This window comes from Bradyrhizobium sp. (assembly GCF_052389815.1).
GTDB lineage: Bacteria > Pseudomonadota > Alphaproteobacteria > Rhizobiales > Xanthobacteraceae > Bradyrhizobium.
In genome coordinates this window covers 1-54,360 of the sequence record NZ_JBQTHN010000040.1, presented here as the reverse complement: position 1 = coordinate 54,360, position 54,360 = coordinate 1, and the positions used below count along the sequence as shown (strand labels likewise).

The window sequence follows — 54,360 nt, the reverse complement described above, 5'->3', positions numbered from 1 at the left end:
AGAGCCGAGCCGGGCAGCACAAGGGCGGCCACCGCGACGGCGCTGAGCAGAGACTTGCGCATTGTTGTTCCTCCCTGTGACGCGGAAGGAAGAATCCGGCCGCGACGCCGGACCTTCCCATGCGCGCTTCGTAGCGCGTCCCCCTCGGGCGCGCCTTCGGGCAAAGTTGCCGCCAAAAGCTGGAACCGCCCATATCCAAGCGTCTTATTTTCGCGGGCGCGCTCGTCCGGGGGAGTGCCCAAAGAGGACGGCGGCCCACCCCTGGGCGACCGATGCCGTGCATGGGCTCGCAGACGCCGTGATTCGTCTCAAGTCCGCCGCGCTGGCGGTAACGCGCACGTGCAGACCGATCCTCGTGCGACGTGTGTGCTGAAAATGCGAAGGTTGCGATTTTCCTGAAGCCCGGACGCGGATGAACCGGCATGCCGTCCGTCCTTGCTGGTCCAACCCGCGACATCACGGCGGCATGCGCCTCGCGGGAGCGTGTCCGTGCGTTTTGGCAGGTTCCGTTGGCGACATCGAACTCTTGCGCATCAGCGCGCTGCTCGAGGCCGCAGGTCGTGTCCCTTGTGGTGGTGTAGCTCGGTAGAGCAAAGCCGCCCGAGGCAGTTGCAAGAACGCGATCGCCGACTGGATGCCGGCTCACCCGGGCGCTGGGCATATCGCACGCTTATCGCTGTCGTAACCGGCGCCGCCCGCGACCCGCGATTCCTCGTTGATAAGCTGTTTGAGATTCGGCACGCGTCCGAGCGCGACGCACTGGTGAGTAACGGCGCTCGATTCTCCACCTACGTCATCGAAGCTCCTGCTGGCTCTGGCAGCATAGGGCTTAACGGAGCGGCGGCGCGTCAAGCGATGGTAGGCGACAAGGTCATTATTGTTGCCTACGCCAAATTTCAACGACGATGAAGCCGGGAAGTTCCAGCCGCGCGTGGTGCTCGTCAATAAGCAGAATCGCAGGCTCTGACTCTTGCTCCTTTCTGTTCTGGTTGAGAGCTGGTCCAGTCGGCCATGAGAGTCGCCTGCATCAGGCGCGACGTGGCGCGCCGGCGATGCCAGTCACCATTTCTCGATCCACGGCCGGAGCACGACTTCGAAGCCCACGTCGAACGATGCTGGCGATGCAGTTGCAGATAGGTTTCGGCGATATGGTCGGGGTCGGCCATATTGTCGTCGACAGTCGTTCCTGCCAGCCGGTGCGCCCGGGTCCCGTTCTCCTGAGTCCAGCCGATCGCGGCGTCGATCGGCACATTCGCTACGTGGATACCCTGCGGCATCAGTTCTCGTGCCATACTCTGCGCGAGTCCGGACTTGGCATGACATGCCATCGCAAAGGCACCGCTCGACGGGAAGCCTTTGAGCGCTGCGCTGGCGTTCGTGAGGATGATCGTTCCCTTCGCCCCGTTGGCGTCGAGTTTGTTTCCAAGCATGAGCCTGGCTGCCTGTTGACCCACCAGAAAGGCGCTGAACGCCGCATTTCGAAGTGTTTCGAGCGACATGATCGGGTCGGCTTCGATCGCGCTCTTGCGGAAAATGCCGGGGACCCGGCCATCGATATTATGCACGACAAGCCTCGGCGTCCCAACGTCCTGCACGACATTCTTGAACAACTGATCCACGGCCGCCGGTTCGCTCGCATCGCAAGCGAATCGACGCACGCCATGCATCTTTTCGAGTTTCTCAAGGACTGCTTTTTCGGGATTTCTGGCTGCCACAGCAACACGCATACCGTTCTTCGCGAACAGCCTCGCGCAGCTTGAGCTGATGCCCGGACCTCCACCGACAATGAGTGCAACATCCTGGACGGAAGGTTGGGCGTCGCGCTTGGACTGCGTCATGTCGCATACTCGCATGCGTGCTGGGAGCTGGCAAAGTAGTGGTAAGGGTCGCGTCGACGGCGTTTAGTATGCGGCCTCATTGCCAATGTCGAAAGATAACGCTGGCGTTGACGCCCCCGAAGCCGAATCCATTCGAAATCGCATGCTCCATCGTCATGCGCCTGGCCTCACGGGACACAAGATCGACGCCTTCCGCGGCTGCGTCGCCATTTTCGAGATTGAGAGTGGGCGGTGCGACTTGGTCGCGTAACGCGAGGATCGTGAAGATCGCTTCCGCTCCGCCGGCTGCGCCGAGCAGATGACCGGTCGCCGACTTGGTGGCGCTCACGGCAATTTTTCCGTCGCGGCCGAACACGGCTTTGATCGCTTCCAGTTCGGAAACGTCGCCAACCGGCGTCGAGGTGGAATGGGCGTTGAGATGCTGGACATCACTGGGCCTGAGGCCGGCCTGACGCAATGCGCCTTCCATGGCGCGGCGCGCGCCTTCGCCGTCCTCGGGTCCCGACGTGATGTGGTAGGCATCAGCAGTCGTGCCATAGCCGGCGATTTCGGCGATCGGCTGGGCGCCCCGGTGGAGCGCGTGTTCCAACTCTTCAATGACGAGAATACCCGCACCTTCGCCCATGACGAAACCATCGCGGTCGCGGTCGAATGGGCGGGACGCGCGAGTCGGCGTTTCGTTGAAGCCGGTCGAAAGAGCCCGGGCGGCGGCGAAGCCGCCGAGGCTCACGAGATCGATGCAGGCTTCCGAGCCACCGCAAATCGCAACGTCCGCTTCTCCGGTTCGGATGAGGCGTGCGGCATCGCCAATCGCCTGTACGCTTGCGGCGCAAGCGGTAACCGGCGTACCGATGGGACCCTTGAAGCCGTAGCGGATGGAGATATGACCGGCCGCAAGGTTTGCGAGAAAGGACGGCACCGTGAACGGCGAGAGGCGCCTGACCCCGCGCTGATCGGTGGTGCGAACCGATTCGACAATTGCCGGAAAGCCTCCGATGCCCGATGCGATCACGGTCGCCGTGCGCTCAAGCGAATGCGCGTCGGAAGGAGACCATGCCGCTTGTGCAATGGCCTCGGCCGCAGCGACCAGTGCAAACAGGATGAAGCGATCCATCCTCCGCTGATCCTTGGGAGGAACGATCAGATCCGGATCGAAACCTCCATCCGGATCGTTGGCCTTTACTGGCACGATGCCAGCCACGCGTGCGGGAAGGGCAGCCGCCCATTCGGGAAGAGCAGCCAAGCCTGAACGGGCCGCGAGCATCCGGGACCATGCCAACTCAGTGCTGCAGCCGAGCGGCGTTACCAATCCCAACCCCGTAACGACGACGCGACGCATGATGAGATTACCTTTTTGAGTTACCCCTGAACACCTCGTCGATCCGCTCGGGGCGTGAGGTTGGCTCCGAACAGTATTGGAGCCCCCGATAGCCGTCGGACAAAGTCGCAAGCGGCCCCTTACCTCGTGCCTCCTGAATACCTCGTCGCCGGCCGACCCGACTTCGTGAGCGCACGACTCAACGCAGTACGAGAGTCCTCGAAGGCCATCCAGAACGATGCATCCTCCAACGATGGAAAGCAGATGAGGTCGCGCTGATCCAATGCCTGGAGAGCGGCGTCGACTAGTTCCTCAGCGGACATGAAGAGTTGATCAGGGAAGGGAGCCTCGCTAAGACCGGATGCTTCAAAAAATTCGGTGCGAACCGGACCGGGAAGCACCGCTTGTGCAATGATGTTTGTCTTGGAAAGCTCCATCTGGAGCGATCGCGTGAAATTTAAAACATATGCCTTGGAGCCGGAATAGCTCGCGCCGGAAGGCGTCGGCATGACCGCGATGATGGAGGCAATGTTGACGATCCTACCTGAATTGCGCCGTAGGAAGCCCGGCAGGACAGCATGAGTCAGTCGTGTCAACGCCAGGATATTGAGCTTTATCAGGTTCTCCAGCGCGTCCGCAGTTACTTTCGAGGTCGGCCCAAGAGCTCCGAGACCGGCATTGTTGATCAGGACGTCGATGTCCTCCCGCTTTGTCAGCAGAGCCTCAATGCGCAACAAGTCGTTCGCATCAGCGAGGTCAGCAGTCACAATCTCGACCGTACGGCTCGTCTTGACCTCAATTCTCTTGGCAATGTCCTCAAGTCGATCTCGACGACGGGCGATGAGAATCAAGTCGTAGCCGCGTTCCGCCATTCGTTCGGCATAAACAGCGCCTATCCCCGACGACGCACCGGTGACGACTGCAAAACGGTGATGTTTGCTCATCCTAATCTAAGCCTCCGACAATCGGCATGGATCTAAACCGGTTCTTGAATGGGGTACGGCACCGGCTTGTTTTCTTCGCGCCAGCGCTTCTCATATTCGGAATTCGGGGGTGGCGGGGGCATGCCTTGGATCTGCCAAAGATCAAAAGGCGTTTCGTCGATATGGATTTCCCAATCCCTGCCGCGGTCCTTGATGTAGGGCGCCAGCGCCTTTTCCGCCCAACCCATCCATTTGGCCTTCAGCTTCTTGGCATCGGGCGGGAATGACCGCGCGATGTGATCCGCCCAGATACGAACGAAATTGTGAGCCTCCTCACCGCCCATGTAGAAGGAGTCGGGGGCAACCTCCTGAAAGACGACGATGACGTAGAATTTTGGTAGCCCGCGATAGAGTTCGGTAATTCGCTTTGACAAGGCGCGTTTGTCTTCAGCGGTGAAGGCGCCAACCGGATGATATATCTTCCAAAATGGCATTTTTCCTCCTGAATCCGGCGCTTGTTCAGTGCGTTCAATAATGATCATCATCATTATTACATGACGTTGTCAATATCAATGATGACGTATATCATTATTAGATGGGCGGTGGTTCGGAGACTTGATCGTGCGGATTACGGAGAGCCAGGCCGAGAAGAATCGGCAAAGGGTTATCGCGAAGGCCTCGAAGCTGTTTCGCGAAAGTGGTTTCGATGGCATCTCGGTAAACGACCTGATGAGGGCCGCGGGTTTCACGCATGGCGGATTCTACAATCATTTTGAATCGAAAGGCGCGTTAGCGGGAGAGGCACTCGACTACGCATTCCGACAGATGGATGGCGTGCGGGAACGAATGCCGACCTTGGACCAGTTCGTTAAGTCGTATCTGTCGGAGGAGGCCCGGAACTCGCCCGGCTCGACATGTCCCGCAGCTGCCCTGGCAGGCGAGGTCGCGCGACAGCCGGATGCCGTCAAAAGCATCTTTGCCGATGGTGTTGAGCGAATGATCCTATCGGTTGAAAGTCTGCTGCCCAAGACGCCGTACGCGCGCGATGAGGCGATCGATGTGGTTTGCCGTATGCTCGGGGCGCTGGTCCTGGCCAGAGCAATGCCGGCGTCGAGCAGTCTTGGCCGTGAATTGCTTGGGACCGCAACAAAGCGGTGCCGGAAAAGCGCGATGACTTCAAACAAGGCGCGGCTGGGCGGGAGCGGTCCAGGAGGTCAGGGCTGATGCTTTGTCAATAAATGTGGGTCGCCCAATCTGCGAGCCCGGTTGTGCTGCGCCCCATGAGGTCCTTCCGTCCAGACTGCATTCGACCGTCGTGGGCCAGGGGAGAAAATCGAACGAGACCGAAAAGTATGTCTTCTGCAGGGGGAATATCGTGAAGCGCTTTTGGCTACAGCAGTATCCGGAGGGGGTGCCCGCCGATGTCGATGTCAACCAATATTCTTCGTTAGTCGAACTGTTCGAAGAAAGCTTTGCGACGTTTGCGGGTCGCAAAGCTGCGATCTGCATGGATAAGGCGATCACCTACGACCGGCTTGACAAGATGTCGGCCAGTATCGGCGCTTACCTGCAAAGCAGGGGTCTTGCGAAGGGCGCCCGCGTTGCGATCATGATGCCGAACGTTCTGCAAAACCCTGTTGCGGTAGCTGCTGCCTTGCGTGCAGGTTATACAGTCGTGAACGTCAATCCCCTTTACACTCCGCGGGAACTCGAGCATCAGCTCAACGATTCCGGCGCAGACGCCATTATTATTCTGGAAAATTTTGCGACGACCCTGGAAAAGGTGCTGCCGCGGACGAGCATCAAGCACATAATTGTCGGTACGATGGGAGATCTGCTTGGTCTCAAGGGCGTTCTTGTCAATTTTATTGTGCGCAAGGTCAAGAAAATGGTCCCCTCGTATTCGCTGCCAGGCGCCGTTTCGTTCAAGGATGCTTTGTCTGCCGGCCGCAAGATGAAGCTGAACAAGCCGAACATTGGTCCGAACGATGTTGCGTTTCTCCAATACACCGGCGGCACCACGGGCGTCTCTAAAGGAGCAGCGTTGCTCCACCGCAATATGGTGGCCAACGTGCTTCAAATTGTTGCGTGGACCAATCCGGCGTTGCGCAAGCCACCTGTGGTCGAGCCCTTCCTGACAGTCTGCGCGCTACCACTCTATCACATCTTCGCACTCACGGCCTGTTTCCTGTTTTCAGTGCGAGTGGGCGGCACCAACCTTCTGATCGTGAATCCGCGGGATATTCCAGGATTCATCAAGGAGCTTCGAAAGCACAAGGTCCATAGCTTCCCGGCCGTCAACACATTGTTCAATGGTCTTCTGCACCATCCCGACTTCAACAAGGTGGATTTTTCGGAATTGAAGATTGCAATCGGCGGCGGGATGGCGACCCAAAAGACCGTTGCAGATAAATGGCTCGCGGCGACCGGATGTGTCCTTTCCGAAGGCTACGGCCTGTCTGAGACTGCTCCGACTTTGACGGTGACACCGCCAAATCTTGCAGAGTTCTCCGGGACGATCGGATTGCCTGTCCCATCAACCTACATTTCGATCCGTGATGATGATGGCAAGGAAGTGCCGATCGGCGAAGCCGGCGAGATTTGCGCCAAGGGGCCGCAGGTGATGGCCGGTTACTGGAACAGGCCTGACGAAACCGCCCGGGTGATGACAAGTGACGGCTTCTTCCGGACAGGTGATGTAGGCGTGATGTCGCCGAATGGCTTTACTAAGATCGTGGATCGTAAGAAGGACATGATCATTGTCTCCGGCTTCAACGTCTACCCAAACGAAGTCGAAGAGGTGATCGCCAGCCATCCGGGAGTTCTGGAATGCGCCGCGATCGGCGTCCCCGATCCGAAATCCACCGAAGCCGTTAAGGTGTTCGTGGTTCGCCTCGACTCGAATCTGGATGCCCAGGACATTGTTGCCTTCGCCGGGACGCAATTGACTCCATACAAGGTACCGAAGCATGTCGAGTTTAGGTCCGAGCTGCCGAAGAGCAACGTCGGAAAAATTTTGCGCCGAGAACTGAGGAACGAAACTCGATAGGCCACCGCAACTGGTTAATTTGCACACAAATCTACTCCTGATCAGGACTGCGGCGATGATCTGTCCGGCTATCACATCATCATGATGGCACCGGCCCGCGCAAGGCCATTGCGCGAGCGCTTGGCAGAAAGGCCCTGCTGAGAACCTAACCGGCACATCCAAGCACACAAAGCTGAGGCGAACACCGGCCGCGATCACACGAGCATCGAATAGCGGGTAAGAAGCAATTTCCTGTTGGCATGCGTCAGTCCGCACCCACGATAGCTTCAAACGCCAACCCAACCAGATGACCGCGGCGACCGCTGCCTTTCCAGCGGGTGTTTTCCGTCCCAAGTATCAAATCAGAATTAACCCGGCCAGTCCGGTCATGGGAAATTTGGTATTCGAAGATCCTGCGAAGGGAGGTTCCAATTCAAATTATATTGACTATATATCTGCAAGGCAGTGAGCTGGTGTTGCGAGCACGGAATGGCAAAGAACAGTCTTGATGCGTCCTGTCCTGTAGCGCGAACGCTCGACATTGTGGGCGCGCGCTGGACGTTGCTGATTATCCGTGACCTTCTTCCAGGCACCATGCGATTTCAGGACCTTCAAGCCGGTCTGCCTGGCATGGCGCCTAATGTCCTTTCTGATCGTCTAAAGACACTTGAGGCACACGGCCTTGTGCGTCGCGAATTCTATAGCGACCATCCCCCGCGAGCCGCCTATACCCTTACCGACCGTGGCCGTGAGCTCGGCGTCATCGTTCTGGCTCTTGGCCGATGGGGCATGCGGCACCTCGGTGGCAGGTTGAATCGCGGCCTCCAGCACGACGAGGCTTTTCGTCACCTGCAGCAAGCAGCCGACGCCATAGCCCGTCGGCCGGTTCAGCGGACAAAATCCGGTGCCAAAGCCGTTTCCCTGAAGAACTGAGGGGATTGAGCCAGCCAGGGGCGGTTTGCCCCCGCCGCCCGTCGGAGCCAGCCGGGTTGCACTCGGCCGATCGATCTGCCAAGCCTCAGGACGGTTGCTTGTCGCACTACGCTCCCCTCAGCCGTGATCTCGTTCTCGCCGCAGGCCCTAAGCGTCCCAGCTGGACGGTGCAGATCTGACTTTGCCGTCGATGAACTGTAGCATGATCATGCGGCCTCCAGTGCTTTGCGAACGCGCGGATTTCGTTCGAGTGCCCAGCGGACGACCTTGGGAGCACGTCCGAGTAAGCTTTCAAGTTCATCGTTGACAACATCATAACGTCCGCCTGCGACCAAGCGGGTGATGGTTCCCAGGTGGTCTGCAATATGCGGACTGCGAGACGCGATGGCACTATTGATGTACGTCTCGATCCAGTCATCGAGGTCCTGCGGTACATACGAGATACGTCGTCCCAGCGCAGCGCCGTAATCCTCTGCAAACCCATGCATGTCCTTCAACTCCGGTCCGGTGAGCTCATATGACCTCGATATGTGCGCTGAGGGATCGATGAGGACCCTCGTGCAAACCTCCGCAACATCATAAGCGGCGATTGGCGCGATCTTTTGCGTGCCAAAAGGCAGGTGGAGTTCACTCGCACCGAGCAACTGCTTTAGCGGAAACCAGGAAAGGATTGGATTCTCGACGAACATGGTCGCGCGGATATTGACGACCGGCAGGCCGGACCACTCTAGCGCCTGCTCCGACGCCCAATGGGCTCTCTGTTGCGGTGACCATTCGGCGACAAATCCTCCGAGCCAGCCGAGTCGCGCCTCGCGCGCGCTGGTCATTCTATCGAAGGTCATGAAGGACTGCTCGAATTCCGAAATGTTCACGAAAACCTCGATGTCGCCTTGCGCGCGCGCAGCGGCGGTCATGAGGATGCTCGCGTCGGTATAGTACGGGTTTAAACTCATGCTGAAGTAGACCCGGCGGCAACCCATCAGGGCGGCGGCGACATCGGCGACGTTGAGTAGATCTCCGACGAATACTTCGGCTCCGATCTGTCGAAGCGCCTCCGCCCGCTCGTCATCTCGCCTCACGAAAGCACGCACCGGATATTGCTTCTCCAGTAGCATGTTGATCATCGTCTTGCTTACGGAACCGACTTCGCCACCAGCTCCCGTGATCAGAATGGGATTTCGTTTCGACATCGAATTGTCCTCTTCGGCCGGGCCACTGGATGAGTGTTCGATGAACCGAAGCCGGTATGGGCCATCGAGGTACGGGCGACCGTTCGCTCTCAGAGACCGCTCAGCATTTCAGGAAGCGCAAGACGTGGCTCAACACTGCATCGGGTTGTTCAAGATGCAGGAAATGACCGACGCCAGGCATCACGATGCGCTCAAATCCCTTCGTGAACGCCACCTCCATGCTTTCGCTGAGCTGCGTGGACATGCAGCCGTCATCCTCCCCATGCAGATAGAGCGACGGGACACCAATTGGACCGCTCGCGCGGGCTTCAAGGACCAGGGCTGCCGGGTCAGACGGCGGCGTGAACAACTGCCGGTAATAGGCCAGGGTCTGCGTCAGCACTCCGGGTTGGCCAAACGTCTCGTGGAGCGCAGAACGGTCCGTAGGCGGGAGCACGTACCCAGGCGACCATTCCCGCCAGAGCCGGTCGAGAAATGCAAAGTCGTTGAGCTGAACAGCCGTCTCCGCCAGACGGGTATGGAAGAAGAACATATACCAGCTCCGCCGCTGTTGATCACCATCGGCGACGAATGCTGTTGTCAGTCCCTTTCCATGGGGGACTGCCAATCCGACAAGCTTTCGGACGCGGGCCGCATCGAGGCTTGCCGCGGCGTAGGCTGCACGTGCGCCGAAGTCATGGCCGATGAGATCTGCCTGCTCGGCCCCCAGCGCTTCGATCAGTGCCAATACATCCTGCCCGGTCGCCAAGGCGCGGTAGGATCCGTCGGGTGCGGCGCCACCGGCCCAATACCCTCGCAGCGCCGGCGCAACGGCCCAATATCCTTCCCCCGCGAGACGATCCAGGAAGTGGGCCCAGCTTCGTGCATGATCGGGAAAGCCGTGCAAGCATAGAACAAGGGGGCCGCTACCCGCTTCGAGAATCGGGAAATCGAGCCCGTTGGCGCGGACCGTCCGCTTGCGGATGTGGTCCAGGGAAGGGGGCGCGCGGCTGTCCGGCATGGGCTACACGATCCTCGTTATCATTACTTGGATGATGATAATCATTCAACACAGGAGGAAAAGACGGCGATGCCGGATTTGCCAATTCAACCATGAATAAGTGCGGTACCGAGTCGGCGATAGCTGTGCGCCCCATCTCCTTTAAGCAGGCAAATGAGTCTCCATGCCTTTCGCGGGCGATCTTGGCGCATGCCGCAAGCACGCTTCTGCCGTCAATGCATGTTGCCGGTTTCTGGACGGGTACGCACGCAGCGACTGCAGCCAGGCGGCATGCCCGATGATCGCGATTAGATCGGGCGCATGCGATCTGTCGCTGTTCGAATCCATCGCTGAATAGCCGTTCTTCAATATTTCGTTTTGCGGCACGATAGCCTTGTGGTGCGATTGCATCCAATCATGCCGACTATGTCCGGGAAGATAAATGGACGCGTCAGCAAATTTCGGAGCATCCCGTGCTGGGCTTAATGCAAGAGTGGCCGTTGCTGTGTCAGCGGATCATTGATCATGCCGTGACTTGTCATCCGGACCGGGAGGTGGTGACTCGGTCTGTCGAGGGGCCGATACATCGGACCAATTACCGCCAGATCAGAGGACGCGCCCTGAAAGTCGCCCAGCGGTTGGATCGCGACGGCATTGTGCTTGGCGATCGGGTCGCGACCCTGGCTTGGAATACTTGGCGACACCTGGAAATCTGGTACGGAATTATGGGTATCGGTGCCGTCTGCCACACCATAAACCCGCGCTTGTTTCCCGAGCAGATCGCATGGATCATCAATCATGCACGTGACCGAGTTCTCTTTGCCGACATCACCTTCGTACCACTTCTCGAGAAACTTGCATCTCAGATCGAATTCGTCGAGCGCTTCGTCATATTGACGGACCGCGATAGCATGCCCGGCACTTCCTTGCGTGGTGCGATCGCTTACGAGGACTGGATCGATAGCGTAGACGGTGACTTCAGCTGGAAAATCTTCGACGAAAACACCGCCGCCGGGCTATGCTACACGTCAGGCACGACGGGGAATCCAAAGGGTGTCCTTTACTCGCATCGGTCAAATGTACTCCACTCGCTGATGACCGCGCAGGCGGACATTATGGGCCTTAGCTGCAACGACACGGTCCTGCCGGTTGTCCCGCTATTTCATGCCAACAGCTGGGGGCTCGCGTTCCACGCCCCGATGGTAGGGAGCAAGATTGTTTTCCCCGGCGCGAAGCTGGATGGCGCGTCCGTATACGAGTTGCTCAGGGACGAAGAAGTAACGTTTACGGCCGGCGTGCCGACCGTCTGGCTCATGCTTCAACAGTATATGGAATCAAACAATTTGCGTTTGCCAGCGCTTCGGGACTTGACCATCGGTGGCGCGGCGCCACCGCCTGCGATGATTGCGGCCTTTGAGCGGATGGGCATCTCTGCACGGCAGGGGTGGGGTATGACGGAGATGGGACCTATCGGTTCGATCGGAAGCCTGAAGCCGCCGTTCGCAGATTTGACCGGCGCGGAGAAGATTGGCCAGCTTTCCAGCCAAGGGTTTGCACCTTTCCTCGTTGAAATGAAGATCACCGATGACGCCGGCGAGAAGCTTCCCCACGACGGAAAGGCGTATGGCAGGCTAAAGGTCCGTGGCCCAAGCGTTGCTAAGGCCTACTACGGGCTGAATGACGAAATCCTGGACAAGGAGGGCTATTTCGATACCGGCGACGTCGCGACGATCGACGAGCACGCCTACATGCGCATAACGGATCGATCCAAGGACGTCATCAAGTCGGGCGGCGAATGGATATCATCCATCGAAGTTGAAAATGCCGCTATCGCTCATCCTTCCGTACAGGAGGCCGCGGCGATCGCGGTTTCACACCCGAAATGGGGCGAAAGGCCGCTTCTCATCATTCAGCTTAAGCCGGGCATGGAGACGACTAAGGCTGATATCCTTTCATTTCTTGAAGGCAAGATCGCTAAGTGGTGGATACCCGATGATGTTGTCATGGATTCAATCCCCCACACGGCGACGGGAAAGATCAGGAAGTCGGAGCTTCGTGAGCGTTACAGGAACCACCTGCTGCCCAGCGCATCGGTTGCGTCCGGCAACCGTTGAATGACCAATGGGCTAGGGCGAGGGAGTGTTTTTCTGTGACATCCGTTAAATTCGAAAAGCTGGGTAACGTTGGTCTCATAACGCTGGACAATCCTCCGATCAATCTCGTCGATGACGACCTGTTGCTGGAGCTCGGCAGGGCTCTCGATGAAGTGGAAAGCTCGGGCGTTCGAGCGGCACTTCTACACGCGACAGGAGACCACTTCGGGCCAGGCGTGAACGTCAAGACCACCTTTTCGGGAGTGAACAGTAAGGGTGCCCGAAAAATGCTGACCACGGCTATTCCGATTGTGCTGCGGCTGGAGCAGTTGGATGTACCGATCGTGTGCGCGGTTCAAGGGTTTTGCTTCGCGGCATCGCTCGAAATTGCGTTGCGATGTGACGTAATAATCGCATCTGAAGATGCAAAATTTGCCCAGGTAGAGCGTGATATCGGAGCAGCAACCTATTTGGGGGGAATTTATCTGCTCGCCGAGCGATGCGGACCAGCGCGGGCCCGGGAGATTTGCCTGACAGGCGAACGCTACGATGCTGCGGCCTTCGAGCGGTGGAATATCGTCAATCGCATCGTACCGCGGGCATCGCTATACACCGAAGCGCTGGCGTGGACGCAAAGGTTTGCGGACGGTCCAACAAAAGCGTATGCGGCGAACGAGCGTTTGCTGCGAGGATTTCTCGACTACGGTACTAGAGGCGCCGACGAGTTTCTCCTGGAAATTGGGCCTCCCCTGTTCGAGAGCGAAGATTTCAAGGCCGGGGTTCAGTCTGTGGTGGAACATGGAGCCAAGAATTTCCGGGGCAAAGTAGTCTTCCGGGGATCGTGATCGTCGCGACAGAGTGGCCACGCTAGTCGTCGCCGCGATCACCGCTACCGTTTGTGGCACCGACAACGTTCACACGACCGAGAGAGCTGAGATCGAGTCACTGCGTGCGGTGCGTCGAAGGAACGCTCGCCTAAAATCGCGAGGCTATCGCCATGACGTTCAAACTCCCTAATGACATCGCCACCCGCCCCATCGCCGTTCTGGGCGCCGGCACGCTTGGCCGCCGCATCGCGCTGATGCTGGCGACGCGCGGCGCTGAAGTGCGCCTGTATGCCCGCAGCGCCGCGACGCGCGATGCGGGCATCGCCTTTGCAAGAGAGCAATTACCTGCCGTGCTCGCTACGCTTCCAGACAGCAAGGCAGGCACCATCATGGGGATCGACGACATGACTGCCGCGCTAAAGAATGCGTGGCTCGTCGTGGAGTCAGTGCCCGAAGATCTTGAACTGAAGAAGGACATCTTCAAGCAGGTGGATGCGCTCTCTGAACCCGACGCCATCCTGGCCAGCAACTCCTCATCCTATTCCTCGAGCGCCTTTGCCGACAGCGTGACGAATCCGGCGCGCCTGTTGAACACGCACTTCCTGATGCCGCCTCGCATCACGCCGATTGAGTTGATGTCGTGCGGCCAGACCGACCCGGCTGTGATCCAGTTGCTGGTCGACGTGCTGCCCGGCTATGGCCTGACGCCCTACGTGGTGCAGCGCGAGAGCATGGGCTTCATCTTCAACCGCATCTGGGCCGCCATCAAACGCGAGACGCTGGCCGTGGTAGCCGAGGGTGTTGCTTCGGCGGAGGTGGTGGATGCCATCTATAGCCAGGCCACCGGTTCAAAAAACGGCCCCTTCCGCCTCATGGACGCGGTGGGTCTGGACGTGGTGCTGAGCATCGAAGAGAACTATGCCCAGCGCCGGCTCGGCCTGCCCGAGGGGCCGCGGATTTTGCTGAAGAGGATGATCGCCGAGGGCCGCCTTGGCGTGAAGAGCGGTCGAGGGTTCTATGACTACCAGTGATGCGACATCCATCAGCCTCCTTGAGGATTTTGGGTGGCAAGCCGAAGAGACCGGCGCGACAGCCACTTCCTGAAGATCATCTCTTCTCAGAACACACCGTTTGGAGCAGCCAAGTATCGCCACCAGCCTCAAATCCCCAACATTGCAGACTCCGCCTCGAGGTCCCTGGCTATGAGCTTCAGCCACTGGTGCACAGCGTTAATCCTGCTCGATGTTTCATGCACTTTTCGATAGGTAAAATAGAAGTCACGCGAGTCAAGCTTGAAGGGCGGCCAGAGCGTAAGGGCCTTGAGAGCCCCGCTGGTAATCATCGGCGAAACCAAGGGAAACGGTGCAAGAATTACTCCCATGCCGGACCGTGCCATTTGAAGTGCTGTGAGCAGGCTGTCGCCGAGCAGTTCCGGTTCGACCGACGGGAGATCAGGGTCGTTTGCCTGAAACCATGCACGCCAGCTATGCGGCACAGTGCTGAACTCGATCAGGGGCAACTTAGTGAGGTCCTTGACCGTGCTGATAGGCCCAAATCTATCAAGTAGGTTGGGCGCGGCGCAGGGCGCTGCGCGGGAGCGAAGAAGCCGATGGAATGTCAGGCCAGGCGCTGGCGGCGTTCCCAGTTGCACCGCGGCATCAAGATCGTCCTTTGCAAAGTCGACCGTGGTGTTGCGCGCTTCCAGTCTGAGATCGAGGTTGGAAGACGCCTTGCGGAACTGTTCCAAGTGGGGCAACGCAGCGAGCATTGCAAACGTTGGAGTCACGCTGACGCGTACAACGCGATCGTGCTTTCGGACACCCAAGATGTCGCTCGCGCGAAACAATTCGTTGAACGCGTTCAGCACGGAGGCGGCGTAGACTGCACCGCTTTCGGTCAGAGCGATGGTGCGTCCCTTCCGCTCTACCAGTTGCACCCCGAAGTGCGCCTCTAGCGATCGAATCTGATGACTGACAGCGGACGGCGTCAGATTAAGGCTCTCGGCAGCAAGCTTGACGCTGCCAAATCTCGCGATCGCTTCGAAGGCGCGCAGACTCGTGAGAGGTGGAAGAGCCGGGCTAGACATATTCTGGTTTGAGCCTGCTTCAACAATCAGCAACCGAATTCAATTGTGCTTTGGATGGCCATCCGTCAGCTTCCTCGACAGATCGATGGAGCCCAATTGTAAGGCTGGCATGTGTGAAAAGCCAGCGAACCTCCAATTTCGCATCGCGAAACATACAAGACAAAACGGGAGAATGCGATGAACGCCCACTCAAAACATGCTCAGCAGGCGGATGCGACGGAGAAGATGACGCACGGTCTACCTCAACCGCCGGTTTTTTCAACATTGGCCGAAGAACGGCAACATCGCAAAGAGCGCCTCGCAGCTGGCTTCCGGTTGTTCGCCAAGTTCGGGTTCGATGAAGGCGTGGCTGGCCACATCACCGCGCGCGATCCGGAGTTCACCGACACATTCTGGGTGAATGGCTTTGGCATGAGCTTTAGCCAGATCAAGGCGTCAGATCTTATCCGGGTCAACCACAAGGGCCAGGTTGTCGAAGGCAACCATCCCGTCAACGCTGCTGCTTTCGCGATTCACGCGAGCGTTCATGCTGCACGTCCCGATACTGTCGGTGCGGCGCATTCGCACTCCACATACGGCCGCGCGTTCGCGACACTAGGCCGGAAGCTGGATCCGATCACGCAAGACGTCTGCGCCTTTTACAATGATCACGCCCTGTACGAGGATTACGGCGGGGTCGCAGTCGAGCTGGATGAAGGTCAGCAAATCGCCCGGGCGCTTGGGCCTCACAAGGCGGCTATTTTGCAGAACCATGGACTTCTGACGGTCGGCCAGACCGTGGATGAAGCTGTCTGGTGGTTCATCACGATGGAGCGCTCGTGCCAGGTGCAGTTGCTCGCTGAGGCGGCGGCTGCGCGAACAGGGCAATCTCTCAAGATCATTCCCGAAAAGTCCGTGCAGCAGGCATTCAACATTCTCGGTGCGCCGAGGACCGGCTGGTTTCAATTCCAGACCCTCTATTCGAAGATCGTGAAGGAGCAGCCGGATCTGCTCAACTGACGCTGTCGGCGCATGCCGGGCCATGCACGGACGCCGGTGAGGTCTGGCTGTCTATCCCCGCCGCCTGCTGTGTCGCATCAACGGCTGGTTTCGATCGCCGGCGCTCGTATGAAATAGGAGATCAACTTTGCGGATGTTAGTGATCGGGGCTGGAGCCTTGGGCGGCTATTTCGGCGCAAGGCTTTTGGCTGCCGGGCGTGATGTCACGTTCCTCGTGCGGCCAGCCCGCGCAGAAGCGCTCAGGAAAAATGGACTTGTCGTCAGGAGCCCAGCCGGCGATCTCAATCTGCCATCACCGCCGACCGTGACATCCGAGCGGCTGAAAGGCTACTACGACCTGATATTGTTGAGCTGCAAGGCCTATGATCTCGACTGTGCCATTCAATCGTTCGCCCCCGCGGTGGGAGACAACACGGTCATCATTCCCTTTTTGAATGGTCTGCGTCATATCGAAGTGCTGAACACCCGCTTCGGGGCGGAGAAGGTCTTTGGTGGCCAATGCGCCATCTCGGCCACGATGTCTGCAAATGGTGAGGTTCTCCATCTCGTCGATTTGCATACGTTGGGGTTTGGCGAGCAAAACGAGGCGCGATCGAAGCGCCGCGATGAGATCATCGCTGCATTGTCAGGCGCCAATTTTATTGCCGAGTCCAGCCACAACATCCTGCAGGACATGTGGGAGAAATGGGTGTTCATCGCCACCGCCGCGGGCTCGACCTGTCTGATGCGCGCCTCGATCGGGGATATCGTCGCCGCTGGCGCATCCGGCCTTGTGATGAATTTTCTTGACGAGTGCAGCGGGATCGCGGCCGGGGCAGGATTTGAGCCCCGTCCGGCCTTTATGGAACGCACGCGGTCCATCTTCACAATGCCAGGCTCGCCGCTGATGGCGTCCATGCTGCGCGATATTGAGAAAGGATCGCAGACAGAAGGCGATCATGTTCTGGGCGACCTCTTGGGTCGGGCGAAAGCAGGACAAGTTCCTGCCCTTCTCAACGCGGCCTATGCGCATGTGAAGTCTTATGAGGCGCGTCGCGCCAGAGAAGCCGGCAAGTAGGAACGGAGCTGGAAGGCCGGGATCAAGCTCGTGCGTTCTCGCCGTCGTCTCGGACCCGAGGGGAATGAACCCGGCTTTCAGCCGTTTCGGAGGGAGGCGGCTTCAGCGCGTGGGCCTCGCTATTTCGGCTAAGCGGCCATTCGCAGCAGATCGACGATGTCAGCTTCGTTTTTGAACGGCCGCGGATTGGCTTGGATGAAGCGATGATTGATTGCAATCTTGCTGATCTTGCCAAACTTGTCTTCACCGATACCGACATCGGCAAGGCGGCCAGGTAATCCAAGGCGTTTGGTGAATTCCGCAAAGGCGTCTGCGGCCTCCATACCTGGTCCGCCAAGAGCCGCCGCTAAACGCTTCTGCGCATCCTCGGTGAATGGCTTGTTGTATCGAAGCAGGCTCGGCATGATGACAGGTGTGCAATAGTAGTGAGGAACGTCGAAAGTCCCTCCAAGCACATGGCCAATGCCGTGACTTGCTCCCATCGGGACGCGTGCCTGGAGGCCGAAAGACGCAAGCCATGAGCCATGTTGAGATAGTCGCCGCGTCTCGAGATCGTCAGGGTGCTGCAAGGTCCGGAGCATTCCCTCACGCAGGATGCGGATACCCGCCAAGACGACCTCGTCGGCTAACGGGGTGCCGGCGGGCGAGCACAACGCTTCGATACCGTGATCCATCGAGCGCGTTCCCGATCCCATCCAAAGGCTCGAAGGCGTATGAAGGGTGAGGGCAGGGTCGAGAATAATCGCCACTGGCGACATTTGGGGGTGGAAGAATATCTGCTTCAACTTATGACGTTCATCGGTGACAAGCGCTGCTGCATTGTATTCGCCACCATTCAGCGTTGACGGGATCGCGATTTGTCGGACTGCGGGCGAGCGGAACGGAGAGACGTTTACGCCGGGGCCCATGGGGAATGGATCGAAACCCGCTTCATCGCGGATATCATGTTCCATCGCCATTATGACTATTTTTGCGAGATCGATGGCAGAACCTCCACCGACGGCCACGATCAGATCAGCTTTTGCGTCTTTAGCTTGACGGGCAACCTCGGCAGCTTGCCTGCGCGTCGTGTGCTGTGCAATTCCGTCAAAGGTCGCCACATGTTTGTCGCCGAGCGTACGCCGAATCTTCTCGATCTCATCGGTCTTGGTGTTCAAGGTTCGACTGGCGAGAAGGAGGACGCGCTTTGCGTTCAGTCGCTCTGCCTCTTCGTTCAGAGCTTCAGACGCAGCTTTGCCATAGATGACACGGTCAATTGTTGGGAAGTTGTGTACACCAGCCTTGCGCATCTTTTGTCCTCCCGTCGTTAAAAAGCAAGTAACTATATTAGCAATAGTGACGGAGGTGCAACAAGAACTTGGAGCGATAGGACAGGCGAACTCCCGCCAGGAAAGCCGCTTTGGCCTAAGCGCCCCTGCCATCCTGTTTGCCGATCACACAGCGCCACGCCAGCAGCTGCTCGGCGGGTTGCTGCTTCATCCATTCGGCGAGCTGCGGGGCACCAATCAGGCAGGACAGCACCGAGAGGTCGGCGAAGTCCGAGGTGGTGACGATCTGCTCGTGGCAATTTGCCGGAGAGGAGAGACTGCAAAGTACGGCAATGATCTTGATCAAGACAGGAGAACCTCGTCGCCACGACAGATATTGGCGCCGCTGAGCGTATGACTCACCGGTGCATTATTCCGCTTCTCGCCGACTGGATCGGATGGCGGGAAGATGCTGTCATAAATCGCGCGCGCCTCCCGAATGAGACGGTCTCGCTCGCGCTCAGACTTTGGCACAAATCGAATAACTTCGCCCATACTTGCTCCAGACAACCTAAGAGCCCGAATCCGCAGTTAGCGAACCGCCCCGCCACCATATGATAACCATCATTCTATCGCGATCTAGTATCTCCGAACGAGCTTTGAAGCTCTGCAGGCGAAGAAATAAACAACTCGTGACAACCGTCTTCGCTGAATTGGCGGCGTTCATTGTGGAAGATGACTTTGCTGTTGATGGACGCGCTCAGTCGCTGAGGCAGCCGGCGTCATTCGGGATTTGATCCGAAGACCTTCGACTTCGCGCTCAAGCTTTGAGACGCGATCTTCCAGCCTGAACATGTAGTCGCCGCGCGGATCGTCCATGCTGAGGGCCTCAGCCCAGTAATTCAAACTCTCCCAAAAGCGCTTAAACATCGTTGCGCACTCCTGTGTTTGATCATTGCGGTCATGCTGTCGCCAGTATCACGCGAGCCAGGTCCGACGGATTCTCGACAGCTGAGAAGTGGCCGGTATTCTTCAGCGTCACCATCTGCGCGGCAGGGATCAGCGACCGTGTGCGTTCGCGCTCGTTTGGCCGAGACCAATCGCTATCGCCATAAATGAGCGTCACCGGCGCCGAGATCTGCCGATAGTAATCGCGGGCCCTGCTCCAGGATCGCCACTCTGCCAGCACCTTGCGTGCGATCCGCTTGTATCCCGGGCGGTGGGCTACTTCATCGAACTCGGCGAGCAGATCGGCCGGCAGTTTGCGCGGGTCGTGGTATCCGCCGCCCATGATCTTGCCGAGAATCATCTTGTTTTCGAGCGATGCATTCACCGCGCCGAGCACCGGGATCTGCAAACTTCCGATGATGAAATTCGCGAGCCAGTTGCCGCGTCGAATACCGTCCCCGTAGCGGGTCTCGTAGTCGTAGGGGTTGATCGCATAGACCCGCTTCACCCGCTGCGGAAGCGCCGCCGCCACCGTGAGAGCCAATGCGCCGCCGATCGACTCGCCAACAATCGTCACCGCCGAGAGGTTTAGCTCCTCGATGAAGCGAATGACGGCCCGCCTGAAATAGGGTTCGTCGAAGCTCGCACTTGGATCGATTGGTGAGTGTCCGTGGCCAGGGAGGTCAATGGCGTACACCGTGTGCGATGTCGCGAGCAGGGGCGCAAGACTGCGGAAATATTCGAGCTGCGTCCGGATCGTATGTACGAGAAGCAGTGGAGGCCCGCTGCCGATCTTTTGGAAACGTACGCTTAGCGTATCCGATATCTTGAGCAGACTTGGTTTGACTTCAGTCGCGCTACGCATTCGATCTCTCGCTGCTTTGAAGGCGACGATCTTTCAAGCGGCAGCGGCTTCGCGAACCTGTTCGACCGCCGCATCCAAGAGGGCCTGGGCCAGATCAGGGTCGTTGACGACGCGCGATAGCGTCACCGCGCCGACCATCGTCGAGAGAATGGCCATGGCCTTGCCACTGGGTGCCTCGCCGCCGGTCTCGGCAATGAGGCGGCCGAGCACTTCGAGATATGCCTTGATCCCCGCTTCGAAGGCCGCTTTCACGTCCGGCCCCTGTCTGGCGGCATCTGAGCCGAGCGCTACGATCGGGCAGCCATCCATCTTTTCTTCGCGATGGTCGCCATTGAGGTAGAAAGCGAGCACTGCGCCAAGCGGATCGTCGGGATTCTGCGCGGCTGCGTCCGACCATCGGTGGGACGCGCTTTCCAATGCGCGCCTGGACGCCTCTACCGCCAAATCCTCTTTTGACGCGAACTGCTTATAGAAGGCGCCCTGGGTTAGCCCGGCACCCTCCATCAGATCCTTGAGCCCGATGCCATCAAAGCCGCGCTCCCTGAAGAGGCGACTCGCCACATTGATCACGGTTTGGCGGTTCTCCGCGGCTTGAATGCGACTCACCCGCATCTTGCAGCTCCATTTGGATTTCGGTTGAACTCTATAACTTAGATAGAGTGCGAACGCAATCTATCAAGTGGCATAGCTGGATTTGGCGTCGCCAGAGGGTCGAAAAGGCCGGTTTCCGGGGATCACATTCCCGTCAGCACTCCGATTTAGATTGCGATCGACCTCTAATCTGATTATAGAGTTCGAACGAAATCTAAATAGCATGGAGACGGCAATGAGAATGAACAGACTTGCGGCCTTGGCTGGTGTCCTGATCGCGGCGTCCGGAGCGGCCGTCTTCGCTACTCTTGCCATTTCCGCTCAGAAAGCCTCCGCGGCGCGCGACCCGAGGCAGGAACCACCGATCGTCAGCCTGGCGACGGCAGCACCGGTGATCGGATCCGAACGCGGTTTCACGGGGACCATAGGGGCGAGGGTCCAGAGCAATCTTGGCTTTCGCGTCGCCGGTAAGATCGTGGAACGGCTCGTGAATGTCGGCCAGCAGGTCAAAGCCGGTCAGCCGCTGATGCGGATCGACGAGACCGACCTTCGCCTTGCGCTCACCGCGAAGCGCAACGCCGTTGCCGCAGCGCGTGCATCTCTCGTTCAGGCCGACGCCGATGAGCAGCGATACGCCAAGTTGGTGAGCGACGGATGGGCTTCCCGACAGCGCTACGAGCAGGCGAAGGCGGCTTCGGACACGACGAAGGCGCAAGTCGCCTCCGCCGAAGCCGAGGCATTGGTAGCCGAGAATCAGGCCACCTATTCCGTCCTGGTCGCGGACGCGGACGGAACGGTCATCGAAACGCTTGGCGAGCCAGGACAGGTCGTCTCCGCCGGTCAGACCGTCGTTCGGCTTGCCCAAGCCGGTCCTCGCGAAGCGTTGGTCGCGCTTCCCGAAACGATCCGGCCAGCAATCGGCTCCGTGGCCGAGGCCAGCGTGTATGGGGCCGATGGGCGGCGCTATACGGCGCATCTCCGGCAGTTGTCGGATTCCGCCGATGCTCAGACCCGTACCTATGAGGCCCGCTATGTGCTCGACGGTGAAGCCGCGGCAGCACCACTCGGCGCGACGGTCACCATTCGGTTGGCAAGCCAGGCGAGTCAGCCGGAAGTTCAGGTGCCGCTGGGAGCCGTGCTCGATGACGGCCGCAAGACCGGCGTTTGGATCTTCGACAGCGGTACCTCGGCCGTACACTTTCAGCCCATCAAGCTTGTGCGTGTGACCAGCGAAACCGCCGTGATCTCCGGATTGAGTTCTGGTGATCCGATTGTTTCCCTCGGCGCTCACCTCCTGCACGAAGGCGCTCGCGTCAGGACTGCCTCTGAAAGCAGGAGCAACTGATGAGCCTCAATCTTTCCGCGATCGCCGTCCGCGAACGGGCCGTAACTCTGTTCTTCATCATTCTGCTGGCGGCCGCAGGCGCTTATGCCTTCCTCATGCTCGGGCGGGCGGAGGACCCTTCCTTCACCATCAAGACCCTGACGGTCACGACGGTATGGCCAGGCGCGACGGCGCGCGAGATGCAGGATCAGGTCGCCGAACCGTTGGAGAAGCGGATTCAGGAGCTGACCTGGTACGACCGGGTGGAGACGACCACACGGCCAGGTTATGCGTACATGACGGTTACGCTGAAGGACAGCACACCGCCATCGAGCGTGCAGGAGGAGTTCTACCAGGCCCGCAAGAAGCTTGGGGATGAAGCGCGCAAGCTGCCGTCCGGCGTGCTCGGCCCCTTCGTCAACGACGAATATTCGGACGTGAGCTTCGCCCTTTATGCCCTCAAGGCCAAAGGCATGCCGATGCGGGAACTCGCCAGACAAGCCGAGATCATTCGGCAGGACCTCCTGCACGTGCCCGGCGTCAAGAAGATCAACATCCTCGGGGAACGGCCCGAACAGATATTCATCGAGTTTTCCTATGCCAAACTGACGACCCTCGGCGTGTCGGCACAGGATATCGTTGCCGCCTTGCAGCGGCAGAACACGGTCACGCCGGCAGGCTCGATCGATACCAAGGGGCCGCAGGTCTTCATCCGGGTCGACGGCGCTTATGACAGCGTCCAGGCGATCGCCGACACTCCGATCGTCGCTGCGGGACGGACGCTGAAGCTCTCCGACATCGCCGAAGTCCGCCGCGGCTACGAGGATCCCCCGACCTATCTCATCCGTCATCAGGGTGAGCCCTCCATCATGCTCGCGGCGGTTATGCAAGAGGGCTGGGATGGCCTCGCGCTCGGCAAGGCGCTGGAAGAGAGGTCCGCAGCTATCGCTCGGACGCTGCCACTCGGGATGACTCTGGCCAAGGTCAGCGACCAGGCCGTCAACATCACCTCGGCGGTTGACGAATTCATGATGAAGTTTGCGATGGCGCTCGGCGTGGTGCTGCTGGTGAGCCTGCTCAGCCTCGGCTGGCGCGTCGGCATCGTCGTGGCGGCCGCGGTCCCTCTGACGCTTGCCGTCGTGTTCCTCATCATGCTGGAAACCGGCCGGTTCTTCGACCGCATCACGCTCGGCGCCCTGATCCTGGCGCTTGGTCTTCTCGTGGACGACGCCATCATCGCCATCGAGGTGATGGTGGTGAATATGGAAGAGGGCATGGACCGCATCAAGGCGGCGGCCTACGCGTGGAGCCATACTGCGGCGCCGATGCTGTCCGGAACATTGGTGACGGTTGCCGGGTTCCTGCCGGTGGGCTTCGCGCGCTCGACGGCCGGTGAATACGCCGGCAACATCTTCTGGGTCGTGGGGTTCGCCCTCATCGTCTCCTGGATCGTCGCGGTGGTCTTCACGCCCTATCTTGGCGTCAAGATGCTGCCCGCGATCAAGCCGATCGAAGGCGGTCACCACGCGATTTACGGCACACCGAACTATCGGCGCCTGCGTGCGCTGATCACCTTCGCCGTGCGCCACAAGTTCGTAACCAGCGGCATCGTCGCCATCGCTTTCGCGCTTTCCGTCGTGGGGATGGGCGCCGTCAAGCAGCAGTTCTTCCCGACGTCCGACCGCCCGGAAGTGCTGGTGGAGGTTCGCCTGCCGGAAGGCACCAGCATTGAGACGACGACCGCCACAGTCGAGAAGCTCGAGCACTGGCTTGACCGCCAGTCGGAGGCCAAGATCGTCACGAGCTATGTCGGCCAGGGGGCGCCCCGCTTCTTCTTCGCGATGGCGCCGGAGTTGCCTGATCCGGCCTTCGCCAAGATCGTCGTGCTGACGCCGGACGCGGAGGCGCGCGAGGCTTTGAAGCACCGGCTCCGACAGGCGGTGTCACATGGGCTTGCACCTGAGGCCAATGTGCGCGTCACTCAGCTTGTGTTCGGGCCCTACACGCCGTTCCCGGTGGAGTTTCGGGTCATGGGGCCTGATCCTGCACAACTGTACAGCATTTCCGAGAAAGCCCTCGACATCATGCGCGGCGTTCCCGATGTGCGGCAAGCGAACCGCGATTGGGGCAGTCGTACGCCGGTACTCCGCTTCATCCCGGATCAGGATCGACTGAACCTCATCGGCCTCTCGCCAGCGGAGGTGGGCCGGCAGCTCCAGTTCCTCCTTACCGGCATCCCCGTTACGCAGGTCCGCGAGGACATCCGCAATGTCCCCATCGTGGCACGCAGCGCGGGCGGCGAGCGGCTGGATCCGACGCGCCTGGCGGATTTCTCACTGATGAGCCGGGACGGCCGCCCGATTCCGCTCGACCAGATCGGCCGTTCGGAGGTCCGTCTGGAAGAGCCGATCATGAAGCGCCGCGATCGCACGCCCGTCGTCACCATTCGCTCGGACATCAATGAGGCCACGCAGCCTCCAGAGGTTTCCAAGGAGATCAAGACGGCCCTGCAGCCGTTGATCGCATCTCTTCCGGCCGGCTATCGCATCGAATTGGGCGGATCGATCGAGGAGGCAACCAAGGCCAATGACGCGTTGGCCACGGTCTTTCCTGCCATGATCGCCGCCATGCTGATCGTCATCATGCTGCAGGTGCGATCCTTCTCGACGATGGCCATGGTCATGCTGACGGCACCCCTTGGTCTCGTCGGCGTCGTGCCGATGTTGCTCGCCTTTAACCAGCCCTTCGGCTTCAACGCCATTCTTGGCCTGATAGGACTGGCGGGCATCCTGATGCGCAATACTCTGATCCTGACCGAACAAATCAAGGAGAACCGGGCTGCCGGCCTTGATGATTATCACGCCGTCATCGAGGCCACGGTGCAACGCACGAGGCCGGTGATCCTGACCGCACTTGCCGCCGTGCTGGCCTTCATCCCCCTCACGCATTCCGTGTTCTGGGGATCGATGGCCTACACGCTGATCGGAGGCACGGCGGTCGGCACGGTGCTGATCCTGCTGTTCTTGCCCGCGCTTTACGCTGCGTGGTTTAGGATCAAGCCGACGGCAGATGAGGTCCATGAGGAGTCTACGCAGGAACCGGAATTGCGAACAGCAATAGCTGCCGAGTAGGGCTCTGTTGTATCTATGAATCGTCCGGTCCGAACGGGAACTGATTCCGACGAGGCGCGTGCGCGCATCCTGGAGGTGGCGGAGGAGCACTTTCGCCGCATCGGTTACCACAAGACGTCGGTGGCCGACATCGCCTCCGAACTCGGCATGAGCCCGGCGAATGTCTACCGTTTCTTTCCCTCGAGAGATGCGATCAACGAGTCGATCTGCGGGCGGGTTTTGAACGAGGTTGCTGACATTGCCTTCGCGATCGCACGCACGAACGCGTCCGCCATGGATAAGCTCGACCGGCTCCTGACCGCTGTTCACCGCCACAACAAGACGAAGCTGGTCAAGGAAAAGCACATGCACGACCTGATTGTCGTCGCCATGCAGGAGAACTGGACGATCATCAGGGCGCACGTCGAACGGATGGTGGCGAACTTCGAGGCGATCATACGCGAGGGCATCGAAGCGGGCGAGTTCGAGGTCGAAGATGCCGCGAAAGCCGCGCGAGCTGTTAAATCCGCCTTCACGCCGTTCTTCCATCCGATTCTGATCGAGCACTGCGTTCGACGCGGCGAAGATACCGAAGCAGACCTGCGCGACCAGATTCGCTTTATCTTGAAAGCTCTCGGCAAGTCTGACTAGGGAGTGGGTTCACAGAATAGTCGGGCAGAGACGGTCTTGCCGAAGTGGAACGGCTTGCCGTGTTTCACGGATTTTGCAGTCGACGGGATGGCAATGGTGTTGCAATGGCTAACTAGTCCGGTGCTTTGGACGCTGATCGCGTTGATCATGTCCGGCCTCGGGATCTATCGCGAGCTGCTTTGACTCTGACTCTTGCCCGGACAGGGGCCCGATCCGGCGGCGGCAATTGAACGTCGCCAACGTTTGAGCGCGGAACCACGCTCCTATGTTGCGTTCAGAGATCAACTGCGAAACGTCGACGCCGCCTGCGCGACGGGCGCGCCTACCTGATGGGCGGCCAGTTCACCACGGCTGACATTCTCTTGACCACCTGCCTGACCTGGGCGATCGACCATGGCGTAGGAATCTGCGAGAGCGCGGAGCCATATTTGGCGCGGACGACGGCACGAGAGGCCTACCTTGCCGGCGAGGAGGCAAATCTGCCGAAGGCACCGCCTGCTGATTGCCAATCCAAAACATGAGAACGATGCAGTCGGGACCGCGTGTTGTAGAAATGGGCCGGCGACATTCCTCCACCAGGCACGAGGTCAGAAGCACACCGCCGCTCAACTGCCAGCATCGTAGGTGACATTTTAGAATGTTGCTGAGGACGATAGAAGCGGCGCAAACCAGCACAAAACAGGGATCTTCATTGTTGACAAGTTCAAAAATAGAACTCAAGATCGCGTAAAGAAACTGGGGAGGAGATGATGAAATTCCGCAGAACCGCAATGCTGGTCGCGGCGTTGATCGCCGCATTGTCCACTCCGGCGCTTGCGTCGCAAAAGATCGTCTTGACCGCTGCCAGCGGCTTTCCGCGCGGCCATCTGTTCTCGCAGAACTTCGAGCGCTTCGTCGAAGAGGTGAATAAGAGGGGCAATGGCACGCTTGAGATCGATTACAAAGGCGGTGCGCCGACGATCGGAAGTCCATTCACGCTGGGTCAACGCGTCCAGCGTGGGCAGTTCGACATGATGTCGAGCACAGGACCCTACTACGAGTCGACTGTTCCCGAGGCGCTCGCGCTGATCCTTACTGAACGTAGCATCACAGAACTGCGGGCTAATGGTGCGATTGATGTGGTCCAGAAGATCCATGCCGACAAGGGACTGTTCTTCCTCGGCAGGACGCTCGAGGGCACGACTTTTCACCTCTATCTGCGCAAGCCGATCGAGAAATCGAACCTGACTGGCTATCGGATCCGGGTTGCGCCGCATTACCAGGCATTCTTTGGATCGCTTGGCGCCACGACTCTGCGTTCCGATCTCTCGGAGATCTACACGTTCATGGAGAACGGCTCTATCGACGGCTTCGGCTGGCCGCTGATCGGCTTCCTTCCAGATTGGTTGAGGGTCACAAAGTATCGCGTTGAGCCCGGCTTCTATGACGGCGACATCCAGACCATCATCAATCTGGAGAGCTGGAACAGGCTCTCGCCGGCGCACAAGAAGCTGCTTCAGGAGACTATGCTCGAGTTCGAGGCGCGTCTTCCCGATGAAGTCAAATCCATAAACGCCGCCGCAGCAAAGGCCCAGGCAGAAGCAAACATTCAACCTCTCAAGCTCGATGCAGCAGAAGCAAAAAAGTTCACCAGCGCGGCGGTCGAAACGGCCTGGAAGGCGGTGATCGATCGTAGTCCAGAGCGTGGGCCGCAGCTCCGCAAGCTGTTCTCGAAGTAGCGGCGCTTCGACATGTACAGTGGAGAGCCGGCGTTGCCGGAAAGTATGAAGCGGGGAAACCCTGCGGTTCAACGTGGTGTTCAAAGCCTCGTTGGCGCGTACGATTCACTGATCAGTAGCCTCGGTGCGCTGGTAGCGCTGGGTCTGTTACTCATGCCGCTGTTGATTGCGGTCGACGTGCTGCTGCGGGCCACCAACATCGGCAGCATCAAATGGAGCGTCGATATCTGCGAATATATCCTGTTTATCTCCACGTATCTCGGCGCGCCATGGCTGCTTCGTCTGGGCCTTCACGTTAGGGTGGACATTGTAGTGCAGTCGCTGCCAAAGCGCTTCGCGCGGCGCTTCGAGCAGTTCCTGGACCTGAGCGGCGTGATCGTTTGCTGCATCATGACCTATTACGGCGGCCTCGCTGCGATTGACGCTTACCGACTAGGCTTGAAGCAATACAAGTCAATCACCGTCGCGGATTGGCCGTTCCACGTCGTCTTCACATTTTCCATGGCGCTGCTCGTCCTCGAGTTTGTCCGACGGTTGCCGAGGCCGGAGGAAGCGATCGAGACCAAAGACGTCATCGTTGGAGTGTAGAATGGAGTGGTATATCGCCCTGTCGATTCTCATGGGAGGCGTTTGTGTGCTGCTCTTCCTCGGTCTCCCGGTTGCGCTGGCGTTTCTTGCCGTCAATGTCGCCGGCGCGATCATCTTTCTTGGTGGTGCAAAGGCGCTGATTTCCTTCCCCTCGGAATGCCTTGAGGCGGTCGCAAAATTCAATCTCACGCCGATCCCGCTGTTCATCCTGATGGGAGAGATGCTGTTCCATACCGGGGTCGCGTTTCGCGCGATCGATGCGGTGGACCGCCTGATCGTGCGCGTGCCGGGCAGACTCTCGGTTGTCTCCCTGTTCGGCGGAACGATCTTTGCAAGTCTTTCTGGTTCGACGATCGCGAGCACGGCGATGATTGGCAACACACTGTTGCCGCGGATGATGAAGGCCGGTTACGACAAGAAGATTTCGATGGGGCCGATCATGGCGGTTGGAGGCATCGACATGCTGATTCCGCCCTCTGCTCTCGCGGTGTTGCTCGCCAGCCTTGCCGAGAGGTCGGTTGCGGCGCTCTTGGTCGCCGGCATCGTCCCTGGCCTTGCCATGGCGGCGATCTTCATCGGCTACGTGGTGGTGCGCTGCTATCTCAATCCCGCTCTCGCCCCTGCGGGGGACATCGACGTCCGAAGGAAGGCAGAATGGCTGCCAATGCTCGTATACGTCGTGCCTTTGCTCTCCATCTTTATTGTCGTGGTGGCGACCATGTTCTGGGGCATCGCATCGCCGACCGAAGCGGCCGCATTGGGCTGCGTTGCGACTGGCGCTGTCTGCGCGTGCTATCGAGCATTGACGCTCAGGAACCTGATGACGGCCGCAATCGAGACCGCGAAGATATCGGTGATGATCTTATTCATCATCGCTGGATCTCTGACCTTTGCGCAGCTGTTGGCGATCTCGGGCGGGACAAACGGTCTGCTGGTTCAGTTGAAGGACTTCGACCTATCTAACCTCGCGCTCGTTCTCGTGATGGTGGGAATCCTGCTCGTGCTGGGGTGCTTCATGGACCAGATCAGCATGATTCTGCTGACCCTGCCGTTCTTCATCCCGCTTGCGCTATCGCAACAGATCGATGTCACGTGGCTGCTTCTGCTGACACTGGTCGCAATGGAGCTCTCACTGCTGACGCCGCCGTTCGGGTTGTTGCTATTCGTCATGAAGGGCGTCGCGCCTTCGAACGTAACGTTGATGGATGTTTATGCAGCGGCGCTACCGTTCGTCGTGATGAAGCTTCTCATCCTCGCGCTGCTGATCGCATGGCCGGAGTTTGGACTGTGGTTGCCACGCAAGGTGCTTTAGCGCAAAGGCAGTGGAGACCCGCCGATCCAGCTGTGCAGCTTCATGGCGGCATGGGCATGACCGACGAGTCTCAATGAGGGACACTGTTCCAAGCGAATCTCTTCCATCAACATTCAGTTCGGCGAGTCGCCTAACGCAAGATTGGTGGTGACCATGACGGAGGTGTGCTCGTAAAGCTGGCTGACGAGGTAGAGAGAAGCGGATTGCTGGATTACGCGAACTTGACACCCTTGTTTAGGGGCAGTTCGCGGACACGCTTTCCAGTGAGAGCAAAGATGGCATTCGCAAGCGCTGGTGCCGCTGGCGGAACGGGGGGTTCGCCAATTCCGCGCACTTCACTCCCAAGCTGCAATCCCTTGACGATGATTTCTGGTGCCTGATGGAATCTCATTGCCTCGAACATGTGAAAGTTCGTCTGGACCGGCGCGAAGTTGTCGTAGGTCAGCTCACAATTCATCGCATGACCCAAGCCCCAGATGATGCCTCCCTGGATTTGCGCCTCAAAATTGATCGGATCGAGAACACGCCCCACCTCGCAAACGGCGTATACTTTGTCGATTCTGATGCCTTGAGCCGTATCGCTCACTTCAACGACTTGGGCCATCGGTACGCCAAACGATAACGTCAGGGCGACACCACGGGCGCGCTTGCTGTCGATTCGCGGTCCCTTCCATGCGGAGATATCTTGCAGGGTCTCCAGGACTGCCTTCGAGGTCTTATGATCGCATAGACGAATAAGTTCCGACATCGGATCAGCGCCGGCGGCATGGATCAGTTCGTCCAGGAAGGAGGCGTGATGAAACCCATTCGCCGAGGCTCCAACCGATCTCCACGGGCTGACCGGCACCATTTCCTTCGCCCGGTAACCTGTCACCCGGTAGTTCGGTATTGCGAAAGGTTGGTCCCAAACGCCATTGACACTAGTAGTATCGGGACCGGGAGGAACGGGCGCCTGCAGACGGTTAAACCAAGAGGCCCCCATTGATTGGCCAGCGATATCGATGCTCATGCTCTCGACCTTGCCATCGCGAACTGTTCCCTTTGCGCGCGAGAGCTGGATCGGGCGCGGATAGTCGTGCGCCATGTTCTCCTCTCGGCTCCAAGTCATTTTGACCGGAACGCCTTCCATCGCAATCGCAAGCTCGATGGCCTGCAACGCGTAGGTGTCGTCGAGTCGCGCTCCGAAGCTGCCGCCGATTGGCTGAGCGTGAACATAAACCTTGTCTTCCGGCAGTTGGGTCAGCTTCGCGGCATGCACCTGGAGGAATAGCGGGATCTGCGTTCCCGTCCATATGTCGAGCCGTTCCTTCGTATAGAGTACCACCGCATTCATGGGCTCGAGCGGCGCGTGAGCTAGATATGGCGTTCGATACTCTGCCTCAATCGGTTTGGGTGCGGCGGCCAATGCCTTCTCGACGTCTCCGTCGTTGCGAAGTCGGCTGTCCTGCATGTCTTTGGAGAACGAATTCTCCAATACCTTCCACATTCCAGCCGAGTTGGCCGGGTAGGGAGGATCGTTCCATTCGATCTTGATTGCGGCCGCGGCCTGAAAGGCTCTCCACGTGTTATCGGCAATGACGCCCACACCGTCTTTGACCGGGACGATCTTTTTCACGCCCCTCATCTTTTCCGCGGTAGAGGCATCATATCGTTTGATCGTGCCTCCCATACCGGGATTGGCCCGCACGGTGGCATACACCATTCGGTCCAGACGAATATCAATCCCATACTGCTGTGTACCGGTAGACTTCGCAACGATATCGATCCGGCGCATGCTCTTGCCAATGTAGCGCCACTCATGTTCTGGTCGGAGCGTGACATCGGTAATGGGTGCAAGCTGCGCTGCCTCAACGGCTAGTTCCGCGTAAGTAACGGACTTGCCATCGGGCAGGATGACCTGGCCATCCTTGGTTTTCAGTTCTGATCGGGACACTCCCGACCTTCGGGCGGCCGCCTCCTTCAAAGTCTCGCGCGCAACAGCCCCCGCCATGCGAAGTTTATGATAACCATCGGGTACAGTGGAGGAACCACCAGTGATCTGCATACCCAGCACACGGCTCAACACTTCGCCGCCACCACGCGCACCCCGTGCCAAGAAGCCATCATCGATTGTAGAAAAGGGCAGGCTGTCGTCCATGATCCGGCTGTTGAAGTATGCCGGACTGGGCGGACCAGGATCGATGCGAACTTTATGAGGATCCACATCGAGCTCTTCAGCAATCAGATGTGCTTGGATGGAATAGGAGCCTTGGCCTTTATCGGCTCGCGGAGCAATAAGCGTGACGCCCTTCGCATCGATGCGAACATAGGGCGTGATCGCGGCTTCACCCGGCTGGAGGTGTTTGAGCAACGGATTGAGAGGATCCTTGCGCAAGCTATAATAGCCGAACGCGACGCCTCCGGCGATCGCCGCGGATCCAATCAGAAACGTGCGTCGTGCAATTTTTCCAAGCCGAGCCACGTTATTTCCCCTTCGTCATCTGGGCTGCAGTTTTGACGGCGCTATGGATGCGAGGATAAGTTCCGCATCGGCAAAGATTCCCGCCCATGGCGTCGGCAATATCGGACTCAGACGGATCGGGGGTTTTCGACAGGAGGGCTGCCGCAGTCATCATTTGGCCGGACTGACAATAGCCGCACTGCGCAACTTGGTGCTCGATCCAAGCCTGCTGAATCACGTGTGGGTTTGCCGGCGTTCCGAGGCCCTCGATCGTCGTAACGTTGCCGCGAACCTCGCCAGCACTGATCGAGCAGGAGCGGACCGCCTTGCCGTCCACGTGCACGGTGCATGCGCCGCAGAGGCCGGCGCCGCAGCCATACTTCGGTCCCGTAATGCCGAGTTCATCTCGAAGCACCCAAAGAAGCGGAATGGCCGGTTCGATGTCCAAGTCGTGCCGCTTGCCATTGACGGTCAATTGCATTGCGAGTGCTCCAGCGATTGAGAGAACGACGATTGGCGCCCATCCGCTCTTCAGGAGCTCCCAACACCTTGGCAGGAGGTCCTGCGGACAATTTGCGGTCATTCCTATGAGTTGTTCCTCGTCCATTACCAGACTTGACTAGTTTTTTGCAAGTGACTAAGTTTTGTTTGGATATCTTGATTTGATCGAGATCGGGGCCGATTTGCACCTGCTGATGAGGGAGTTGGTGTGTGGCCGATTTGGCGAGTCATCCAACCGTTGTATCGCATCGAGCTGAAGCAAAGGCGTCTCCGCCGCCCACATTGGATGCCGATCTGCTTAGATCATTGTGTTTGGAAGCGGGGGCAGATGACGTAGGTTTCGTCGAGGTCGATCGGGAAGATCTCGCGGCGCACCGTGCAGATATCGTCGGTGTGTTCCCCCGCGCGAAATCCATCATAAGTATTGTGTGTCGGATGAATCGCGAGAACATCCGAACTCCGATGCGCTCCATCGCAAATATCGAATTTCACCACGTCGTGCACAATACAGACGGCGTGGTTCGAGAGGTCGTTAGAAGACTGGAAGACGTTGGCGTTCGAGCGATAAATGCAGCTGCCGTCGGCTTTCCGATGGAAATGGACCGGTTCGGCGCAGGCAAGCAGTGGCTGGTATCGCATAAGCCCATTGCCGAAGCGGCCGGCCTTGGTCGGATGGGCATTCATCGCAACGTCATCCATCCAAAGTTCGGCAATTTTATTCTTCTCGGGACAGTCTTGTTGGACACGGAGATCAGTGCTTATTCGCGACCACTCGACTTCAGCCCTTGTCTGGAATGCAAGCTCTGCGTTTCCGCCTGTCCCACTGGTGCGATCGCTCCGGATGGGCATTTTGATTTCGCGGCCTGCTACACGCACAACTATCGTGAATTCTCAGGCGGTTTCACCGATTGGGTAGATGCGATCGCCGACAGTCCGAGTTCGCGTGCCTATCGGGATAGAGTCACGCCGGCAGAGACGGCCTCAATGTGGCAAAGCCTTTCCTTCGGGGCGAACTACAAAGCCGCTTACTGTATTGCGGTGTGTCCGGCTGGTGAAGATGTGATCGGTCCGTATCTTGCCGACCGTAAGCAATACATGGAAGAGATAGCCAGACCGCTAACCGAAAAGGCTGAGACCGTCTATGTTGTCGCCGGATCTGACGCTGAGGCCTACGTGCCCCGCCGCTTCCCGCACAAGCCAATCAAGCGCGTTCACAACGGACTTTCGAATCTACGTTCGATTTTTGCCTTTCTGAGATCGCTTACGTTGGTCTTTCAACGGGGGCGTTCTGCCGGCCTCAATGCCGCGTTTCATTTCACGTTTGTGGGTCGCGAACCCGCGGAAGTCACCGTCGAGATCAGGAACAAGACGATCAAGGTTACCAATGGCCGTCACGGTGCGGCAGATTTCACTATGACAGCCGATAGTGACGCGTGGTTGAGCTTTGTCCGCAAAGAGGTGAAGCTGCCTTGGCTACTGCTGCGCAGGAGACTTCGCTTCCGCGGTTCACCGAGATTGCTGCAGGCCTTTGGCCGGTGCTTTCCGTCTTGATCCTTCTGAACGAGGACGAACGGCGCATGAAGCCGTACAGATCTGATGCCCGAGCGTCTAAGCGTGGCGGGGTAGCGTCCCTGGTCGCCAGTGTATCCTATTCCGTGAAAGCACCGCAGACGGATGATCAATGCACTGCTTTACGAATCAAGATGGTCGTCGAGACAAACGTTTTGCCTTGACGTTGTGCATGATGATCATCATTCTCATTGATGAAGAATGAGGATCGAGTCAGAAAGCGCGCCGAACTCGGGGCACTCCGGCAACTGTTCAGTCATCAACGTTGCCCGTGCGGAATGTAGCAGATGCGCGCTGAATGTCCTGGAGGCGGCGATGGCGGTTGAGGTTCTGACGCAATCTTCCGGAGGCGACAGGGACGCTTGCCGGACCGTCGAGTCGACTATCGAAGCTTCAAGCGTTCAGGTCCAGATGTCGTCGCCGAGAGCAAGAGGACGAGCTGCGGAAGTAAACTGGGATCTCTTTCGACTTTTCGTTTCCGTCGCCAAGATCGGCAGTCTCAATCGGGCGGCTCGCGAAATTGGTATGAGCCAGCCGACGCTCGGTCGGCGATTGAAGGAGCTGGAACGCTACATCGGAGCTCCGCTGTTCTTTCGAGTGTCTTCCGGTGTCAAGCTCACACAGGAAGGCGAACAACTCCGTCAGTCGGCGGCTGACATGGTACGTTCGTTCGAGTTGTTTCAGCGCGACCTGTCATCGCGCGTCGGGGACAGATCCTACTCCATCAAGATCTCTGCTACGGAAGGCCTGACCAAGCATTGGTTGTTGCCTCGCGTCAAAAAGCTGCGTGCGCTAGACGACCAGATCCGGCTCGAGATAAGCTCAACGGTTCTGCAGCAGAATCTTGCCGCAAGCGACCTCGATTTCGTTCTCAGGATGGGACATCCGGGCGACAACGAGCTGATTGGGCGGCGGGTGGCGACGGTTGCATTCGGCTTGTTCGCATCCGAGGCCTATCTGGCTGAGCATCCCACGCCACGGTCTGTTGCGGATCTCGACAAGCACGAGATTATCGGGAGTCCGGTAGACTTTGCCGACCTTCGCAGCGAACGTGCCGGACAAATGGTTCTCCTCACGCGCTTCAAGGCTGCCGCGGATGCCCGCGGCGCATTGAGAGTAATGCCGATCGCGAATCATTTCTCCGCCGCTGCCGCGGGACTGGGGTTGGCATTCCTGGCGGTCCCGTTCGCTCTAGCAGAGGGTTTGGTGCGTGTTCTTCCTCACGAATCGTCGTCAATGGATCTTTGGCTGTTGCGCCGACGCGAGAGCGATCTACGCAAGCTGACACGGCAGGTCCGTCGGTGCCTCGAAACAGAGTTTGCGGAGTCTCGTGCGTGGTTTCTGGGACAACAAGGGCCTCGAAGGCGTTTGCAGCGCAGTGCGTGACGGCGTTAAGCTGGCTTTAACACGGGCGCGCAGGATTGTCCGCGACCAGCAGAATTCGCTGCGGGTTTGAGGGCAATCAGTTCCTTTGCGAGGACCCGATGGATGAACATAGCGCCGGTTATGCGCGGAGAGATCGGCGCATCTCCGCGTAGTCGAGGAATGACCTCGCGCGCCCAGCAGATCTTTCGATGCTTCCTCATCCCTCATTACGCGGGGGGTCGTGGCACCAACGATCGTGCACATCACCGTCTCCAGTAAGTGTAGCGATGGCGGCGAGGAATTCTTCGAGATGCGCCGTCGTGATGAGGATCAATTACGACTTTGACAAAATTCGCTTCGTGACGCCGGTGCGTTCGGGAAGCCGCGTACGGGCAAGGTTCAAGCTGGTGGAGGTTACCGCCCGCGGCGGAAAGGAGTCCATGACAAAGTCGGAGGTCGTCGAGATCGAGGGCACCGACAAGTCTGACTTGGTCGGGGGGTGGCTTGGCGTGTCGCATTTCGCGGAGCCTGTCGGCGTCTAATGTTTCGATGGCCTCCAGGTAATGTGAGACCTGGCGCATTTGCTTGAGCTGGATTTCAAGGCTTCCAGATCAAAGCATTGCCATTGATGCTGGAGAAAACGCCGACAATTCGGCGAATTGCCGGTCGCGGACTTTCGATGTCCAGTACGGATCGGCGATCAGCGCCCGGCCCACCGCGACAAGATCGAACTCGCCACGTCCAAGGCGGGATTCAAGATCGTGCAGCTCGCCGACTTCGGCGCTCTTGCCCTTGTAGGACTCGATAAAGTCGGCACCTTCGAGGCCAACGGATCCAACGGTGATCGACGGTTTGCCGGTAAGCTTTTTGCTCCACCCGGAGAGATTGAGATTGGAACCGGAGAACTCGGGCTCCCAAAATCGTCGCGTTGAACCGTGGAATATATCGACGCCGGCGTCGACCAGCGGAGTCAAGACAGCGGCGAGCTCGTCAGGCGTGTTCGCAAGTCGAGCGCCATAGTCCTGTTGTTTCCACTGGGAGAAACGGTGAATGATGACGAAGTCCGGTCCGACTCGCGTTCGAATTGCCTTGATGATCTCAGCGGCGAACCGGGTTCGCTGCACCAGGTTGCCTCCGTAAACATCATTTCGTTTGTTGGTCTGCGCCCAAAAGAACTGGTCCACCAGATATCCATGCGCCCCGTGCAACTCGACAGCGTCGAAGCCGATCTCTTTCGCAACCAGTGCAGCTCGTGCAAATGCATCGATCGTGTCGGCGATATCCGAATCGGTCATCGGTTCGGCGACTTGCTTCCCAGAACCCGATAGTCCCGAGGGCCCGTCCGATCTGCCGTCTGGCCGGGGACCGGTGCCTGGCTTGCGCACCATGCCCCGATGCCAGATCTGTGGCGCGATTCTCGCGCCCGCGGCATGGACGGCGGCGACGACCTTACGCCAGCCATCGATGCTTCGGGGTGAGTACAGATTCGGGATATTGGAATCGTTTGAGCTGCCGGCCCGGTCGATGGTCGTGCCTTCGGTAATGATCAGCCCGACCCCGCCTTCCGCTCGCCGGCGGTAGTATGCGGCTACATCTTCTCCGGGCGTCTCGTCGGGACTCTTGGAGCGGGTCATGGGCGCCATGACCACTCGATTCCGAATTTCAAGCGATTTCAGCTTGAAAGGCTCGAACAGCGGACTGGTCGTCATGATGCGCCTCTGCGGTAGGTGTTGGGGTTTGCGGCGCTGCCGCCGGCTGCTGGCGCCGGGAGAGTAAACGACCAGCCTGTCACCGCGAAATTCATTCCTGAATAAGCTAGGCACAAGAATGTTGTAGCCGGCGTCGGGCACAAATTGTCATGTGACCTGATCGAGCACACCGCAGTGGGCTGCTATCCCTGTAGGTGTCAAGCGCTGCGTGGAGGGAGCAAATGACCGAGCAGAAGCCCCCGCTGGGCCAGATCCGCACTGAAGTTCACGGGCGGGTGCTAAAGGTCATCATCGACAATCCGGCAAAGAAGAATTCGTTCAACCCGCAGATGATGGCGCAGATCTCCGAAGCGATGACCTTGCTGGACCGCACTGACGATTATTGGGCCGGCGTGGTCTGCGCCGAGGGCAGCGACTTTACCGCCGGCCTCGACATGCCCAAATTCTTCGGCCCGAAGGCCGAAAAGATCGATATCCCGGCCGCCAACATCGACGTGTTCGCCCTCAAGGGGCGTTGTCGCAAACCGGTTGTCACCGCGGTGCAGGGAATTGTCTACACCATCGGCATCGAAATGATGCTCGCCGGGGACATTGTCGTCGCCGCGTCAAACAGCCGGTTCTGCCAGATGGAATCGAAACGGGGTATTGCGCCGCTCGGGGGTGCTCACTTTCGCTTTCTGACTCGGGCCGGTTGGGGCGATGCAATGTACCACCTGTTCCTGTGCGACGAGTTCGATGCCGCGCAGGCCCATAGGATCGGCCTAGTGCAGGAAGTGGTCGAGCCCGGAAAGCAAATTGAGCGTGCGATGGAGTTGGCGCAAACCATCGTCAAGAACGCGCCTATCGGAATTCAGGTCACCAAAGCAGCTGCGTTGAAGTACATCGAGGCGGCCGAACGTTCCGCGATCGACTACATCCCCAAGATCAAGGATCGTGTCTTTAACAGCCAGGACATGATGGAAGGTATCCAGTCCTTCGTCGAACGCCGTGCCGCGGTCTTCAAGGGACGCTAGCCGCCTGCGCCTGAGGCTAGTTCGGCAGTGAAAGGCATTCGATCCTACGAAGATCGCGTTCGTAGCAGACGGCTCACGTTCGATTGGACGCCAAGTCGCAAGGCGCTGGGTGAGCAACGCGCCAAGGTGATCTTGTCGTCGCGGAATAGGGTGCTTAAGCAGAACCGAAGGAGCTATGACTTGCCATGATTGCCGCCCGCGAGACTTTTGGTGGGACTTGGCCCTTCAAGCCGCGCTTTTTTGAGGGAGCCGGCTTTCGGATGCATTACGTCGACGAGGGAACCGGCGACCCCATAGTTTGTTTGCATGGTGAACCGACTTGGGGCTACCTCTATCGACGTTTCATCCCACCGCTTTCCGTTACGCATAGAGTTGTCGTTCCTGACCACATGGGTTTTGGTAAGAGCGAAACTCCTCAAGGTCGTGAATATTCACTCAGGGCGCACGTCGACAACTTGACCAAATTGATCGAAGCGCTCGAACTCACCAACATTACGCTCGTCTTGCAGGATTGGGGCGGGCTGATCGGATCAGCGTTTGCGCTGCGCCATCCCGACCGAGTGAGGCGCCTGTTTCTCCTCAACACGCTGACCGGCTATGGCAAGGCGCCGCCGGGATTGACACCTTGGTTCCAGCTCATCCTAAATCACCACAGAGCCGGTACGCTCGGTGAGGTGTTGGGACACCTGGATGTGAACATCCTCAGCATTATGAAGACGCAAGGCTTGGAGAATTTATCGGTGGTCGATTCCGATTGGCTCGCGGCCTATCGCTCGGCGTTTCCAACCAAAGAGGATTGCGTCGGGGCAATTGAGTTTCCGCTCGATGCGTTGCTCGGTCGGATCAGACCATACCTTGAGGAGGGCTTTCCGCTTCTCGAAAACCTGAAGTCGAAGCCTGCGATGCTAGCGGTAGGCATGAAGGATCGAGCTATTGCGCCGGAGAACCAGATCTCTGAATTCAAAGCAATATGGCCAGAGGGGCCCGTCATCAAGCTCCGGAATGCCGGTCACTTCAGTCAGGAAGACGCACCCGACACGCTCATTGCATTGATTGAGCTGTTCATCGTGAGCACCAGGTGATTGTGCAAAACGGACCTCGCCGGTCTTGGAGTAGCGGCGATACGTATCTGGCTGTGAAGAGTAATCATATGAAAGGAATCGCACATGGGAAGCGTGAAGAAGGCACTCGATCTTACGGGCAAAATCGCGCTCGTAACGGGAGCCTCTCGTGGATTGGGCCTGCAGATTGCCGAGGCACTGAGCGAGCAAGGCGCCAAGGTGATTTTGTCGTCGCGGAAAGCCACCGATCTGGAGCAAGCGTGTTCGCACCTGTCAAAGCTCGGATATCAGGCGGAGGCGATCGCGGCCGACAATTCCAGGGATGATGATGTTGCGCGTCTGGTCAATGAGGCGCTGGGCAAGTTTGGCAGGATCGATATTCTCGTCAACAATGCCGGCGCTACCTGGGGAGCTCCAACAGAGGATCATCCCATCGAAGCATGGGACAAGGTGATGAATCTCAATATTCGATCCCTGTTCGTGTTGAGCCAGCAGGTCGCGAAGAGGTCGATGATTCCGAACAAGTACGGGCGCATTATCAACATGGCGTCGATTGCCGGATTGCGAGGTCATGTTGGCGAGCCGCAGATGATTGCCTACAACACGAGCAAGGGAGCGGTTGTCAATTTCACCCGCGCCTTGGCGGGCAGTTGGGGTCAATACGGCATTACGGTCAATGCGCTTGCTCCGGGTTTCTTCCCATCCAAAATGACGGCCGGAACCATTAAGGCGGTTGGGCTCGACAAGCTGACTGCGGGTGTTCCGCTGCGTCGCATCGGCGATGAAGACGATCTAAAGGGGGCGGTCGTCCTGTTCGCCAGCGACGCCGGCAAACACATTACGGGCCAGATATTGGCGGTGGACGGCGGCATCATGGCTGTCTGACGCAATTGCTCAGAACGCTCGACAGCTCCAACCTTCGCGTATTTCCGGGAAAGGCCAATACGCGGAAAGGACCATGCTGCACATAGGTACAAAAGACGGTCGCGGGTCAGCGGCGGCGTCCGCGCACTCAATTCAATGCTGAATAGCCGCTCGTCAGATGCGCTGTGGCCAGGACTGACCAAGCCGAACTACCAAGCTGGGACCAGTCCAAGGCCGCCCGACCGGTTACGAAGGCGGCTTGGCGGCCGATTGGAATTGCCGCCGGTGCCGGATCCGGACGCACTGTTCTTCCCAAGGAGATAGCCGATGACCAGCCCCGTTAGCATCGAGAAGCACGGCACTGTGGCCGTTCTTCTGGTCGACAACCCGCCGGTGAACGCACTTGGTTCGGCGGTGCGCCAAGGTCTGCGCAACGCCATGCGGGAGGTGCTGGGCGATCAGCAATACGCAGCCGTCGTGCTTGCCTGCGCTGGCCGCACGTTCATTAGCGGGGCCGACATTCGCGAGTTCGACCAGAAGATTGAAGGACCGAGTCTTGATGAAATCAACCGCCTATTCGAGAACCGGTCCAAACCTGTCGTCGCTGCCATTCATGGCGTCGCGTTTGGCGGCGGGCTCGAAGTTGCGATGGGCTGCCATTTCCGTGTCGCCTCGGGCGACGCCAAGCTAGGGCAACCGGAGGTCAAGCTTGGATTGATCCCGGGTGGTGGCGGTACGCAACGTCTGCCGCGCGCCATCGGACCGGCAAGAGCTGTGCAATTGATCGTGACCGGCGATCCGATCGGCGCGGAAGAGGCGCTGCAGCTTGGGCTGGTCCATCAAATATTCGAAGGGGACCCTGTAGCGGCGGGTGTGGCCTTTGCACAGAAAGTTCTGTCCGAACGCCGTCCCTTTCGGTCGCTGCGCGATGACGATTCGAAGCTGGAAGCGGCGCGCGCTGACAGGAGCATACTGACGAAGGCGGCAGCTGAAGCGATGAAGCGCAATCGCGGGCTGGAAGCTCCGGCGGCCTGCGTGGAAGCCGTTGCCTGGTGCCTGGACGTACCGTTCGATGAAGCGATCCGGCGCGAATGGGAGCTGTTCACGCGATTGAGAGGTGGCTCTCAGTCAAGAGCGCTGCGTCACGTGTTCTTCGCGGAACGCAGCAGCAACAAGATCGCTGGTGTGGAAGCGGGCACGCGCCCGCGCAAGATCGACTCGGTCGCGATCATCGGCGCGGGCACCATGGGTGGGGGCATCGCCATGTCCTTTGCCAACGCCGGCCTCCCGGTGAAGCTGATCGAGATCGCAAAGGACGCGCTCGACCGTGGCCTTGCTATCGTACGGAAGAATTACGAGGCGACCGCAGCGCGCTCGGGGATGTCTTCTGACATGGTCGCTAAGCACATGGCGCTGATTGAGGGTGCCGTGGGCCTGGAGCACGCTGCGGAAGCCGACCTCATCATCGAGGCTGCTTTTGAGACTATGCAGATAAAGAAGGACATCTTCTCCACGCTCGACACAGTTGCGAAGCCGGGCGCGATTCTCGCAACCAATACTTCCTTTCTCGACGTCAACGCGATCGCAGCTGTCACGAAGCGGCCCCAGGATGTTCTCGGGATGCACTTCTTCAGCCCGGCGAATGTCATGAAGCTGTCCGAGATCGTGCGTGGCGATAAGTCGGCGCCGGACGTGCTGGCTAGCGCCGCCGCAGTCGCGCGGCGCATCGGCAAGGTTCCCGTCGTCGTGGGCGTCTGTCACGGCTTTGTCGGCAATCGAATGCTCTTAGTCCGCCTGCTCCAGGCCCGCAAGATGTTGCTTCACGGGGCGCTTCCGCAGCAGGTCGACGCTGTCGCGGCGCGGTTCGGAATGATGGGGCCGTTTGCGATGGGGGATATGGCAGGTCTCGATATCGGCTGGCGATCGCGCAAGGATAGCGGCGAGAAGTCGCCGATCGAAGATGCGCTGTGCGAAGCGGGACGATTCGGTCAGAAGACCGGAGCCGGGTATTACCGGTACGATGCGGGATCCAGAACGCCGATTCCGGACGCCGATGTGGACGCCTTGATTGTGGAGACCAGTCGCAAACTCGGCATCACTCGACGCGAGATCAGCGACAGCGAGATTCATGAGCGCCTGATCTATCCGATGATCAATGAAGGGGCACGAATTCTCGAGGAGGGGATCGCGGAGCGGGCAAGCGACATCGATCTGGTCTGGCTCTATGGATACGGCTGGCCGCGGCAGACCGGCGGTCCGATGTTCCTTGCTGACCAGACAGGGCTGCCCGTCGTGGCTGAGCGGCTGGCCTATATGGCCGCACTGGACAAGGACGAAACACTTCGGCCGGTGCCGCTGTTACATCGCCTTGCCATGGCCGGCGGGGCGCTTGGGGCTTCAAAGTAGATACACCGGGCGCGGATGCGTCGGGGAAAGGCACGGGACAAGATGGTCTATGTGATTGCTACGCTCATGGTGAAGCCGGAAATGAAGGCGGAGTTGTTCTCTGCCGCGAAGGAATGCATTGCCGCCACCCGTCAGGAAGATGGATGCATTTCCTATGAACTGTTCGAAAGTACCACCGATCCGAACAAGCTCGTGTTCGTCGAACAGTGGCAATCGGCAGAGTGCCTCCCTCTGCATTCCAAGAGCGATCACATGAAGGCGTTTGGCCGCGTCGCGGTCAAGTGTTTTGCGGCGCCCGTACAGGTCCAGATCATCACTCCGGAAAAGGTCGAGAAGCGGTAGCTCGGAGGTTGGTGGGGCCCACGAAGTCGTGCTCGTGGTCACTCGCTGCGAACAGTTTCGAGCACTGGACCTGGAAATTCGCAGGGCGTTCGCTTGCCCTGGCGTCCAAAACCAATTGATCAGACATAAGTACTTTATAGGAATTTACGGCGCCCTAGCTGGAAAGATCCGATTGCGACCCCTCACGTCCGCTTGTCATTCAAGGCTTTACGCTGGATCGAACGCCGCCAAGCTGGGTTAGCGGGAAGCAGTTCATTTCAGCGAAATCATCGAACTCAGAACGGACGGTTGGCTTCCGGGAAGAGGATGCCTCAGTGCCGGAACCCCTGGCCGAGAGAACTCACCCTTAAAGCGGCTTGACTAGTTCTAAAAAAGAACTGTACGATAGGGGAAAAGGCCGGCGCACGTTGGAACCTTTTTGCCGAAGTAGTCGAAGCCTCCGCGGAGTGACGTGGGGAGGAGGCGCAGCAAAACAAAACCACGTACCGGGAAGGGTACGCGTTTGGAGGAAGAGCAATGCTGATGAGATGGAAGACCGTGGCGGCTCTGGCGCTACTTCTGAGCGGCCCGGCATTCGCGGCTGAGGAGCCGGGAATTTCAGCGACCGAGATCAAGATTGGCGGCGTGTTTCCCTTCAGCGGACCGGCGTCCTCAATTGGTCTCGTGGGCAGGGGCCTCATGGCCTACATTCAGTCGGTGAACGACCGCGGCGGCATCAACGGCCGCAAGATCAACTACATCGCATATGACGACGCGTACAGCCCGCCCAAAGCCGTGGAGCACATCCGCAAACTCGTCGAGAGCGATGAAGTGTCGTTCATGTTCGGTCAGCTCGGCACTCCCGGTATCTCAGCTACGGCAAAATACCTTAGGTCGAAAGGGGTGCCCGGCATCGCAATCATGAGTGGCTCATCCAAGTTCACGGATGTCGCCAATTATCCGCTGACCACCACAGGTCTTGTCAGCTATGACACCGAAGGAAAAATCTACGCCAAATATCTGACGAGAGCACTGCCAAACGCCAAGTATGCCATCCTGTATCAGAACGACGACCTCGGCAAAGATTATGTCAACGCTTTCAAGGCGTTTCTCGGCAAGGAGTTCGACCGAAAAGTCGTGAGCGCCTCCTATGAGGTCACCGAACCGACGGTTGATTCTCAGGTCGTCAATCTAAAGAGCTCTGGTGCGGACGCGCTTGTGATTGCCGGCACGCCGAAGTTCGCAGCGCAGGCCATCCGGCAAGCCTCAGTGATCGGCTGGAAGGCGACCGTGATCATCAATTTCCCCTCCGGCTCGGTCGGAGGCACGCTCACGCCCGCCGGTCTCGACAAATCTGTCGGCGTGATCGTCGGCACGACCAACAAGGATATTCTGGATCCGGCATGGAAAGACGACCCGGGCGTGCAGGCCTACCGAACGTTTTTTGACAAGTATTTGCCGGGCGCCGATATCACCAACGGCAGCTATCTGACCGGCTATCAGCAAGGCCTCCTGCTCGAGCAGATTCTAAAGCAATGTGGCAATGATCTGTCCCGCAAGAATATTCTTGCGCAGGCCAAGAATCTTAAGAACTTCATCATTCCAACTGCGCTGCCTGGCATCAAGGTCAACACCTCCGACGCCGAGAACATGATCTGGACGCAGATGCGGTTGCAGCGATGGACCGGCACGAGCTGGGAAGCCTTCGGGGAAGTGCTGGATGCCAGGTCCGAGTGACCTGGCCAATCGAAGCTGCGAGTAGGGCAGTGGCTCGATGCCCGGTTGACGGCTCACGCATCCAGGCGGTGGGCCCAGCGGCGATGAGCATCAGGAGTGCCGAAGCGCGTGCAGCGCGTGCGATCGGCTCCACGCGATAATTCAGGAGATCAGTTGCGATGTCGACGAGGGCACTGACGTTTGCGCCGAGGGAGCTTTCCATAGAGCGTCGAACCGGCGGCACGCTGATATTGAGCTCGCCTATTGAGTTGGGACATTGCGATTGGCGGATCACGGACTTCCTTTCGACCTGGGCAAATTCTGTACCGGATAGGATTTTTCTTGCCCAACGCAATGCGAAGGGTGACTGGGACGAGATCACCTATCGCGAAGCATGGTCGCAGGTTCAGTCGGTTGGCCAGGCTCTGATCGATATGGGCGCAAAGCCCTCCGACAAGCTGGCGGTGCTTTCAGGAAACTCGATCGAGAACGCGGTGATCTCGTTTGCCGCGATGGCGATTGGAGTAATCCTGGCGCCGATATCGCCAAACTACACGCTGATGCCCGGAGGCCTGGCTCGTCTAAAGGACATAGCGGAGGCGCTGCGTCCGAATTTCGTTTTCGTTCAGAGCGGACGCGACTTTTCTGCCGGCCGCTCTATTGCTGATCTAGCAGCCGCGACCTGGATCAGCGTCGACGGGGCGCCGGACACCGTGCCTTTTCGCGCCCTGACGTCACGAGCCGGGGTTGACGGATTCACAGATGCTTCGCGTGCGGTGTCTTGCGACGCTGTGGCAAAGGTTCTCTTCACGTCCGGTTCGACCGGTTTCCCGAAAGGCGTACTCAACACCCACCGCATGATGGCCAGCTCCCTGCAAATGGGGAGTCTGCTGGTGTCGCCTCAGGATGCACCGGTCCAGGTTGAGTGGCTACCGTGGCACCATACGATGGGCAGCAATGTGATCCTTCACGGAATTCTCAAGAACGGCGGGACGCTCTACATCGACGATGGCCGGCCGCTGCCTCAGCTTTTCCACAAGACGATCGCGAATCTCAAGGAAATTTCGCCGACCGCAATGTTTAACGTACCTGCCGGCTATAATCTCTTGTGTGACGCGATCGAGAACGATCGCGACCTTGGCGCCGCCGTGTTCGAGCGGCTGGACAGATTGAGCTACGCCGGGGCTGCAATTTCGCAAGATACGCTTGAAAAACTCTATCGGCTGATGTCGTCGATCACCGGCCGGCGCATTCCCGTCATGTCCGGCTACGGCACCACCGAAACGGCTCCGACAATCAGTACGACCCATTGGGCAACCGAGCAGCCGGGCGAGATTGGTCTTCCCGCGCCGGGGCTGCAATTGAAGCTGATTCCTGTTTCCGATACTTACGAGGCGAGGGTGAAGGGTCCTAACGTTACCCCCGGTTATCTTGGAAGAACGGATTTGACGGAGAAGGCCTTCGATGAGGAAGGCTTCTATCGCATCGGCGATACCGTCTCGTTTATGGATCCTCAGAAGCCGGAACTCGGGCTGCGGTTTACGGGCAGAATTTCCGAGAACTTCAAACTTGCGAACGGTACGTGGGTCTCGATCGGAAATGTGCGTGCGGCAATCCTGGCTGCAGCGCGCGGCGTATTGCTGGATATTGTCGTTGCGGGAGAAAATCGTGAATCGTGCTCGCTGCTCTGCTGGCTCAATCCAACCGAGGCAGCGCGGATTTCTAAGACTCCAGCCGCGGACCTAACCCGTGACCCTCTCGTGCTTCAATTTCTGAAGGATCGTTTTCAGGAATACAACGAAACGGTTGGAAGCAGCGAACGAATCTGTTCGTTCTCCGTGTGTAAGGATCCACCATCGCTGGCGGCAGGAGAAATCACCGACAAGGCTTACGTCAATCAACGCGCTGTGCTGAAAAATCGTTCTGAGCAGGTCGAACGCCTCTACTGTAACGTAGCCAGTGAAGATGTGATCCGGGTCTAGCGGCCCCGCGGCGGCACATCTCGTGTCAGCCAGAGGCGCCCGCCGATGCTCCTGTACGCTGCGACCTGCCGAGGGATGCCTTCGTTACGATTGTTCCCGGTCGCCACCTCAAGCGGCCCGGGAGCGCGCCTTGGCCTTCGAATTCTCTGACACTTTGGCTGCTGGGGTGCTTCGGGCGCCTGGCCCCGGGTGGGTGTGAACCTCCTTGGCCAAAAGTGGCTCGCCGCATTCGGAGCATACCATGACCGGATCGAAGTTCTTTCCGCACTTGCGGTGCTCATGCAAGAGCGGCCGACCGCGCTCGTCGACCATGTGGGTGTCTCCCCAATGCACAATCGCCATCATGATCGGGTAAAGGTCGAGTCCCTTTTGTGTTAGGATATACTCGTGGCGTTTCGGCGAATCTTGATACGGAATGCGTCGCAGGACGCCCTGCCGGACCAGCTTCTTCAGCCGCTCGGCGAGTAAGTGGCGTGTAATTCCGAGCGCGGACTGAAATCCCTCGAACCGGCGCGTGCGCAGAAAGCATTCGCGCAGGATTAGAAGAGTCCAGCGGTCACCGATCACGCCAATGGTTCGGGCCATCGAACATGGCTCTTCCTCGAGTTCTTTCCATTTCATCAATGGTCTCCAGTCATCCGGGCCCGCCTCCCCTCGAATCGTCCAGGGAACCGCAGCGGCCGTACCATTCTAGATAGGTACTAAATTCTAAACAATCCCTCGCGTTTCAAGCCCAAACTAGCCGAAATCGACCGCAATTGACAGTTCGAATTTAGAACTGTATGACTCCCTGTAACAAGCCCGGGTAATCGGACCGATACCCGACCGTTCAACGCGCTCTCCGGGAGAAAGCCGACATGACGCTGAAGGTTGAATTCCAGTTCGATTTCGGGAGCCCGAACGCCTATCTCGCGGAAGTGGCCATTCCGGGGATCGAGCGGCGTACCGGCGTGAAGTTCGAGTACGTCCCGGTTCTGCTCGGCGGCATCTACAAGGCAACCGGCAATATGTCGCCGTTCGATTCGCTTCGCGGAATCAAGAACAAGCCGGAATACCAGGCGCTGGAGACCCAGCGCTTCATTCGCCGTCACAACGTGACGAAATTCCGCCAAAACCCTTTCTTCCCGGTCAACACCCTGATGCTGATGCGCGGCGCAGTCGCGGCCCAGTTCGAGGGCATGTTTGAACCCTATTTCCGGGCCGCCTACCACCACATGTGGGAAGAGCCGAAGAAGATGGATGATCCCCAAATCTTCCGGAACGCGTTTGTTTCGTCGGGAATCGATATCGACAGGTTGATCGCCCGCGCACAACAGGATGACGTCAAGAAGAGGCTGATCGATCTGACCAACGACGCCGTCAGCCGGGGAGCCTTCGGCTCACCGACCTTTTTCGTTGGAAAGGAAATGTTTTTCGGCAAGGATCAGCTCCGCGACGTCGAGGAGTCGATTATCGAGCAGACCAGGAAACCTGTTTCCAAGACAGCCTGACAGTGGGACTGTTCGGGCCGAGCGAGAAATCCGGACTCCGGACCTAATGCAAGAATAAACTCAGGGAGGCTGCCCAATGCCTGGCCCGCTTAGCGGTGTTCGTGTCCTCGATCTGACCGGCGTGGTGTCGGGCCCGTTCGCGACTATGTTTCTGGCGGATCAGGGCGCCGACGTCCTGAAGATCGAGCCGATCGGCGGCGACATCACGCGCCGCAGCCGTGCCACCATCGACAAGGACGGCGAATTCTCCGCCCTGTTCATTTCTTCCAATCGCGGGAAACGTTCACTGTCGGTCGACGTCAAGAGTGCGGCTGGTCGCGAGGTGCTGACTAGGCTGGTCGCGCAGGCTGACGTGCTGGTGCAGAATTTTCGGCCCGGCACCATGGAGCGCCTTGGACTAGGCGTGGAGGAATTGCGTCAACGCCATCCGCGCCTGATTTACGTCTCGATCAGCGGTGTCGGCGATACCGGCCCTTACGTAAAGAAGCGTGTCTATGATCCGATTATTCAGGGCCTTTCGGGCTTTGCCGATATCCAGTCGCAACCGGTAACGAACCGCCCGCAAATGATCCGCACCATCGTATGTGACAAGACAACCGCCGTATTCACTGCGCAGGCAGTGGCGGCGGCGCTCTATGCCCGCGAGAAGACGGGGCAGGGCGATCACATCCGGGTTGCGATGCTGGATGCGATGATTTCCTATCTCTGGCCGGAAGGCATGATGCAGTACACCGTAGTCGGTGCCGAGGCTGCCGCCGCGGATCCCAACGATCGGCCGGATCTGGTGTTCAAGACCAGCGACGGCTACATCACAGCCGGCACCATATCGGATTCCGAATGGCAGGGTTTTTGCCGCGCGACCGGCGACCCCGAACTTGCCAAGGACCCACGGTTTGCGACGCCATCGGCGCGGTCCGTCAACGCTACTGCACGCATCAACAAGATGGCGGAATATATCGCTCAGCATACGACCGCTGAATGGCTGGAGCGCCTCGACGCAGCCGACGTACCTTGCGCGCCCATCTTGCGGCGGGGAGAAATAATTCAGAATGAACAGGTCGTCGCGCGCGGCATCATCGCGGAATTCGATCAGCCGAAGGTCGGGCGGGTGCGGCAGCCCAAACCGGCGGCCCGCTTCGAAATCAACGAGGCCGCGATCGGTGGACCGGCTCCCCGCATCGGTGAGCATTCGCGTGATGTCCTGCATGAACTCGGCTACGACGATGGCGCCATAGACCGGATGGTCGCCGAGCGCAGTGTGCGCGTGGCCGTCTAAACCTCTCGTGTCGGCGAACGGCTCAGACCTTCGCCGCCGCCGGCGTAATCGGTGCTAGCGGAGTATTCGCAGTGAGGGCTCTCTGATAGGCGTCCCGGCCCTGGATGTGCTCAAGGTAGGGCTGCGCGTTGTCGCAGATGCCGACGCCGTAGGCGATAGCCCAATCGAGGCATGTGGTAAGCAGGATATCGGCGCCTGTGAATTGGTCGCCCATCAAGAACGTACGTCCATCCGACAGTGCGACCTCCACGTGCCGCAGCTGCTGGCGGAAATAATCGCCGGCTTGTGCGACCACTTCTGGCGCGATTCCGTAGATGTGTCCCAGTGCATCCGCGCGGTGGCGGCGCATGACGTAGAGGCTCGTGGAATCGAGTTCAGCCACGATAAAGAAGCACCACTCGAGCCACGCCGCATAGTCGCGCGCAGCCTCCGGAATCAGCGAGCGTTCCGTAGTGGAGTAGGTTCGCGACAGGTAAGCGACGATCGCTGCGCTCTCGCCGATGCTGAAGTCGCCGTCCTGCAACAGGGGCACCTTCTGGCGAGGATTAAGCTTGGTGTATTCGGCAGTCTTGGTCTCACCGGTTCGCGGGCCGATGGGCTTGGTCTTATAGGTCAGGCCCAGTTCGTGCATGGCCCAGTGCGGGCGCATGGTGCGGCTCGTCCCAACACCCCACAGGGTGAGATCGGGCGCTGCATCCATCACCATTTCTCCACGGACGGACGCAGATCGAGCTCATGAGTCCAGCCATCCCGGCTTTGCTGGTGGGTGAACCAATAGGCATCGGCGATCGAAGAGGTCTTTGTCAGGCTGTCCGGCGGAATCTCGTTTGCCTCGATCCCTTTAGCCGCTTTCATGCGCTGATGGATGGCTTCGCTGTCCACGCCGGCGTCGATCAGGAGATGAACGACGTGGATATTCCTCGGCCCAAGCTCGCGCGCCATAGCCTGGGCTACCGCGCGAAGGCCGAACTTCGCCGATGAAAATGCTGCAAATCCCGGGCCGCCACGCACACTGGCCGTTGCGCCTGTAAAGAAGATGGTGCCGCGTCCGCGCGGCAGCATGACGCGCGCAGCCTCACGTCCGACCAGGAATCCGCCATAGCAGGCCAGCTCCCAAGCTTTGAAGAAGAGCTTCTCCGTGGTCTCCACTAGAGGCTTGTTAACGTTCGAACCCGCGTTGAAGAGGCAGACCTCGATAGGGCCGATGTCGCGTTCGATCTCCCCAAACAGCTTCTGGACATCCGCTTCCTGTCGGGCGTCGACGCTGAAGGCGTGAATTTTTTGGCCGGCAACTGTGAGTTCATCCACGAGGCCTTGGGATTTGCTGGCGTCCCGCCTGCAAATGCAAACGGTGTAGCCGCCCTTGGCGAATCGCCGCGCGACGGCCGCGCCGATGGCATCGCCAGCGCCCACTAGTATCGCCACGCCGCGACTTTCGGGCATTCCTGCTTCCTCCGTAAGTTCCGATTTGGTATGTATAGTTAGCCGCTCTTGACCGCTTTGTAAACGCGCCTCACAGAAAACCGTTGGAATAGGGCAACCAAGTTGCCATTTCCTCATGAGAAATTTATGAGTTGACGAGTTCTAAAAAAGAACGCTATACGATGGGGCATGCCGCGGTGCAGTGTGGGCACTCGCTGGTCGGGAGGTTCAGTCGTGGCCGAGCTGTCGCAAGCGATCGATATCGACGAGATTGCTCTTGGGCTGCCGCACCGCATCCATCAGGTAACCGCCAATCACGTTGCTAAAACGTCGGATCAGATCGCGTTGATCGAGGACGGCGCATCCTGGACTTACCGTGACTTGGATCGGCATGTCAGCGAGATCGCTAACGTCCTTTCCTCGCTTGGGGTAAGGGCGGGAGACCGGGTGATCCTTGTCAGCGAAAATTGCATTGCACTGGCGGCGTTGCTGCTTGCGGCAAGCCGACTCGACGCCTGGGCAATCGTGGCCAACCCGCGATTGTCGGCGCGGGAACTGGACCAGATTCGCGATCATAGCGGCGCCCGCCGGTTGCTCTTCACATCGGGCGTTTCGAAGGAAGCTGCGGCGCACGCATCCCGCTATGGCGCGGAGAAGCGGCGACTGGGTGCGTTGCCGGAAATCGGCGTTGGTCCCCTGAACGAAAGCGCGACTGTCGAGCCGGTGGAGGCCGATCCGGCAAAACAAGTTGCGGTGCTGATCTACACCTCAGGGACGACGGGTACGCCAAAGGGGGTGATGCTCACGCACGAAAACCTGCTGATCAGCGCCAGGACTACAGCGCATTTCCGCCAAATGGATCGCGCCGACAAAATCTACCTGGTGCTGCCGATCTCGCATATCGTCGGCATCTCGGTGCTGATCATGACGCTTATGGTCGGCGGCACAGTGCGGATGGCCAGCGAATTCGATCCAGCGGCAGCCGCCAAGGCGATTGCGGAGGAGGGCATAACCATACTCAATGGTGTTCCCGCCACGTATCAGCGTCTGCTGGAGTACAAGGGTGTGTCGGGTGTGAAGCGGCTCGATCGAGGCTCGTTGCGGCTGATTACCGTTTCCGGTGCGTCGCTCGATCTCGGTCTGAAGGTGCGCGTGGAGAGGGAGTTCGGTTTGCCGCTGCTCAACGGCTATGGAATGACCGAATGCTCGCCGGGTATATCAGGCGTTCGCTTCGATGCGCCGCGTTTTGACCAGGCTGTGGGTACGTTGCTGCCCGGCGTGGAGGGGCGCATCAGAACACTCGACGGCATACCGCTGTCGAGGGGCGAGCTCGGAGAACTTCATGTCCGGGGACGTAACGTGATGCGCGGCTACTACGGGGCGCCCGAGCTGACGGCACAGGTGATCGATAGCTGCGGTTGGTTCAACACCGGCGATCTGGCACGCTTCGATGGCGATTGTCTCTACATTATGGGCCGCACCAAGGAAATGATAATCCGCTCGGGCTTCAACGTTTATCCCGCCGAGGTCGAGACGGTGCTCAGCTCACACAAGGACGTGGTGCAGTGCGCCGTGGTCGGCCGTGTCATCGACGGCAATGAAGATGTTGTCGGCTTTGTGCAGCTTCGGCCTGGGTCACGGGCGAAGCCGGCCGATCTGATGGGTTTCATTCGATTTCAGCTCACCCCCTACAAGCGGCCGTCCGAAGTCATCGTTCTCGATTCTTTGCCTGCTACTTCGAGCGGCAAAATACTCAAGCATGTGCTCGCGGAGTCCCTGGGCGGGGCAACCGCCTCCGGCGCAGGCCGGCCCGCCTCGCAGGCAACTACCTAACTTGACCGGGAGAAGATCTTTGCAGAAGAGAAATGCGACCGTGGCCGTGATCGGTGCCGGTGACTATATCGGCGGCGAGATCGCGAAGAAGTTCGCCTCCGAAGGCTTCACGGTGTTTGCCGGGCGCCGCAACGGCGCCAAGCTCGAACCGCTGGTCAAGGAGATCGAGAAAGCCGGCGGCGAAATTCATGCGCGCTCGCTCGATGCACGCAAGGAGGAGGAGATCATCTCCTTCCTCAACGATGCCGACAAGCACGCGCCGCTGGAAGTCTGCATCTTCAACATCGGCGCCAACGTCAACTTTCCGATCCTCGACACCACCGAGCGGGTGTTCCGTAAGGTCTGGGAGATGGCCTGCTATTCGGGCTTTCTCGCCGGCCGTGAGGCGGCGCGGCTGATGCTGCCGCGCGGCAAGGGCAACATCTTCTTCACCGGTGCCACCGCAAGCCTGCGCGGCGGCACCGGCTATGCAGCGTTCGCCAGTGCCAAGTTCGGCCTGCGAGCCGTCGCCCAGGCAACGGCGCGTGAGCTGGGTCCCAAGAATATCCACGTGGCGCACCTCATTATCGATTCCGGCGTCGACACCGAATGGGTGCGCCAGCGCCGGATCGAGGCGCTTGGTCCGACCGCGCTGGACGACCCCGATGCATTGATGCCGCCGTCGTCGGTCGCGGAATCCTATTGGCTGCTTTATCAGCAGCCCAAGAGCGCCTGGACCTTCGAGCTGGAGATTCGTCCCTTCGGCGAGAAATGGTAACAGGAGCCTCGCAAGATGGAGCTCAATCTTTCCAGCGAGGACGCTGCGTTCCGTGACGAGGTGCGCGCCTTTATTGCGGAGAACTACCCGCAGGAAATGCGCGTTCCGAATCCCGAGACCGATTTGACGAAGGAGCAGTCGCTGCTCTGGCACCGGATCCTGCACAAGAAGGGATGGATTGCCCCCCTCTGGCCCAAGGAGTACGGCGGCCCGGGCTGGTCGGTTACGCAACGCTTCATCTTTGAACAGGAGACGTCTCGGGCCGGAACGCTGCCGCCGCTCGCGTTCAGCATCACCATGGTCGGTCCGGTCATCTACACCTTCGGCAACGAGGCGCAGAAGAAGAAGTTTCTGCCGCAAATCCTTTCGGGCGAGGATTGGTGGTGCCAGGGCTATTCGGAGCCGGGCTCGGGCTCGGACCTTGCCTCTGTACGCACCAAGGCGGTGCGCGACGGCGATCACTACATCGTCAACGGTCACAAGACCTGGACGACGCTGGCCCAGCATGCCGACTGGATCTTCTGCCTGGTGCGGACCGACCCTGCGGCGAAGCCCCAGGCCGGCATCTCCTTCCTGCTGATCGACATGAAATCGCCCGGCATCAGCGTGCGGCCCATCATCACCATCGACGGATCGCACGAGGTCAACGACGTCTTCCTCGAAGACGTGCCGGTGCCCGTCGAGAATCTGATCGGCGAGGAAAACAAGGGCTGGACTTACGCAAAATTTCTGCTCGGAAACGAACGCACCAGCATGGCCGGAATCGGCCGTTCCACGCGCTATCTGGACCGGCTGAAGAAGATTGTGAGGGCCGAAATTCCGGCCGATGATCCGGCGCATCTCGAGTTCCGGCGGGACATCGCCCGCATCGAGCTCGACGTCCTGGCGCTGGAGGCGACCGAGCTGCGGGTGGTGGCGCAGATGGCGCGTGGTATCGATCCGGGCCCTGCGGCATCCCTGTTCAAGATACGGGGCACCGAGATCTTCCAGAGCATCACGGAGTTGACCCA

At 59.0% G+C, this 54,360-nt stretch carries 48 protein-coding genes and 1 pseudogene; 30 read left to right on the top strand and 19 right to left on the bottom strand.

From position 1 onward, the window contains the following. Positions 1-762 precede the first annotated feature (762 nt). Positions 763-967, top strand: a pseudogene (locus ACT4OC_RS08745) (aspartate 1-decarboxylase); the annotation flags it as partial. On the opposite strand, the gene ACT4OC_RS08740 reads toward ACT4OC_RS08745, so the two are convergent. The 4 genes from ACT4OC_RS08740 to ACT4OC_RS08725 all read right to left on the bottom strand — a co-directional run bounded on the left by ACT4OC_RS08740 (position 942) and on the right by ACT4OC_RS08725 (position 4,627). Then, positions 942-1,838 (bottom strand): SDR family oxidoreductase, encoded by an 897-nt coding sequence (locus ACT4OC_RS08740; RefSeq protein WP_444838577.1) that lies wholly within the window; start codon positions 1,836-1,838, stop codon positions 942-944. The pseudogene ACT4OC_RS08745 and the gene ACT4OC_RS08740 overlap by 26 nt on opposite strands. Before the next feature lie 76 nt (positions 1,839-1,914). Beyond that, positions 1,915-3,177 (bottom strand): beta-ketoacyl-ACP synthase II, encoded by a 1,263-nt coding sequence (gene fabF, locus ACT4OC_RS08735; RefSeq protein WP_444838576.1) that lies wholly within the window; start codon positions 3,175-3,177, stop codon positions 1,915-1,917. 119 nt (positions 3,178-3,296) lie between these two features. Further along, positions 3,297-4,100 (bottom strand): SDR family NAD(P)-dependent oxidoreductase, encoded by an 804-nt coding sequence (locus tag ACT4OC_RS08730; RefSeq protein WP_444838575.1) that lies wholly within the window; start codon positions 4,098-4,100, stop codon positions 3,297-3,299. A gap of 32 nt (positions 4,101-4,132) precedes the next feature. Beyond that, complete coding sequence (locus ACT4OC_RS08725) at positions 4,133-4,627, bottom strand: tautomerase family protein (RefSeq protein ID WP_444838574.1); 495 nt, start codon at positions 4,625-4,627, stop codon at positions 4,133-4,135. A 73-nt stretch (positions 4,628-4,700) separates the two neighbouring features. Between ACT4OC_RS08725 and ACT4OC_RS08720 the strand changes: the two genes are divergently transcribed. The 3 genes from ACT4OC_RS08720 (at position 4,701) to ACT4OC_RS08710 (ending at position 8,040) form a co-directional block, all read left to right on the top strand. Then, a complete protein-coding gene (locus tag ACT4OC_RS08720; RefSeq protein ID WP_444838573.1) occupies positions 4,701-5,303 on the top strand; it encodes a TetR/AcrR family transcriptional regulator in 603 nt (200 codons plus the stop codon). 151 nt (positions 5,304-5,454) lie between these two features. Further along, complete coding sequence (locus ACT4OC_RS08715; RefSeq protein ID WP_444838572.1) at positions 5,455-7,128, top strand: long-chain-fatty-acid--CoA ligase; 1,674 nt, start codon at positions 5,455-5,457, stop codon at positions 7,126-7,128. Positions 7,129-7,596: 468 nt separating this feature from the next. Then, positions 7,597-8,040 (top strand): winged helix-turn-helix transcriptional regulator, encoded by a 444-nt coding sequence (locus tag ACT4OC_RS08710; RefSeq protein WP_444838571.1) that lies wholly within the window; start codon positions 7,597-7,599, stop codon positions 8,038-8,040. A 206-nt stretch (positions 8,041-8,246) separates the two neighbouring features. Here ACT4OC_RS08710 and ACT4OC_RS08705 read toward each other — a convergent pair whose 3' ends face one another. Both ACT4OC_RS08705 and ACT4OC_RS08700 read right to left on the bottom strand, forming a co-directional pair. After that, positions 8,247-9,230, bottom strand: coding sequence for an NAD(P)H-binding protein (locus ACT4OC_RS08705; protein WP_444838570.1), 984 nt, complete (start codon positions 9,228-9,230; stop codon positions 8,247-8,249). A 100-nt stretch (positions 9,231-9,330) separates the two neighbouring features. Beyond that, the gene (locus ACT4OC_RS08700) at positions 9,331-10,230 is read right to left on the bottom strand and encodes an alpha/beta fold hydrolase (RefSeq protein WP_444838569.1); all 900 of its coding nucleotides are present in this window, start codon (positions 10,228-10,230) and stop codon (positions 9,331-9,333) included. Positions 10,231-10,682: 452 nt separating this feature from the next. On the opposite strand from ACT4OC_RS08700, the gene ACT4OC_RS08695 reads away from it, so the two are divergent. From ACT4OC_RS08695 to ACT4OC_RS08685, 3 genes are all read left to right on the top strand, one after another. Next, entirely contained in the window at positions 10,683-12,323 is a 1,641-nt protein-coding gene (locus ACT4OC_RS08695; protein WP_444838568.1) for a long-chain-fatty-acid--CoA ligase, read from the top strand. 35 nt (positions 12,324-12,358) lie between these two features. Continuing rightward, positions 12,359-13,147 (top strand): enoyl-CoA hydratase/isomerase family protein, encoded by a 789-nt coding sequence (locus ACT4OC_RS08690; RefSeq protein WP_444838567.1) that lies wholly within the window; start codon positions 12,359-12,361, stop codon positions 13,145-13,147. Between the two features lie 152 nt (positions 13,148-13,299). Continuing rightward, positions 13,300-14,160: a 3-hydroxyacyl-CoA dehydrogenase family protein gene (locus tag ACT4OC_RS08685; protein WP_444838566.1), complete on the top strand. Its 861-nt coding sequence runs from the start codon at positions 13,300-13,302 to the stop codon at positions 14,158-14,160. Between the two features lie 128 nt (positions 14,161-14,288). Here ACT4OC_RS08685 and ACT4OC_RS08680 read toward each other — a convergent pair whose 3' ends face one another. Further along, the gene (locus ACT4OC_RS08680; protein ID WP_444838565.1) at positions 14,289-15,248 is read right to left on the bottom strand and encodes a LysR substrate-binding domain-containing protein; all 960 of its coding nucleotides are present in this window, start codon (positions 15,246-15,248) and stop codon (positions 14,289-14,291) included. A gap of 144 nt (positions 15,249-15,392) precedes the next feature. On the opposite strand from ACT4OC_RS08680, the gene ACT4OC_RS08675 reads away from it, so the two are divergent. Further along, positions 15,393-16,214: a class II aldolase/adducin family protein gene (locus ACT4OC_RS08675; protein WP_444838564.1), complete on the top strand. Its 822-nt coding sequence runs from the start codon at positions 15,393-15,395 to the stop codon at positions 16,212-16,214. A 127-nt stretch (positions 16,215-16,341) separates the two neighbouring features. After that, positions 16,342-17,271, top strand: a complete 930-nt coding sequence (gene panE / locus ACT4OC_RS08670) for a 2-dehydropantoate 2-reductase (RefSeq protein ID WP_444838563.1) — start codon at positions 16,342-16,344, stop codon at positions 17,269-17,271. Between the two features lie 128 nt (positions 17,272-17,399). Here the strand turns inward: panE and ACT4OC_RS08665 are convergent, their stop codons facing one another. From ACT4OC_RS08665 to ACT4OC_RS08640, 6 genes are all read right to left on the bottom strand, one after another. Further along, positions 17,400-18,560, bottom strand: a complete 1,161-nt coding sequence (locus ACT4OC_RS08665; protein ID WP_444838562.1) for an iron-containing alcohol dehydrogenase — start codon at positions 18,558-18,560, stop codon at positions 17,400-17,402. Between the two features lie 115 nt (positions 18,561-18,675). Then, positions 18,676-18,885 (bottom strand): hypothetical protein, encoded by a 210-nt coding sequence (locus ACT4OC_RS08660; protein ID WP_444838561.1) that lies wholly within the window; start codon positions 18,883-18,885, stop codon positions 18,676-18,678. Continuing rightward, positions 18,882-19,073 (bottom strand): hypothetical protein, encoded by a 192-nt coding sequence (locus ACT4OC_RS08655; RefSeq protein ID WP_444838560.1) that lies wholly within the window; start codon positions 19,071-19,073, stop codon positions 18,882-18,884. The genes ACT4OC_RS08660 and ACT4OC_RS08655 overlap by 4 nt, the downstream gene beginning before the upstream one ends. Positions 19,074-19,241: 168 nt before the next feature. Further along, positions 19,242-19,448: a hypothetical protein gene (locus tag ACT4OC_RS08650; protein WP_444838559.1), complete on the bottom strand. Its 207-nt coding sequence runs from the start codon at positions 19,446-19,448 to the stop codon at positions 19,242-19,244. A 31-nt stretch (positions 19,449-19,479) separates the two neighbouring features. Then, the gene (locus ACT4OC_RS08645) at positions 19,480-20,331 is read right to left on the bottom strand and encodes an alpha/beta fold hydrolase (protein ID WP_444838558.1); all 852 of its coding nucleotides are present in this window, start codon (positions 20,329-20,331) and stop codon (positions 19,480-19,482) included. Between the two features lie 33 nt (positions 20,332-20,364). Next, positions 20,365-20,943, bottom strand: a complete 579-nt coding sequence (locus tag ACT4OC_RS08640; RefSeq protein WP_444838557.1) for a TetR/AcrR family transcriptional regulator — start codon at positions 20,941-20,943, stop codon at positions 20,365-20,367. A 214-nt stretch (positions 20,944-21,157) separates the two neighbouring features. Here ACT4OC_RS08640 and ACT4OC_RS08635 point away from each other — a divergent pair, with 214 nt between their 5' ends. The 7 genes from ACT4OC_RS08635 to ACT4OC_RS08605 all read left to right on the top strand — a co-directional run bounded on the left by ACT4OC_RS08635 (position 21,158) and on the right by ACT4OC_RS08605 (position 29,625). Next, entirely contained in the window at positions 21,158-22,267 is a 1,110-nt protein-coding gene (locus ACT4OC_RS08635) for an efflux RND transporter periplasmic adaptor subunit (RefSeq protein WP_444838556.1), read from the top strand. After that, positions 22,267-25,377: an efflux RND transporter permease subunit gene (locus tag ACT4OC_RS08630; protein ID WP_444838555.1), complete on the top strand. Its 3,111-nt coding sequence runs from the start codon at positions 22,267-22,269 to the stop codon at positions 25,375-25,377. The genes ACT4OC_RS08635 and ACT4OC_RS08630 overlap by 1 nt, the downstream gene beginning before the upstream one ends. A 15-nt stretch (positions 25,378-25,392) precedes the next feature. Then, a complete protein-coding gene (locus ACT4OC_RS08625) occupies positions 25,393-26,007 on the top strand; it encodes a TetR/AcrR family transcriptional regulator (protein ID WP_444838554.1) in 615 nt (204 codons plus the stop codon). Between the two features lie 36 nt (positions 26,008-26,043). Further along, a complete protein-coding gene (locus ACT4OC_RS08620) occupies positions 26,044-26,190 on the top strand; it encodes a hypothetical protein (RefSeq protein ID WP_444838553.1) in 147 nt (48 codons plus the stop codon). A 566-nt stretch (positions 26,191-26,756) separates the two neighbouring features. Further along, positions 26,757-27,725 carry a TRAP transporter substrate-binding protein DctP gene (gene dctP, locus ACT4OC_RS08615; RefSeq protein ID WP_444838552.1) on the top strand — a complete coding sequence of 323 codons (969 nt, stop codon included), beginning with the start codon at positions 26,757-26,759 and terminating at the stop codon, positions 27,723-27,725. A gap of 33 nt (positions 27,726-27,758) precedes the next feature. Next, on the top strand, positions 27,759-28,313 hold the full coding sequence (locus ACT4OC_RS08610) for a TRAP transporter small permease (protein WP_444838551.1): 555 nt from the start codon (positions 27,759-27,761) through the stop codon (positions 28,311-28,313). Position 28,314: 1 nt separating this feature from the next. After that, positions 28,315-29,625, top strand: coding sequence for a TRAP transporter large permease (locus tag ACT4OC_RS08605; RefSeq protein WP_444838550.1), 1,311 nt, complete (start codon positions 28,315-28,317; stop codon positions 29,623-29,625). Between the two features lie 211 nt (positions 29,626-29,836). On the opposite strand, the gene ACT4OC_RS08600 is transcribed toward ACT4OC_RS08605, so the two are convergent. Both ACT4OC_RS08600 and ACT4OC_RS08595 read right to left on the bottom strand, forming a co-directional pair. Then, positions 29,837-32,086, bottom strand: coding sequence for a molybdopterin cofactor-binding domain-containing protein (locus tag ACT4OC_RS08600; RefSeq protein WP_444838549.1), 2,250 nt, complete (start codon positions 32,084-32,086; stop codon positions 29,837-29,839). 1 nt (position 32,087) lies between these two features. Beyond that, positions 32,088-32,546: a (2Fe-2S)-binding protein gene (locus ACT4OC_RS08595; RefSeq protein ID WP_444838548.1), complete on the bottom strand. Its 459-nt coding sequence runs from the start codon at positions 32,544-32,546 to the stop codon at positions 32,088-32,090. Between the two features lie 230 nt (positions 32,547-32,776). On the opposite strand from ACT4OC_RS08595, the gene ACT4OC_RS08590 reads away from it, so the two are divergent. Then, complete coding sequence (locus ACT4OC_RS08590) at positions 32,777-34,117, top strand: SCP2 sterol-binding domain-containing protein (protein ID WP_444838547.1); 1,341 nt, start codon at positions 32,777-32,779, stop codon at positions 34,115-34,117. A gap of 333 nt (positions 34,118-34,450) precedes the next feature. After that, positions 34,451-35,521 carry a LysR family transcriptional regulator gene (locus tag ACT4OC_RS08585; protein WP_444838546.1) on the top strand — a complete coding sequence of 357 codons (1,071 nt, stop codon included), beginning with the start codon at positions 34,451-34,453 and terminating at the stop codon, positions 35,519-35,521. A 590-nt stretch (positions 35,522-36,111) separates the two neighbouring features. Here ACT4OC_RS08585 and ACT4OC_RS08580 read toward each other — a convergent pair. Beyond that, positions 36,112-37,209, bottom strand: coding sequence for an NADH:flavin oxidoreductase (locus tag ACT4OC_RS08580; protein ID WP_444838545.1), 1,098 nt, complete (start codon positions 37,207-37,209; stop codon positions 36,112-36,114). A gap of 221 nt (positions 37,210-37,430) precedes the next feature. Between ACT4OC_RS08580 and ACT4OC_RS08575 the strand changes: the two genes are divergently transcribed. The 7 genes from ACT4OC_RS08575 (at position 37,431) to ACT4OC_RS08545 (ending at position 46,572) form a co-directional block, all read left to right on the top strand. Next, positions 37,431-38,222 (top strand): crotonase/enoyl-CoA hydratase family protein, encoded by a 792-nt coding sequence (locus ACT4OC_RS08575; RefSeq protein WP_444838544.1) that lies wholly within the window; start codon positions 37,431-37,433, stop codon positions 38,220-38,222. Between the two features lie 185 nt (positions 38,223-38,407). Then, on the top strand, positions 38,408-39,304 hold the full coding sequence (locus ACT4OC_RS08570; protein WP_444838543.1) for an alpha/beta fold hydrolase: 897 nt from the start codon (positions 38,408-38,410) through the stop codon (positions 39,302-39,304). 84 nt (positions 39,305-39,388) lie between these two features. After that, the gene (locus ACT4OC_RS08565; protein ID WP_444838542.1) at positions 39,389-40,168 is read left to right on the top strand and encodes an SDR family oxidoreductase; all 780 of its coding nucleotides are present in this window, start codon (positions 39,389-39,391) and stop codon (positions 40,166-40,168) included. A 306-nt stretch (positions 40,169-40,474) separates the two neighbouring features. Next, positions 40,475-42,553 carry a 3-hydroxyacyl-CoA dehydrogenase NAD-binding domain-containing protein gene (locus tag ACT4OC_RS08560; protein ID WP_444838541.1) on the top strand — a complete coding sequence of 693 codons (2,079 nt, stop codon included), beginning with the start codon at positions 40,475-40,477 and terminating at the stop codon, positions 42,551-42,553. A 42-nt stretch (positions 42,554-42,595) separates the two neighbouring features. Next, positions 42,596-42,895, top strand: coding sequence for a putative quinol monooxygenase (locus ACT4OC_RS08555; protein ID WP_444838540.1), 300 nt, complete (start codon positions 42,596-42,598; stop codon positions 42,893-42,895). Between the two features lie 516 nt (positions 42,896-43,411). Next, positions 43,412-44,611: an ABC transporter substrate-binding protein gene (locus tag ACT4OC_RS08550; RefSeq protein WP_444838539.1), complete on the top strand. Its 1,200-nt coding sequence runs from the start codon at positions 43,412-43,414 to the stop codon at positions 44,609-44,611. A gap of 158 nt (positions 44,612-44,769) precedes the next feature. Next, positions 44,770-46,572, top strand: coding sequence for an AMP-binding protein (locus ACT4OC_RS08545; protein WP_444838538.1), 1,803 nt, complete (start codon positions 44,770-44,772; stop codon positions 46,570-46,572). A 108-nt stretch (positions 46,573-46,680) separates the two neighbouring features. Here the strand turns inward: ACT4OC_RS08545 and ACT4OC_RS08540 are convergent, their stop codons facing one another. Beyond that, the gene (locus ACT4OC_RS08540) at positions 46,681-47,193 is read right to left on the bottom strand and encodes a winged helix-turn-helix transcriptional regulator (RefSeq protein ID WP_444838537.1); all 513 of its coding nucleotides are present in this window, start codon (positions 47,191-47,193) and stop codon (positions 46,681-46,683) included. Between the two features lie 236 nt (positions 47,194-47,429). Here ACT4OC_RS08540 and ACT4OC_RS08535 point away from each other — a divergent pair, with 236 nt between their 5' ends. Both ACT4OC_RS08535 and ACT4OC_RS08530 read left to right on the top strand, forming a co-directional pair. Next, entirely contained in the window at positions 47,430-48,062 is a 633-nt protein-coding gene (locus ACT4OC_RS08535) for a 2-hydroxychromene-2-carboxylate isomerase (RefSeq protein ID WP_444838536.1), read from the top strand. Between the two features lie 76 nt (positions 48,063-48,138). After that, the gene (locus ACT4OC_RS08530) at positions 48,139-49,338 is read left to right on the top strand and encodes a CaiB/BaiF CoA transferase family protein (RefSeq protein ID WP_444838535.1); all 1,200 of its coding nucleotides are present in this window, start codon (positions 48,139-48,141) and stop codon (positions 49,336-49,338) included. Positions 49,339-49,360: 22 nt separating this feature from the next. Here the strand turns inward: ACT4OC_RS08530 and ACT4OC_RS08525 are convergent, their stop codons facing one another. Then, positions 49,361-50,038 carry a glutathione S-transferase family protein gene (locus ACT4OC_RS08525; protein WP_444838534.1) on the bottom strand — a complete coding sequence of 226 codons (678 nt, stop codon included), beginning with the start codon at positions 50,036-50,038 and terminating at the stop codon, positions 49,361-49,363. Further along, a complete protein-coding gene (locus ACT4OC_RS08520) occupies positions 50,038-50,781 on the bottom strand; it encodes an SDR family NAD(P)-dependent oxidoreductase (RefSeq protein WP_444838533.1) in 744 nt (247 codons plus the stop codon). Before ACT4OC_RS08520 ends, ACT4OC_RS08525 begins: the two co-directional genes overlap by 1 nt. 213 nt (positions 50,782-50,994) lie before the next feature. Between ACT4OC_RS08520 and ACT4OC_RS08515 the strand changes: the two genes are divergently transcribed. The 3 genes from ACT4OC_RS08515 to ACT4OC_RS08505 form a co-directional block, all read left to right on the top strand. Beyond that, positions 50,995-52,593, top strand: coding sequence for a class I adenylate-forming enzyme family protein (locus ACT4OC_RS08515; protein ID WP_444838532.1), 1,599 nt, complete (start codon positions 50,995-50,997; stop codon positions 52,591-52,593). Positions 52,594-52,612: 19 nt separating this feature from the next. Continuing rightward, entirely contained in the window at positions 52,613-53,350 is a 738-nt protein-coding gene (locus ACT4OC_RS08510; protein ID WP_444838531.1) for an SDR family oxidoreductase, read from the top strand. 15 nt (positions 53,351-53,365) lie between these two features. Then, on the top strand, positions 53,366-54,360 hold a 995-nt coding region (locus ACT4OC_RS08505; RefSeq protein WP_444838530.1), incomplete at its 3' end, for an acyl-CoA dehydrogenase family protein.

Bases quoted from the DNA above. Each gene is read 5' to 3' on its own strand.
- ACT4OC_RS08630 (WP_444838555.1), top strand. From the start codon at position 22,267: ATGAGCCTCAATCTTTCCGCGATCGCCGTCCGCGAACGGGCCGTAACT.
- ACT4OC_RS08650 (WP_444838559.1), bottom strand. From the start codon at position 19,448: ATGTTTAAGCGCTTTTGGGAGAGTTTGAATTACTGGGCTGAGGCCCTC.
- ACT4OC_RS08685 (WP_444838566.1), top strand. From the start codon at position 13,300: ATGACGTTCAAACTCCCTAATGACATCGCCACCCGCCCCATCGCCGTT.
- ACT4OC_RS08665 (WP_444838562.1), bottom strand. From the start codon at position 18,560: ATGCGCAAGGCTGGTGTACACAACTTCCCAACAATTGACCGTGTCATC.
- ACT4OC_RS08705 (WP_444838570.1), bottom strand. From the start codon at position 9,230: ATGTCGAAACGAAATCCCATTCTGATCACGGGAGCTGGTGGCGAAGTC.
- ACT4OC_RS08645 (WP_444838558.1), bottom strand. From the start codon at position 20,331: ATGCGTAGCGCGACTGAAGTCAAACCAAGTCTGCTCAAGATATCGGAT.
- ACT4OC_RS08555 (WP_444838540.1), top strand. From the start codon at position 42,596: ATGGTCTATGTGATTGCTACGCTCATGGTGAAGCCGGAAATGAAGGCG.
- ACT4OC_RS08605 (WP_444838550.1), top strand. From the start codon at position 28,315: ATGGAGTGGTATATCGCCCTGTCGATTCTCATGGGAGGCGTTTGTGTG.
- ACT4OC_RS08655 (WP_444838560.1), bottom strand. From the start codon at position 19,073: ATGGGCGAAGTTATTCGATTTGTGCCAAAGTCTGAGCGCGAGCGAGAC.
- ACT4OC_RS08545 (WP_444838538.1), top strand. From the start codon at position 44,770: ATGTCGACGAGGGCACTGACGTTTGCGCCGAGGGAGCTTTCCATAGAG.
- ACT4OC_RS08640 (WP_444838557.1), bottom strand. From the start codon at position 20,943: ATGCGGGTGAGTCGCATTCAAGCCGCGGAGAACCGCCAAACCGTGATC.
- ACT4OC_RS08675 (WP_444838564.1), top strand. From the start codon at position 15,393: ATGAACGCCCACTCAAAACATGCTCAGCAGGCGGATGCGACGGAGAAG.
- ACT4OC_RS08530 (WP_444838535.1), top strand. From the start codon at position 48,139: ATGCCTGGCCCGCTTAGCGGTGTTCGTGTCCTCGATCTGACCGGCGTG.
- ACT4OC_RS08560 (WP_444838541.1), top strand. From the start codon at position 40,475: ATGACCAGCCCCGTTAGCATCGAGAAGCACGGCACTGTGGCCGTTCTT.
- ACT4OC_RS08725 (WP_444838574.1), bottom strand. From the start codon at position 4,627: ATGATGATGATCATTATTGAACGCACTGAACAAGCGCCGGATTCAGGA.
- ACT4OC_RS08525 (WP_444838534.1), bottom strand. From the start codon at position 50,038: ATGGATGCAGCGCCCGATCTCACCCTGTGGGGTGTTGGGACGAGCCGC.
- ACT4OC_RS08550 (WP_444838539.1), top strand. From the start codon at position 43,412: ATGCTGATGAGATGGAAGACCGTGGCGGCTCTGGCGCTACTTCTGAGC.
- ACT4OC_RS08540 (WP_444838537.1), bottom strand. From the start codon at position 47,193: ATGAAATGGAAAGAACTCGAGGAAGAGCCATGTTCGATGGCCCGAACC.
- ACT4OC_RS08575 (WP_444838544.1), top strand. From the start codon at position 37,431: ATGACCGAGCAGAAGCCCCCGCTGGGCCAGATCCGCACTGAAGTTCAC.
- ACT4OC_RS08740 (WP_444838577.1), bottom strand. From the start codon at position 1,838: ATGACGCAGTCCAAGCGCGACGCCCAACCTTCCGTCCAGGATGTTGCA.
- ACT4OC_RS08635 (WP_444838556.1), top strand. From the start codon at position 21,158: ATGAGAATGAACAGACTTGCGGCCTTGGCTGGTGTCCTGATCGCGGCG.
- dctP (WP_444838552.1), top strand. From the start codon at position 26,757: ATGAAATTCCGCAGAACCGCAATGCTGGTCGCGGCGTTGATCGCCGCA.
- ACT4OC_RS08570 (WP_444838543.1), top strand. From the start codon at position 38,408: ATGATTGCCGCCCGCGAGACTTTTGGTGGGACTTGGCCCTTCAAGCCG.
- ACT4OC_RS08565 (WP_444838542.1), top strand. From the start codon at position 39,389: ATGGGAAGCGTGAAGAAGGCACTCGATCTTACGGGCAAAATCGCGCTC.
- ACT4OC_RS08520 (WP_444838533.1), bottom strand. From the start codon at position 50,781: ATGCCCGAAAGTCGCGGCGTGGCGATACTAGTGGGCGCTGGCGATGCC.
- ACT4OC_RS08535 (WP_444838536.1), top strand. From the start codon at position 47,430: ATGACGCTGAAGGTTGAATTCCAGTTCGATTTCGGGAGCCCGAACGCC.
- ACT4OC_RS08595 (WP_444838548.1), bottom strand. From the start codon at position 32,546: ATGCAATTGACCGTCAATGGCAAGCGGCACGACTTGGACATCGAACCG.
- ACT4OC_RS08585 (WP_444838546.1), top strand. From the start codon at position 34,451: ATGGCGGTTGAGGTTCTGACGCAATCTTCCGGAGGCGACAGGGACGCT.
- ACT4OC_RS08625 (WP_444838554.1), top strand. From the start codon at position 25,393: ATGAATCGTCCGGTCCGAACGGGAACTGATTCCGACGAGGCGCGTGCG.
- ACT4OC_RS08580 (WP_444838545.1), bottom strand. From the start codon at position 37,209: ATGACGACCAGTCCGCTGTTCGAGCCTTTCAAGCTGAAATCGCTTGAA.
- ACT4OC_RS08700 (WP_444838569.1), bottom strand. From the start codon at position 10,230: ATGCCGGACAGCCGCGCGCCCCCTTCCCTGGACCACATCCGCAAGCGG.
- ACT4OC_RS08730 (WP_444838575.1), bottom strand. From the start codon at position 4,100: ATGAGCAAACATCACCGTTTTGCAGTCGTCACCGGTGCGTCGTCGGGG.
- ACT4OC_RS08710 (WP_444838571.1), top strand. From the start codon at position 7,597: ATGGCAAAGAACAGTCTTGATGCGTCCTGTCCTGTAGCGCGAACGCTC.
- fabF (WP_444838576.1), bottom strand. From the start codon at position 3,177: ATGCGTCGCGTCGTCGTTACGGGGTTGGGATTGGTAACGCCGCTCGGC.